We start from the raw sequence: 56,717 nt of genomic DNA on the forward strand, positions 1-56,717 counted from the left end.
TGGTGGTGTCGCTGCTCAATATCGCGGTCAACGCCTACATCTTCAAGATCGTCCCCGAGTTCAGCATGCGCTTCATGATCTGGCTGCTCAGCCATTCCATGTACCGCGTTGAGCACCGCAACCTGGAGCTGATTCCGGACGAAGGCGCGGCGTTGTTGGTGTGCAACCACGTGTCGTTCGTCGATGCGCTATTGATTGGTGGCGCAGTGCGTCGGCCGATTCGCTTTGTCATGTACTACAAGATCTACCGCTTGCCGGTGCTCAACTTCATCTTCCGCACGGCCGGGGCAATTCCGATTGCCGGGCGCCATGAAGATATTCAGATCTACGAGAAAGCGTTCCAGCGGATTGCGCAGTATCTGAAAGAAGGTGAGTTGGTGTGCATCTTTCCGGAAGGCAAATTGACGGCCGACGGTGAGATGAACGAGTTCAGGGGTGGGCTGACGCGCATCCTTGAAGAGACGCCGGTGCCGGTGATTCCGATGGCGTTGCAGGGATTGTGGGGGAGTTTCTTCAGTCGGGATCCGAACAAGGGGTTCTTGCACAGGATCTGGTCGCGGGTGACGTTGGTGGCGGGGCAGCCAGTGGCCGTTGAGACGGCGACACCGCAGGTGTTGCAGGGATTGGTCGGGGAGTTGCGGGGGAGTGTCAGGTAGTTATGGGTTGAGCTTTCGGGCCTCATCGCAGCGATGCGGCGACCCGACAAGCCAGCTCCTACATTTTGATCTGTGAACACGGTCAAAAGTGTGGGAGCGGGCTTGCTCGCGAAGAGGGAGGTGGCTTAAGCGCTAATCTTCAGCCCGATCAACCCACAAATAATCAACGCCACACTGGCCAGCCTGAACAACGCCATGGATTCCCCAAACAGGATAATCCCGGCGATCACCGTGCCCACTGCACCCACTCCGGTCCAGATGGCATAGGCGGTGCCCAGGGGCAGTTCTTTCATGGCCAGCCCCAGTAGGCCGAGGCTGATGGCCATAGCGGTAATCGTCAGGGCGGTGGGCAGCGGCTTGCTGAAACCGTCGGTGTATTTCAGCCCGACGGCCCAGCCGACTTCAAACAGACCCGCGAAAAACAGAATGATCCAGGACATGATGGTCTCCATCGATAGATGGGGTCGTCCCCGGATTGAACACTCGATTGAGCCGCGAGGTCGTCCCCACGAAGGTGCGTAGAGTGCCGAAAACTGACTGAGTGATCAACACTCAATCGGCTTGCTGCGCCAGCAACTCACGGTCTTCCTTCTCGCTCATCCGCCGGAAATACGTCGACAGCAACGCCCCGGAAATATTGTGCCAGACGCTGAACAGCGCACTCGGTACCGCCGCAAGGGGGGAGAAATGCGCGCTGGCCAGTGCGGCACCCAACCCGGAGTTCTGCATGCCCACTTCCAGTGCCAGCGACTTGCGTTGCGCCAGCGGCAGCTTGAACAGGCGCCCCGTGAAGTAGCCCAGCAGGTAACCAAAGCTGTTATGCAGCATCACCACGGCCATGATCAGCAGGCCCGACTCGGCGATCTTCGCCTGGCTCGCCGCAACCACGGCGGCGACGATGATCACGATGCTGACCACCGACACCAGTGGCAACACTTCCACGGCGTGGCGTACCCGATTCCCCAGCAACCGTTGCGCCACCACCCCAAGCACGATGGGCAGCAGTACCACTTGCAGGATCGACCAGAACAACTCCATGAACGACACCGGCAACCAGGCCGAGGCCAGCAGCCAGATCAGCGCTGGGGTCAGTAATGGGGCGAGGAGGGTGGTGACGGCGGCGATGGCCACCGACAGTGCCAGGTCGCCACGGGCCAGCCAGGTCATCACGTTGGACGAGGTGCCGCTCGGGCAGCAACCCACGAGAATCACGCCGACGGCGATTTCCGGTGGCAGTTGAAAGGCCTGGCACAGCAACCAGGCCACGCCGGGCATGATTACAAAGTGCGCAACCACACCCAAGGCTACGCGCCACGGATGGCGGGCTACCTCGGCGAAATCTTCAAGTTTGAGGGTCAGCCCCATGCCGAACATCACCAACCCCAGCAGCGGGACGATGGCGCTTTTCAGGCCGATGAACCAGCTGGGTTGCCAGAACGCAACCACGGCAAAAATCAGCACCCAGTAGGCGAAGGTATTGCCGACGAAGCGGCTCAAGGCGGCGAGTGCGCGCATGGGGGTGGTCCTTGTTATTAAGAGAATACGGTGTGCTGGACGACTGCAATCCTAATGTGCAAACCCAATCAAATGCGGGAGCTGGCTTGCCTGCGATAGCATCGGGTGTCACTGATAAACCGAGGTGATGCTATCGCAGGCAAGCCAGCTCCCACACTGACCGTGCCCACATCAGGCAGGAACTGGTTTTAGATCCCCTGCGGAGTCTCTTCACCGCCCAACGCTTCAACCAGCGCCGGAAGGAAGTCACCGAACGTCAGCATCATCAGGGTAAAGCTGGCGTCCTGCTGGCCCAAGGCCTCATCACCGCCGTCCTGTTCCGCTTGATCCTGCAGCAGGTCTTCAAACTTCAGGCGCTTGACCACCATCTTGTCATCCAGCACGAAGGACAGCTTGTCCTGCCACGCCAAAGACAGTTGGGTAACCACTTTGCCGGTGCTCAGGTGCAACTGGATTTCTTCGCCGGTCAGGTCCTGGCGCTTGCAGCGCACGATGCCGCCGTCTTCGTGGGTGTCACGCAGTTCGCATTCGTCGAGGACAAAGAAGTCATCGGCCGGTTTCTGCGTGGTGACCCAGTCGGTCATGGTGGCGGTCGGAGCCATTTTTACGGTCAGTGGACGCACCGGCAGGGTGCCGATCACTTCACGCAGGGTAGACAGCAGGTCTTCGGCACGCTTGGGGCTGGCCGAGTTGACCAGGATCAGGCCTTGTTTCGGCGCGATAGCGGCGAAGGTCGACGAACGACGAATAAAGGCGCGGGGCAGGAAGGCCTGGATGATTTCATCCTTGATCTGGTCGCGTTCCTTCTTATAGACCTTGCGCATTTGCTCGGCTTCGATCTCTTCGACCTTTTCCTTCACTGCGTCGCGTACAACGCTACCCGGCAGGATGCGTTCTTCCTTGCGGGCGGCGATCAGCAGGAAGTCGCCGCTGACGTGTACCAGTGGCGCGTCTTCGCCTTTACCGAACGGGGCAACGAAACCGTAAGTGGTCAACTCCTGGCTTGCACAAGGGCGCGCCAGTTTGGTGGCCAGTGCAGTTTCCAACGCCTCGGCATCAACAGGCAGATCTTGGGTCAGGCGATAGATAAGCAGGTTTTTGAACCACATGGGGTGAGTCTCTCCTCTATACAAAGGGGGGCATTATTCTCCTCGTAGCGTCATAGGCCAACCCCGCCTAAGCCATTGGAAGGCCTGAAAAAAATATTTAAGAAAGTGCTTGCCAGAGTCTAGGTCGCTCCGTAGAATGCGCGCCACACCGAACGTGAAGGGTGATTAGCTCAGCTGGGAGAGCATCTGCCTTACAAGCAGAGGGTCGGCGGTTCGATCCCGTCATCACCCACCATTCGCATTCAAGTGTTACGCGCAGCGGTAGTTCAGTCGGTTAGAATACCGGCCTGTCACGCCGGGGGTCGCGGGTTCGAGTCCCGTCCGCTGCGCCATATTCGGTAATCTGGAACACTGAACGCCAGGTCACCACGGAAAGCCCGCTTAATCGCGGGCTTTTTGCTGTCTGGGGATTGGCAAAAATCGCCTGATGAAGTTTTTTTGAATAAATTGCATTTAAATCAACACATTAGGATTTTTTGGTATAGAATGCGCCCCGCACCGAACGTAAAGGGTGATTAGCTCAGCTGGGAGAGCATCTGCCTTACAAGCAGAGGGTCGGCGGTTCGATCCCGTCATCACCCACCATTACGTCCAACGCTACGCGCAGCGGTAGTTCAGTCGGTTAGAATACCGGCCTGTCACGCCGGGGGTCGCGGGTTCGAGTCCCGTCCGCTGCGCCATATTCGGTAACCTGGAACGCTGAACGCCAGGTCACCACGCAAAGCCCGCTTAAATAGCGGGCTTTTTTGTGCCTGAAATTCAGGTCAAGGATTGAATGGCGGGTACAGGCATAACGCTACGCCGCCCCAGGAACAGAAAGACCACCGTCGCCGTGAGCAGGGTGAAACCGGCGAGCAGTTGCAGCAAGGTGTTGAACCCTGCGGTATAGGCCGTGCGCAATACCTCCACTGGGACTGCCGCGCTGGCGCGCTGGATATCGCCCATGACCAGGCCTTGTGCGATAGATGAGAGGTCGGCGGTGGGCACGCTGCCCCGCAGGTGGTGCGCAATCAATGTGCTCAACACCGCCGCCGTGATCGCCAACGCCACGCCTTCGCTGGCGACCCGAGTGGTGTTGAAAATCCCCGCCGCCATGCCTGCCCGTTCTTTTGGGATCACGCTGATCGCCAGGCCGTCCATCAAGCCCCACGGTAATCCCGTGCCGATCCCGGTCAGCAGCATGGCGCCGATGATCTGCGATTGATCGCTGACCGTACTCAGCCAGCAAAGGCCTGCTGCAGCGATCAATAAGCCGATAGCGCACAAGGTTCCCGCTGGTAACCAACGCGTCAGGGCTGCCGCGATCATCGGCACCACCAGCATCGGCGCCGACAGCGCCAGCATCATCAAGCCCGCATCGAGGGCGCTGGCGCCTTCGACCCCGATAAACCGCAACGGCAACAACACAATCAGCACGATGTAGCAGTAGCAGGTGCCGATTGGCAGGATCTGCACGCCCACGAAGCGCGGGAACAGAAACAGCTTCAGCTCCAGCATCGGTTGCTTCGAGCGGTTCTCGATGAGGATAAATACCAGTAAAAACGCCACAGCCGCTACCAGCAAAGAAACGATCAGTGGGGATGCCCACCCGTGTTCAGGCGCCAGGATGACCGCCGTGGTGAAGGTCACTAGCAACCCGGAAAACGTCAGCACTCCGCCAGTGTCCAGGCTCAGGGCTTGTGGGTCGCGGCTTTCGCGCATGGTCGGCGCGGCAAACAGCAGCGAAATACCCGCCAGCAGCGCGGTGCTGAGGAAAATCGCCCGCCAGCCCCAATGTTCGATCAGCAACCCCGACAGCAGCGGGCCGAAGGCCAGGCCTGCGCCGAAGGTGGTGCCCAGCAGGCTGAAGGCGCGCGTCCTGGCATGGCCTTCGAATTCTTGGGCCAACGCTGCGCAGCCACTGGAGAGTGCGGTGGCGGCGGCAACGCCCTGTAATGCGCGCAAGATATCCAGCCAGAAGATGCCGGGCGCCACCGCCAACAGTAAAGAAACCAACCCAAACAGGGCCATGCCCCAGAGGAACAGGCGCTTGCGCCCATAGAGGTCGGCGAGGGTCCCGGCCGCCATCAGCAGGCTGCCAAAACTGAGCATGAAGGCGTTGGTGATCCAGGCCAACTCCGTGGGGCGGGCATCGAATGCCTGGCCGATAAAAGGCGTGGCCACGGCGCCCCCGGTAAAACTCATGGGTAAGACCAGGGCCGCCAGGCAAATCGCGGCGAAAATGGAGTACCGGCCAGGGGTTGGCAGCGGTTCGGCGAGGGTGTTCATGGGGGGTATTTCCTGTCGGTGGATAAGGTCAGCGCGCTGTCCTTAAGACTCTAAACAGGATGCAGTCGTGGATAAACGGGCTTACATTCCGCTCATAGCGGAAAAAATGGATGCAATGAGATGCCGGACAATCTGGGTGGTGTGATCGCTTTCGTAAAAACCGCAGAGGCGCTGAGTTTTATCGGTGCTGCCCGGGCAATGGGGATTTCCGCGTCAGCGGTGGGCAAGAATGTCGCCAAACTTGAGGCCTCTCTGAATGTGCGGTTGTTGCACCGCAGTACCCGCAAAGTCAGCCTGACCGCCGAGGGACAATTGTTTTACGAACGTTGCAGGAAAATCCTCGACGATCTGCAAGACGCCCGGGCCATGCTTTCTCACGCTATGCAGGCGCCTCGTGGTCGGCTGCGGGTCAGCCTGCCGACCATCGGCTATCGTTTTCTCATGCCCCACATGACCGAGTTTCGCAAAACCTACCCGGAGATTGAGCTGGAGCTGGATTTCAATGACCTGTTGGTGGACGTGATCGAGGAGGGCTTTGACGTGGTTATTCGAAGTGGCGGGCTGGCCGACTCGACGCTGATGTCACGCAAGCTGGGGCCGTTCAGGTTTGTACTGTGCGCTTCACCGGGCTATCTCCAGGATCATGGAAAACCCGTGACCCTCAGCGACCTTGAGCGCCACCAATGCCTGCGTTACCGGTTCGCGACCACCGGTAAAATCATGGACTGGACCCTTTCCGCCAACCCGGCGATCACCCAATTACGGCTGCCAACCGCCATGACCTTGAACAATATGGAAGCGATGCTCAGGGCCGCCGTCGATGGTCATGGCATTGCCTATGTCCCGGACTTTCTGGCCAGGGAAGCGTTGGCCCTGGGGCAACTGGAAACGCTACTGGACGGGTACTCCGATGACCGAGGACAGTTCTGGGCGCTGTGGCCGTCGAGTCGCCATCTCTCACCAAAAATTCGCGTATTCGTCGACTTTGCCGCCGAGCGCCTGTTCAAGCACTCTGCCGCGAAGTAGTCGGGTCATTCGGCTTTTCTCTTTTTGGGTTGGCGTTTGCTCAAATACTCAAAGCAAAAAGAGGCGGCGCCAAACAACGCAATCATTGAAAGAACGAGCATGCCAAGGGTTGAGTTTTCCACGGTGCTTCCTACGGATTTGAAGGTAGGAAGTCACGGTAGTGGGGTGGCAATCCGGGCTCAACAGGCTCGACGCAATCCTTATGGCCGTCGTCGAATTCATACGGAACTTTTACAGGTTTCGGCTATGCCGATAGTCGCTGACTGCCTCATACACCGCCTTACGCAATCGATTAATCCCCCCAATCGGCCGATGCGCCTCCACCCCAAACCAAGGATTAAACGACTGGTTATCACACGCCAGATTCAACGCGGGCGTATCGAAATCCTGAGCGCCAACCCTGACATACGCCACCGACTCATAAGGCGCATCACTCTCCTTCCACTCGATGCTCGTGTCCTCAATCGGCATAAACTTGCGCGAATCCTGCCGCTGAACCTGCAGCACAAAACACGCCGGCACCCGATCCGTTGACAGCTGCTGACTCAACGCACTGCGCAAGAAGTTCGGCAAATCCTGATTCTGTTTGGGCAGGATATATTCAGGGCAATTCTCTGGATCCGGCGTCACCCGAAACTTGGCATTGGCCGCGCCAAACTTGTAAGGCGATACTGAAAAATACGTCGTCTGCGTCGGGCTTGCGGGTGCCGGCGCGAGGGTCGCCAGGGCGATAAACAGATGCCGCACCTGCCAGCTACGCGGATCAACACTGGGGAAGAACGCCATGACCTTCTTCCCATCGGCCTGCGCAGAAACGTTCTGCGCATATTCCGCTACATCACTGACAAAAAAGTTCGGGTGGCTGAACATCACAAAATCTTGCTCGGTGCGCGCCTGCTGATCCGCCAGCAGTTGCTTGCCCGGCACGTCCAGCAGTTTGATCGCCATGCCACGGGCATCACGGATGCTGTCGAACTGCGGATAAGCGTTGCCGTTGGACAGGCGAATCATTGCCTGCCAGGTTTTGCCGGGTTCGGCGAATACGCCTTGGCGCAGGGCCGGGTCGAGGTCATGCAGGACACTGACTTCGGCCTTCACACAACCGTGAGCCTTGGCGTGTGCATCCCGCAGGTAGCGGGTGCCTTCGCGGTGTTGGTCGACGATGCGCACTGCGGTTTGAATGATGCCTTGGGTCATGGCGGCTTCCCCGGGGGGGATTTGTTCATCTGCCGAGACGGGCCCGCTGTGTTGCCAGGCAAACCATACGGTGGACAGCAACCAGCCGAGTAACCCCAGGCCCACCAGCCATAGCAGGGTCTTGCCGAGAAATGCGCCGAGGCGCAGCCAAAGTCGAGCGAGCATCACACAATCCTTTTTTGCAAAGAGGGTGGGTCAAGGCAGTTGCTGTTCCAGCGGACCGCCCAGCACTTTCAAATATTCCAGCAAGGCCCAACGCTCCTGAGGCTGCAAGGCACGCCCGATGACGCCGTTGCCACGCTGGCCTGCACGGAATTCATGGCCGCTGTTGTGGTTGCCGGTGATGCGCGTGTCGAACAGGAAGGCGTTGGTGAATGCGCCGGTTTGATAACCCAGGTGACGGGTATCGTATTCAAACGTGCCTTTATAGAAGGTGGCGCTGCGTTCGTCCTGAGGCGAGAGCAACTGGTAAATCGTTGGCACCGAACCGTTATGCAAGAACGGCGGCGTGGCCCAGACGCTGGCCAGTGGCCGTGCCTTGTAGGCGCGTAACTCACGCACGCCGATAGGCAGGTCGTAGCCGTCCAGGCGCGGACGCTCGGTCGGAGTGACGCCGGCGGCGCGGTAGGCGTGGTCTTCGACGAAGGCAGTGACGTAGGCCAGGCCTTTGGCCACTGACATTTTGTGCAGGTCCAAGGGCTCGGTCGGTGTCGGGTGCAGTTCGACATTCAGTTGCGCCAACTCCGCTGGGTCCCATTGCAGGGCGCTGAGGTCGTAGCGCTGATCGGCAATGTTATTGGCGGCTCCGGGGTCGGTGCCGATGACTTCGACAGGCAGCATTTTCAGCTGTTTTACTGGGCGGTCATTGACCTGGGTAACGGCGGGCACGTGGCAGCCGGCGCAGTTTTCGGCGAACAGGGCACGGCCTTGGGTGGCCAGCGGTTTGTCGATGGCGCCGAACAGGTCTTCAGGCCAGGTCGGCGGCTTGAGCCGTTGCAGGGTTTCTTCGATCAGGTTCAGGTCACGCACGCGCACGCTGGACGGATAGCGGGCGTCGCCTTTGAGGGGCTGGCCGGCGCTGTCGAAGAAGTCCAGGGTTGCGCCCACGCCCAGGGCTTCGCCGATATTGCGTGCCATGGGCTGCTGGGCCGAGCCGTTCCATTGCACCCAGTCAAAGGTCCAGATATCCCACAGTTGCGGGTAGTCCACCGGGGCGTTGGCGACGCGGTAGTTGTCCGGGGAAATGGCGTCGCCAAAGCTGGCATTGGCGATACGGCCAAAGGCGTCGGTGCGACCCGGGCCTTCTTCGGTGGGGTAGAGGCCACGGTGGGTGTCGTTCCAGGCCACACGCAGGAAGTTGTTCAGGGATTGCTTGAAGTCCTGGCGCAGTAGTTGTTCGTTGTGGTCGTCGTATTCCTGGCCCAGGACTTTGCGCGCGAAGCGTTCGAATTTCCACGGGTTGTAGTAGGTGGAGGCGAGGCTGGCGACCAGGGCCTGGCCGAAGCTGCCACCGCGCAGGGTCGGCACGCTTGCGGGCAGCACATGCTGGGCCGGGCCGCCGTCGATACGCAGGGCCTGGCCTTTGAAGTGCAGTTCGCCGGTGTGGCAGGCAGCGCAGGTGATGTCGAGAAACTCGTCATTGCTGCTGGCGTTCTTGTGCCGGGCAAAACCGACCGGCAAGTTGCCAGGGTTTTGCGCGGTGGGTACCTGCTTGGGATCCACCAGAAAACCGAAGCGCGCCAGGTACTCGGGAGTGGCAAAGCGCTGCTCGGAGAACGGCAGTTCCAGCGCGGTGAACCAGTCATAGCGCAGGCCTTTTACCTGAGTGCCCTGGGGCGTGAAGTAATAGGTCTGCCGATCGGCTGCACTCCACTGGTCCTGGTAGTGCACTTGCTCTACCGGCACGTAGTTCGGCAGTTTCGGGTTGATGACGTAATAGATCACCACCGCCAGGATCAGGCCGAGCAATGCGAGGATCAGGAGTAAAACACGGGAAAAAATGCGCAAGATAACTATCCTTGTCGAGTTGTAGGGTTCTTATGCCATTACGCCACAGGTGCGGCAAGTGGCCATGAGCCCTGTTTTTAGTGGTTCTGCTGTCCGTAGCAGAGCCCTATAGTGAATGAAAATGCGTTTAAACACGTGAACTTATCAGAAATCTCCTGCTCTCATGCCGGTAGCCATTGGTCGTGGCCGCCTGATAAGCTCGCGACTTTACTCGATTGCCCTCTTGGCACACGAACAAGGAAATAGCATGAAACAGCATCGGTTGGCGGCGGCGGTGGCCCTGGTTAGCCTGGTACTTGCGGGTTGTGATTCGCAAACCAGCGTAGAGCTGAAAACCCCGGCGCAAAAAGCTTCCTATGGTATCGGCCTGAACATGGGCAAAAGTCTTGCCCAGGAAGGCATGGATGACCTGGACTCCAAAGCGGTAGCCCAAGGCATCGAAGATGCCGTCGGCAAGAAAGAACAGAAGCTGAAGGATGACGAACTGGTCGAGGCCTTCGCAGCACTGCAAAAGCGTGCTGAAGAGCGTATGGCCAAGATGAGTGAAGAGTCGGCAGCCGCCGGCAAGAAATTCCTCGAAGAAAACGCCAAGAAGGAAGGGGTGGTCACCACTGCTTCCGGCCTGCAATACAAGATCGTGAAAAAAGCTGACGGTCCTCAACCAAAGCCTACCGACGTGGTGACTGTTCACTACACTGGCAAGCTGACCAACGGCACTACCTTCGACAGCTCCGTGGATCGCGGTAGCCCGATTGACCTGCCGGTCAGCGGCGTGATTCCAGGTTGGGTCGAAGGCCTGCAACTGATGCATGTTGGCGAGAAGTACGAGCTGTACATCCCGTCCGACCTGGCCTACGGCGCCCAGAGCCCGAGCCCGGCGATTCCAGCCAACTCCGTGCTGGTATTCGACCTGGAACTGCTGGCGATCAAGGATCCGGCAAAAGAAGCAGCCGCTGCCAAGTAATCAGCGCCTGAACACACAACGCCCCGTTTCGACGGGGCGTTGTTGTTTCTGGGGTATGCCCTTCGAAATCCAACCGAACGGACGTGCCCCGGAGCAGTCTGATAAAAGACCTGAGTGTGGGTAGTCGCAGATGGCCTTCAAGTCAACGAATTATTGGGTTTTTTTTATGTGCGCAAAAAACGCCCGATCTGACTGCAAGCCTTGTAATACGCGGCTTTCAGCCTTGAAAATGTGCTCTGTTCACAAGGTTATCCACAATTTGTGTGGATAACCTTTTCTAATGCCTGGAACTGGAGTGATGATGAACGCACCCTGGAATTTCACCCGCTTCCTGCCAATGGCTGCACGCTTGATTGGTCGCGGTCGTTTGCCGACCCTGCTGTTTGCGGTTGCCGCCAAGGGCGCGAGCCAGGGCAATCGGTTGGGTAAGCTCAAGGATGATCTCAAGCTGCTCCAAGCTTTGTGCCTGGCCTACTGGCGTGGCGAGTACCGCGCCATCAGTCCCAAGGCGCTGATTTCAGTGGTGGCGGGGCTCATGTATTTCCTCAGCCCGATTGATGCGATCCCGGATTTTATCCCGGTGTTCGGCATGCTCGATGACATCGCCGTGCTGGCATGGGTCATGAAGACCCTGAACGGCGAACTGAGCGCTTTCCGTGCATGGCGTGACACACAGCGGCCCGAGAAGCTGGTCGTGGTTGAGCGGTTGCCAGCGACGCCGCAATTGCTTGAGCGGGAAAATCCGCAAAAAAACTGAGCCTCGCCAATATCCCCCTGCGCTCTTTGTGGCTGTTAGGATTACACTCCTAAGGAAAGTACTTACTCAGTAAGTGTTGTGATCCTACGGGGCAGTGATGGATATTCAAATAATTTCAAGGGATGGCGAACCCGAATACGCGGTTCTGCCATGGGCTCAGTATCAGGCGCTGTTAAAAGCTGCCGGTGTGCAGCCACCAACGACGCCTTCTTCGAACCCTGTCCTGGCCACAGTCGCCGAGGATCTGCGGCCCCTGGCGCAACTGCGCAGCCTGCGGGAAGCCAAGGGGTTGGCCATCGAGACGTTGGCCCGCACGGTAGGCATCAGCCCGTCGTACCTGGGGTTGATCGAAAGTGGTGAACGCCAGCCGGATGCCGCCATTCGCCGTAGCCTGGCCTGGGAACTGGGCGTGCCGGGCTGGAGGGAAGAACCGTGAGCGTACGCATCAGCCGTCAACATTGGGATGGGCTAATCAACGAACTTGATCAGGCCCGCCGTCAGCGACATCTCTTGACCTATCGCGCCTTGCTGGAGCGCCTGCAATTTCCTACCCCCGCCATGCAAACCTTGACGGCCGCCCTGGAGCATTTGGCGGCCCTCGACGCCAAGGCCGAACAACCCCTGCGCAGTTCACTGGTGATCAGCCAGGGTGCCAGCCGCTTGCCGCGTACCGGATTTTTTGAGTGTGTGGAACGCCTGGGGCGCTTTTGCGGACCTTCCGATGGTGTGGCGGCGGCCTCGTGGCACGCCTCCGAAGTGGTGCGGGTGTTTGAGTACGATTACCCCGAATCAGCGGAGGCTTAGTGTTCTGGAAGCTCAAGGCGTATGTCAGCTACTGGTTGGCGCGCAAATTGTTTCATTGGTCCTGGTTTATGCAGCAGCCCCGCGGCTGGCGTTGGCTGGAAGGTCAATTTGCACGCATGGCCAACCTCGGTAATGTCGGGGCGCAGAGCTTTTACGGGCATATCCTGACCTTTCGTGGTCGGGGCCTGGGCGCTCGTGAAGAAGGCGTGCGCTTGTTGCGTCTTGCGGCCCAAGGCGGGGACGGCAAGGCGGCTTACCAGATTGGGGTGTTGAGCCTGGCGGGCAGTCTTGGCAAGGCGCCTGACCCGATTGAAGCAGCCCGATGGTGGAAAATGGCTGCCAAGGCCGGGCATCCGCTGGCGCAGATTCGCCTGGAACAGCTTGGCTGAAGCGCGTCAGGCCACCGGCACTGCTTGCATATCGGTCTGCAAACTATCAATCACATGAATGCTATACCCCGCGATGTTCTTCGCGTGGTGTTTGGCTTGCGACGCCAGCTCTGCCAATTGGCTTGCATCGAGTTGTCCACAGGCCTGTGGATATAAATGCACCACGCCAATGGACAGTGACAGCAGGGCAAATTCCTGGCGTACACCTTGTCGATTCAACGCCACGAAGCAGCCGGCCTCCACGTGTTCGCTGCGGTAGAAGCGCCGGCACTGGGTATGGAAATCGTCCAGTAACTGATTGAGCCGCTTGCGCCAGTCCTGTGGTCCCAGCACCAGCAGAAAGTCATCGCCGCCGATGTGTCCGACAAAGTCACGGCTGGGATCGACCCGATCGTTCAGGCATTGCGCCAGACACAGCAGCACTTCATCCCCACGGCCGTAGCCATAGATATCGTTAAATGGCTTGAAGCTGTCGATATCCACGTAACAAATCACCGATTCCCTTTGCTGCTGCAGCAGCCGGGTGAGGCATTGCTGGATCGGTACGTTACCCGGTAGCAAGGTCAGTGGATTGGCGTAGCGCGCTTGCTGGATCTTCAACTCGGTGATCAGCTTGAGCACGTCAATCACGCGGCCCAGCCCCAGGTAGTCACCATTGAGGGTGATGATGAAATCTTCCTCAATACGCTGGCGTGCACGACTGGTGAGCAGGCGGCTGACCTGCTGCAAAGATTGGCTCCGTTCCACGGCGAGAAAGTCATCGCTCATCAAGCGGCTGATGGGCTTGCGGGCAAACAGGTCGGTGGCAAAGGGCTTGAGCAGGGCGTCAGACAACGAATGCCGATGCACGATGCCGATGGGATGGCCGCGCTCATCCAGCACCGCCAGGGAATTGAGGTTGGCTTGACGGCGAAATGCCTCCAGCACCTTTGCGGTGGCGGTGTTCTGGCCCACGGCTGGCTGTTCGTTGAGCAGGGCGCTGAGGTCGCTGCCTTCGTCATTCAGCGACACTGCGATGCTGTCGGGCTTGGGCAATATCAATCGCGCTTCTTGCGGTGGATGTTCCTGTGGGCGGCAGAGCAGGTAACCCTGGACCAGATCGACGCCCATCTCCGTCAGTACCGCCAACTCTTCCGGCAACTCGATACCTTCGGCGATCACCTGTGCCCGCGAAGCCCGGGCGATCTGTAGGATCGATCCGACAAACTCGCGTTTGAGCGCATCCTGGTGAATGCCGTCGATAAAATGCCGGTCGATTTTTACGTAGTCCGGGCGTAATTCCGACCACAGGCGCAGGCTTGAATAGCCGGCGCCCAAGTCATCCAAGGCAATCGAGAAGCCCATGGCGCGGTAGTGATGCAGAGCGGTTTGCAGCAATTGAAAGTCATCGGTGGGGGTTTGTTCGGTGAGCTCGATCACCACCTGATTGGGGGCGATACCGAAGTCATTCAGCAGTTGCAGGGTTCGTCCAGGCTGGTGGGCAGATTCCAGCAGGGACTCCGGTGAGACATTGAGGAACAGCTTGCCCGGTAGCTTCTGATCGCTGAAGCGCCGGCAGGCACTTTCCCGACAGGCCATTTCCAGTTCACTCAGGCGCCCGGCATGGCGCGCCACGGAAAACAGGGCGATGGGCGAATGCAGGGGGCTGTTGGACGGGCCTCGGCTGAGGGCCTCGTAACCGAGAATGCGGCGTTCGGACAGGGAAATGATCGGTTGGAACAGACTGTGCAAACTGCCTTGAGCAAGGATTGAGCCCAATGCATTCAGCTGTTCGGTCATGGTCATGGTTTTCTCGGTCGAAAAAAGGGCCCGATACTGAAAGTATCGGGCCCTTTATTTCACGACAGAATGATGTCTATTTGATGACGCTCCGGGGAGCGATCACATTAAATTGCCATCACTTACTGCTTGGCCACCGTCTTACTGATCTTCAGGTAGTCCAACAGAATCCGCCCGGTTTCGCTCAGGTAGGCATCATCTTCCGGCTTGGTCTTTTCAGGCTCGGCTGGCAGTGCGTCTTCGTCTTCTTTCTTCAGTTCCTTGAGTGGGTCTTCGCCTTTGGCCTTGCGGCGGGCGTTCTCCAGCACAAGCTGCTGATTCTCGATGTCGGCGTGCTGCGCGCGGCGATCCACTTCGTTGAGGCTGACGGTTTTTTCTTCCATCAGTTTCTTCGCCAGGGCCAGCTTGTCGCGAATGAACACGAACTCGGCATCCTTGGCGGAGCGAGCATCGTGATCGGTCTTCAACTGCGTCAGGTAGGGTTTGAACGGATCCACCGCAGGCTTGATCGCCGGACGGATGGTGTCCCACGGCATGGCCTCGGGCAGGGCGCTCTCGCCGATTTCCTTGGTGTCGATGATCGATGGGAAGTCGACATCTGGTAGTACGCCCTGATGCTGGGTGCTCTGCCCGGAAACCCGGTAGAACTTGGCCAACGTCAGCTTAAGCTCGCCATGGTTCAGCGGCTGAATGGTCTGCACTGTGCCTTTACCGAAGGTCTGGCCGCCGATGATCAATGCGCGGTGATAGTCCTGCATCGCACCGGCGAAAATCTCCGAGGCCGACGCTGAGAGACGGTTGACCAGCAACGCCATCGGCCCTTTGTAGAAGGCACCCGGGTTCTCGTCTTCCAGCACGTCGACACGGCCGTCAGCGTTGCGTACCAACACGGTTGGCCCCTTGTCGATAAACAGGCTGGTCAGCTCGGTGGCTTCCTGCAGGGAGCCGCCGCCGTTGTTACGCAGGTCGATGACCACACCGTCGACTTTTTCTTTCTGCAGCTCGGTCAGCAGTTTCTTGACGTCGCGCGTGGTGCTCTTGTAGTCCGGATCGCCAGCACGGAAGGCCTTGAAGTCCAGGTAGAAGGCCGGGATTTCAATGACGCCCAGCTTGTAGTCCTTGCCATCCTGCTTGAGGTTGAGCACGGACTTCTTCACTGCCTGGTCTTCTAGCTTCACCGCTTCACGGGTGATCGAAACGATCTTGCTGGTCTGGTCGTTCGGGGCGTTGGTGTGCGGAATCACCTCCAGGCGCACCACGCTGCCTTTCGGCCCACGGATCAGCTTGACTACTTCGTCCAGGCGCCAGCCGACCACGTCGACCATCTCTTTGTCGGCCTGGGCCACACCGATGATCTTGTCGGCCGGGGCGACCTGCTTGGTCTTGTCCGCCGGGCCTGCCGGCACCAGGCGCACGATCTTGACCTGGTCGTTATCGCTCTGCAGTACTGCGCCGATGCCTTCCAGCGACAGACTCATATTGATATCGAAATTTTCCGCGTTATCTGGCGACAGATAGTTGGTATGCGGGTCGTAGGACATCGCGAAGGTGTTGATGTAGGCCTGGAAGATATCTTCGGCACGGGTCTGATCCAGACGTGCCAGCTGATTCTTGTAGCGCTTGGTCAACAGCTCTTGAATGGCCTTGGGCTCTTTGCCGGCGATCTTCAAGCGCAGGACTTCATCCTTGACGCGCTTGCGCCACAGATCGTCCAGCTCGGCGGTGGTGGTCAGCCAAGGAGCGTCCTTGCGGTCTACCAGCAAGGTTTCCTTCTTGGTGAAGTCGAGCTTGTCGACGCCTTTGTTCAGCTCACCCAAGGCGAAGTCCAGACGCGCTTTGACGCGGTCCAGGTAACGCTTGTAGATGGTGAAGCCGGGCTGCAGGTCGCCGCTCTTGAGGAAGTCGTCGAACTGCGTCTTCCACTTGTCGAACTCGGCAATGTCGCTGGCCAGGAAATAGCTGCGCGAGGGATCCAACAGCTTGAGGTAGCTGTCATAGATGATCACCGAGCGAGCATCATCCAGCGGTGGCTTGCTGTAATGGTGGCGCTTGAGCAACTCGACAACGTTAAGGCTGGCAATCACCTCATCGCGATCAGGTTGAAGGTTGTCCCAGCTGTTGGCTGCGAACGTATTGCTCGATAGCGGCAAAAGGCCGATACCAATGAAAAGAGCGAGGGCGGTGCTGGGGAACAAATGCTTCATGCTGATTCGACGCGGGGGCAATTGATAACGCATATTAGGCCGTCTTTGAAGTCGCCGGTTCCATATGGGCCGGTCGCATAATGCAAAAAGCCCGGCGCTACAGCAACGGGCTCAGTCCAGACTCACTATGGAGGCACTGTGAAAGCATTGCAAGGCGTTGAAGGTCATGTGGAGTGGGTTGAAAGCCCGAGTCCTACTTGTGATGTAGGCCAAGTACGCATTCGAGTAGCGGCTGCGGGGTTGAATCGGGCCGATTTATTACAACGCGCGGGGCTCTATCCGCCACCGCCTGGCGCTAGCCAGGTTCTGGGCCTGGAGTGTTCCGGGATCATCAGCGAGATGGGCGCCGGCTCGTCCTGGCAGGTTGGTGATCGTGTCTGCGCACTGCTGGCCGGTGGCGGGATGGCCGAGGAAGTGGTGGTTGATGCCCGCCATGTGCTGCCGGTGCCAGAGGGTTTGTCTCTGACCGAAGCGGCGGCGTTGCCTGAGGTCTACAGCACGGCGTGGCTGAACCTGTTCCAGCTGGCGGCCCTCAAGCCCGGCGAGAAGGTGTTGCTGCACGCTGGCGCCAGTGGCGTGGGTTCGGCGGCGATCCAGCTGTGCAAGGCTTTTGGCAGCCCGTGCTGGGTCAGCGTCGGTTCAGCGGATCGCTTGGCGTACTGTGAAGCGCTGGGTGCCCAGGGCGGCGTGGTCCGTACTGACGGTATCGAGAGTCTGAGTGACTTCGGCCCGTTCGATGTGATCCTCGATCCGGTGGGCGGCAATTACGCGGCGCTGAACGTCAAGCTGTTGGCCCTTGATGGCCGTTGGGTGTTGATTGGTCTGATGGGCGGCCGTGAGGCGCAGTTGGACCTGGCGAAGGTGCTGGCCAAGCGTGTGCAGTTGCTGGGTTCGACCTTGCGCAGCCGGGATGAGCAGTTCAAGGCTGACCTGTTCAGTGATTTGAGCCAGCATGTGTGGCCGTTGTTTGCTGAGGGTCGCTTGAGCCCGCAGTTGGCCAAGACCTTCCCGATCGGGGATGCAGAAGCGGCATTTGCCGAGTTGGCGACCAACCAGATTTCCGGGAAATTGGTGTTGGTGATTGACGAAAGGTTGGTCTGACACTGACTCCGGATTGGAATCGGATAAAAATGTGGGAGCGGCGGTGCGACGATTCGACTTGCTCGCGAAAGCGGTGTGTCAGTCGATATCAATGTTGACTGTCACACCGCTTTCGCGAGCAAGCCAGCTCCCACATTTGATTGGGTTTGCACTTCAAGATTGGTTGAGTCAGACCCAGTGATAGATCGGCCAGTCGGCCTTTTCTGCATGCTCACGCAACACCGGATCCGGATTCACCACTTGCGGATTCTCCACCTTTAGCAACAGCGGCAAGTCATTACGCGAGTCGGAGTAGAAGTACGCCCCTTCCAGGCTTTCACCTTCCTGCTCCAGCCACTGCATCAGACGGGTGATCTTGCCTTCGCGGTAGGTCAGTACGCCGACGGTATGGCCGCTGTACACCCCGTGCTTGACCTCAAGCTCAATCCCCAGCACTTCATCGATGCCGATACGTGCCGCAATCGGCTTGACCAAGTGGGTGCCTGACGCGGAAATCACCAGGATCCGGTCGCCGTTCTGGCGATGCTTGGCGATGGTCTTGGTGGCGTCGCTGTAGATCAGCGGCTCGATAATGTCTTCCACCCACGGCTCCACCAGATGGTCGATTTCTTCCGGAGTACGGCCGATCATGGGCTCCAGGCTGAAGGTCATGAAGTCCTCCATGGCCAGCTTGCCCTTGCTGTAGGCATCCATCAATTCGTCGTTCTTGCGCATGAACGATTCGCGATCGACCCAACCCAGGCGGCCCATCTGCTCGCTCCACAGGGTGGCGCAGTCGCCGTGGATCAAGGTGTCGTCGAGATCAAAAATTACCAGAGCCATCAGTCATGCTTCCTCAATCAATCGTCTAAACCGTGAATCCCGTCAGGCTACCTCACACAGCGCACTGGGATCGATGGAAAGTGCCAGGCGCTGGCCGTCAGGGTGCAAATCGTCCGCTGAACGATTGAGCACGTCCACCACCAGCTCCACGCCTCGGGCCTCGATGCGGTAGCGAATCACGTTGCCCAACAGACTATGGCTGCGCACCAGGGCGTCCAGTTCGCCGCTGCGGCTCAGCTCGATGGCTTCGGGGCGAATGGCGATGCGCCCGGTGATCGGCCGTTGTAACAGCTTGCTGGCCTTGTCTGCGTCCAGCAGGTTGTAGTTGCCGATAAAACCGGCGGCAAATACGTCCACGGGTGCGGTGTAGAGGGTTTCGGCATCGCCGCTCTGGACGATCTTGCCCTGGTTCATCAGGAAGATGCGGTCGGACATGGTCAGGGCTTCTTCCTGATCATGGGTGACGAAAATTGTGGTCAAACCCAGCTCGCGCTGGATCTGGCGGATCTGTTCACGCAGGTGCTTGCGGATCCGCGCATCCAGGGCCGACAGCGGTTCATCGAGCAGCAGCAGGCGCGGGCGGGTGACGAGAGAACGGGCGAGGGCCACACGCTGGCACTGGCCACCGGACATCTGGTGCGGATAACGACCGGCGAGGTCTTTCAACTCCACCAGTTGCAACACTTCCTGGACCCGTTTATGGCTGTCGTCTGAATTAACCTTTTGCATGCGCAGGCCGAAGGCGACGTTCTGTTCCACGGTCATGTTGGGGAACAGCGCGTAGCTCTGGAACACCATGCCGATATGCCGTTTCTGCGGGCTCAGCGGGACGATGTCCTGGCCGTCGAGGAGAATTTTCCCACTGTCCACCGAGGTCAGGCCAGCGATGCAGCGCAGCAGCGTGGACTTGCCGCAACCGGACGGGCCGAGCAGGGTGACGAACTCGCCCTTGGCAATTTCGCAATTGATGTCGCTGAACACCGGGGTCCCGGCGTAGCCTTTTTGCAGGTGTTGGACGCTGACGAAGCTCATTGGCTTTTGTCCTTGTTCAAGATGTTGGCGGCCCAGGTCAGCACCAGCACAAAGAAGAAATAGGAGATGACCAGCGCACTGGTGAAGTGGCCGCTGCTGTTACGCATGTTGTTGAGGTACACCTGCAGGGTTTCGTAGCGGGTGCCCACCAGGATATTGGCAAACACGAACTCGCCGAACAGGAACGAGAACGACAGCAGCAACGCCACCATCAAGCCCTTGCGCAGGTTCGGCAGCACCACCAGGAACGCCGCCTGAAAGGTACTGGCACCGAGCAGTTGGGCGGAGTCCATCAGGTCTCGCAGGTTGATCGCTTGCAGGTTGTTGGTGATCGCCCGGTACATGAAGGGCAGCGCGATGGTGAAGTAACAGCCGATCAGGATCCACGGCGTACCGACCATGGCAAACGGCCCGGAACCATATAGCTGCAACAGGCCGACCGAGGACACCACTGGCGGCACCGCGAAGGGCAACAGGATCAGGATGTTCATCAGCGCGTCGAGCTTGGGGAAGTGGTAATGCACCACAAACAGCAGCGGCAGAATCAACACCACCGACAGGATCAACGCGCCCACGCATACCAGCAACGACTGGCCAAACGCATGCAGGAAGCGCGGGTCGCTCCACAGCTGCACATACCATTTGAAGGTAAAGCCTGAGGGCAGGATGGTCGCCGACCAACTGCTGGCGATGGAGTAGATCAGGGTGCCAATCAGCGGCAATACCAGGATCGCGAACAGCAGATACACCACGACCCGATGGTAGAGGGCGGCCGAGCCCGGTTCAGCGCGAGACATGGTAGCTCCTCTTGAGCAGCAGTTGATGGACCACGGTCACCACCGTCATCAGCGCCACCAGCACCACAGCCAAGGCGCTGGCCATGTTCGGGTCCAGGGAGATATCACCGGAAACCATCGCCGCGATACGGATTGGCAACACGTTGAAATTACCGGTGGTCAGCGCGTACACCGTGGCATAGGCGCCGAGGGCATTGGCCAGCAGGATTACGAAAGTGCCGAGCAAGGCAGGTGTCAGCACCGGCAAGCCGATATGCCGCCAGAACTGCCAGCCGTTGGCCCCGAGCAAGGCGGCGGACTCGCGCCAGTCTTCACGCAAGGCATCGAAGGCGGGATAGAGCAGCAGCACGCCGAGGGGAATCTGGAAGTAGGTGTAGAGGATGATCAGCCCGGTCTTGGAGTACAGGTTGAAGTCCTGAATGATCCCGGCCTGCTTGAGCATAATGGTGATGCTGCCGTTGAACCCCAGCAGGATGATGAAGGCAAAGGCCAGGGGCACGCCGGCGAAGTTGCTGGTCATGTTGGCGAAGGCGGTCACGAAGTTACGCAGCGGCCCATCCACCCGCCGCAGCGAGTAGCTGCCCAGCACCGCGATGATGATCCCGAAGATGCTGGAGTAGAAACTGATCTCCAGGCTGTACTGGATCGCCTGCAAGTAGAACTTCGAACTGAAGATTTTGGTGAAGTTGGCCAGGCCCCAGCCGAACTCTTCCGATTGCAGGCTGTTGATCATCACCCACAGCAGCGGGGCGATCTCGAAGACGATAAAGAACAGGGCGAAAGGCACCAGGCACAAGGCGGCCAGCCATTTGCCACGGGTCATGGAGTTCACTTCAACAGCTCCCGGCATACAGGTTTGTCGTGGAGTACACCGAGCAGCTCGCAAACAGTGCCGCACAGGTCGGTCTGCCTGGGTGTGGCGGAGGTCGTCAGGCTGAAGGCGTCACCCAGGACAAACAGTGGCACTTCCCGCTCTTCCGGCAATAGGCCGTTGTGGGAGCGGTCGTTGTTCATGCCGTGGTCGGCGGTCACCAGCACCTGGTAACCGGCGTTGAGCCAGCCTTGCAGGTAGTCGGCGAGGATGATGTCGGCCGAACGTGCGCTGTTGCGGTATTGCGGGGTATCGAGGCCGTGCTTGTGGCCGGCGTCATCGATGTTCATCGGGTGTACGACCAGGAAGTTCGGCGCGTGTTTGAGGCGCAGGCTTTCGGCGTCGGCAAACAGGTGCGAGTCCGGGTAATGGTCATTCCAGTAGAAATGTCCATGCTGGATCGCCAGGGCCTTGTCGTCGGTATGACGGTCACGGGCGGCGATGAAGGGGGAGCGGTTATACAACTCGCTGACCCAATGGTAAGCCGCCGCCGCTGTGGTCAAGCCGGCGTCGGTGGCGTAATGAAAAATGCTGCGCTGGTTGGACAGGCGCGAGACATGGTTGTGGACGATACCGCTTTCGATGGGTGGCACCCCGGTAAGGATGCATTCGTACAGTGGCCGGGACAGGGCCGGCAGTTCACATTCCAGTTTGTACAGTGCTGCGCGTCCTGCGCCGATGTAGGCCTGAAGATGCCCCATGGCGTGCCGGGCAACTTCGTAGTTCAGGCCGTCGAGCACGACAAGGATGACGTTGTGCTTCATAGGGGCTGGAACTCCGCAACTAATAGGCTTGATTCGGTTTTTCTGCTGGAACCGGATCAACTGTGGGAGCTGGCTTGCCTGCGATAACGGTGTATCAGTCGACACACGTATTGAATGTCAGACCGCTATCGCAGGCAAGCCAGCTCCCACACTGACCGTGTTCCAGGTTTTATTGCATATTGATAATGACTTCTTCCTGCCACTTCTGTGGCAGTGCCTTGGAGGTCTTCTCCCAAGCGTCAGCATCTTTGATCGGCGTCACTTTCTTGTACTGCTCATTCGGCAGCAGCTTGGCTTGTACGTCTGCCGGCAAGGTCAGGTGCTCGGCACGAATTGGCCGTGCATTGCCCTTAGCCAGGTTGATCTGGCCGGCATCACTGAAGATGTATTCACGGGTCAGCTTGGCCGCGTTAGGGTGTTTGGCGTATTTGTTGATGATGGTGGTGTAGCCGGAAATCACTGAGCCATCCGATGGGATCAGCACCACGTAGTCATCCGGGTTGGCCATCTTGGCTTTGTAGCTCAGGCCGTTGAAATCCCAGACCACGCCCACTTCCACTTCACCTTTTTCCATGGTGGCGATGGTCGGGTTGGCGAGGGACAGGCGACCTTGCTTGGCAATGTCGGCAAACATCAGTAGTGCAGGCTGGATGTTCTTCTCGTCGCCACCGTTGGCCAGGGCTGCCGCGAGTACGCCGTTGGCTGCTTGTGCAGCGGTGCTCACGTCACCGATGGAAACCTTGTATTTACCGGTCTTCAGGTCAGCCCAGCTTTTCGGTGCTTCGGAGCCGTGCAGCAGCTTTTTGTTGACGATGAACGCGATGGTGCCGGTGTAGGCCAGTGCCCAGTTGCCGTCTTTGTCTTTCGCCCAATCCGGGACCTGTGCCCAGGTGCTCGGCTTGTACGGCTGGACCACGCCCTGTTTCACCGCAATCGGACCGAAGGCCGCACCGACGTCGCCGATGTCAGCACTGGCGTTGTCTTTTTCTGCGGCGAACTTGGCGATTTCCTGAGCCGAGCTCATGTCGGTGTCGATGTGCTTGAGGCCGTAGGTCTTGGCCAGGTCTTCCCAGGTGCCTTTCCAGTTGGCCCAGTCATCGGGCATGCCGACGCTGTTCACAGCGCCTTCCGCCTTGGCGGCGGCTTCCAGGGTTTTTAGATCGGTATCAGCGGCCATGGCGGCGGTGCACATGGCAATGGTCGAGCCTAACAGTGATGCCAGGAAAAGCTGTTTCATCCGAAGCTCCTTTGGGCGTTTTCAACGCTGCGTTTTTATGAACGTTTGCGGTGGTGTTGGTCTAGGTCAGCAATACACGAGCCAATTTAGGCGTGGTGGATGACAGTTTCATGTCGATGTCGCTTTTTGCTCGTTTGAGTCGGTAGGTGAGGGGTAAGCGTAGACCAAGACCAAGTGCCCGGAAGCCCTGGACTTGGCCGGTGTCTTGCAAGTTGTGGGGTGGCGCATTGGGCGTCGCTGTCATCTGTCGGTCATGTGCAATGCCTAGGCTTGCACGCAGTAGCAGGAGCTCATTTGAGGGGCGTTTTGTGCACTCAAACAGTGCTGGTCTAGTCCAGATAGGTAACGTTGATGCGTGATGAGGCAACCAAAGCGGTGACAACCATTGGCCTGGCACTGCAAGAGCAGATCGACCACGGCTTGTTGCCGCCTGCCAGCAAACTGCCGGCCGAGCGCAAACTCAGCGAGTTGTTTGGTACCACCCGGATTACCGTGCGGGAAGCCTTGTTACAACTTGAGGCCCTGGGGCAGATTTATCGCGAAGAGCGGCGGGGGTGGTTTGTGTCGCCGCCCAGGCTGGCTTACAACCTGATGCAACGCAGTCACTTTCACGCGATGGTCAGTGCGCAGGGGCGGGTGCCTTCAACCGAAGTGATTTCGGCGCGGCTGCAGCCGGCTTCGGCGGCGGTGTGTGCGTGGTTGCAGTTGCCGGCGTTGTCCAGCGTGATCCAGATTTGCCGGGGGCGCAGGATTGATGGGCGGTTGGTGTTGTATGTGGAGCACTATCTGAATCCGCAGTATTTTCCGGGGATTCTGGAATGTGATTTGAATGAATCGATTACCGAGCTGTATGCGAGGTTGTATGACTTGCATTACGGGCGGGTGCGGTTTGAGATTGTGCCTACGTCGTTGCAGGTGGAGGCGGCTGCGGCGTTACGGGTGTCGGTGGGGAGCCCGGGGTTGCGGATTGCTCGGGTTAATTATGATCAGCATGAGCGGTTGATTGATTGTGATCTGGAGTTTTGGCGCCATGATGCGATTCATGTTGGGGTGGATGTGGTTTGATCGCTTGACCTGGTACATATCCGTTTCTGCGGTCACGGCCACTTAGGGTTCCGCCCTTACGGCGGGTCACTTTCGAAAAGCGCGAAAGTAACCAAAGCGCTCTTGCCCCACCACTCGGTGCCTCGCCTAGGCTCGGCATGCCCGCACGCAGGCATTGCTCCGTGGGCCGCCGCGATCGGCCATCCATGGCCGTGTCGCGGCTACCCCGGCATCCATGCCGGGGTACCCACTGCGCAATACCTGCGTGCGGCCATCGTGGTTTAACGGGGCGCCTAAGATCAAAATCAAAAGCACGGCGGCCTGAAAGCCGACCTGAGTGGTAGAAGCAAAGGCAAGGTCCAGCAAGGGCCAGAGCGAAAGCAGATCTGCTTTTCTGTGGGAGCTGGCTTGCCTGCGATGGCATCACCTCGGTGTTCCTGAAAGACCGAGTTGCCTGCATCGCAGGCAAGCCAGCTTCCACAGTAGACCGTGCCCGTTTTTGATTTTGCCTTCGCTTCACACCACTCAAGCCGGCCGGTAGGCCGCTGTGTTCTTGATCTGCTTTTGAATTTGATCTTAGGCGCCCCGTTAAACCACGCTGGCTGAACGCAGGCATTGGTCCGTGGGTAAACCGGCAGGACGCCGGTTTAGCCGCACTGGGCCATGGATGGCCCATTGCGGCGGCCCACGGAGCAATGCCGGAGAGAAGGCATGCCGAGCCACTGCGAGGCACCGAGTGGTGGGGTAAGAGCGTTTTGCTTACTTTTGCGCTGTTCAAAAGTGAGCCGCCGTAAGGGCGGAACCCTAAGTGGCCGTGACCGCAGAAACGGATATGTACTCAGTTAAAGCCCCCAGCCTCCAGCCTCAAGGCTTAACACCAGCATACAAATAATCCGTAGCCAACGAAGCCAACGTCCTCACCCCCACCACCAACGCCGACTCATCCACAAAGAACCCCGGATTATGATTCGGCGCCGCCTTGCTCATCTCCTGATCCCGCGGCGTCACCCCAAGAAACACAAAGAACCCCGGCGCCTCCTTGGCATAAAACGAAAAGTCCTCAGCCCCACCCACCAGCGGCCCCTGGATCACATCACCGTTGGCCGCCCACCGCAGGCTCGGCAGCATCTTCTCAGTCAGCGCAGGATTGTTGATGGTCGGATCGTACTTCTCAATGATCGTCACCTCAGCCTTCGCCCCACCACTTTCAGCGATCTTCTCCACGGTCTGGCGCACATCCGCGTGCAGTTTCTGGCGGATGCCATAGTCGTAGGAGCGAATGGTCCCACTCATGTCCACCGACTCGGGAATGATGTTGTAGCGAGTGCCGCCATTGATCGTGCCGATGCTCACCACCGACGGAAACGAAGAAATATCAGTGCGCCGACTGACCACGGTTTGCAGCCCGACGATGGCTTGCGCGCCCACGGTAATCGGGTCAATACCGTTCCATGGCTGGCCGGCGTGGGTCTGTTTACCGAGGATTTTGATGCGCAGGTCGTCGGAGCTGGCCAGGGTCGGCCCCGAGCGATAGGCGATCTGCCCAGCGGGTACGCCGGCCCAGACGTGCAGGCCGAAGACGGCATCCGGCTTGGGTGATTTCATCACGCCTTCCTGCACCATCATCTTCGCGCCCCAGGTATTTTTACCGTCGGGTATGAAGTCGCTAGGGCCTTCTTCGGCGGGCTGGAAGTAGAACACCACGGTGCCCGGCAGGCGGTCGCGCATACCGGTGAGAATTTTCGCCGTGCTCAGCAGGATAGCGGTGTGGGCGTCGTGGCCACAGGCGTGCATCACGTCGACTTCTTTGTCCAGGTACACGCCTTTGGCTTTGGAGGCAAAGGGCAGGCCGGAGGTTTCCTTGACCGGGAGTGCGTCCATGTCGGCACGCAAAGCGACGGTTGGGCCGGGCAGAGCGCCTTTGAGGATCGCGACCACGCCAGTGCGGGCGACGCCGGTTTTTACTTCCAGGCCCATCTCGCGCAGTTGTTTGGCTACAAGTTCGGCCGTGCGCTTTTCGGTGTTGCCCAGTTCGGGATGGGCGTGGATGTCGCGCCGGGTTTCCAGCAGGGCTGGCTCGAGAATTTTAGCCTGGGCGGCGATTTCTTCCCGGGCGCTATCCTGGCCGCTGCTGGCGGCGATGACCGCACTGCTGGCGACGCCGCACAGCAGGCCGAAAACCCATTGATGTGTAAGACCGGTTAACCGCATAAGGACTTCTCCATGATTATTGTTGTTGATCCTCGTGTCGTCCGGGCGGCGCCTATTCTTTCTCTTGCGTGCCTCCCGCCGCCGTCACCACCTGCACGCTCAAGCGTGGTGTTGCCAGGTCCAGTCCGGCTTCGTCCAGATGCCGCTTGAGCGACAGGTTGAACGCTCGCGAAACTTCCCACTGCTTGATCGGCGCAGTCTTGAAGCGTGCGCGAAGAATCGCACTGCCGGACTCGAAACTTTCCACCCCCTGGATCTCCAGTGGCGACCAGATATTGCGGCGCTGCAACGGGTCGTTGCGCATCTTCTGGCCGACATCGCGCATCAGCTTGATGGCGTCGTCGATCTCCATGTTGTAGGGGATCGCCACTCGGAAGATCGCATAGCCGAACTCTCGGGAGTAGTTCTTGATGCTTTTGATTTCGCTGAACGGAATAGTGTGGACGATGCCATCGATGTCCCGCAGGCGCACCGTACGAATGGTCAGCCCCTCGACCGTCCCCAGGTGACCGCCGACGTCGACATAGTCATCAATCGCCAGGGAGTCCTCGATGATGATGAACAGGCCGGTGATCAAATCCGCCACCAGTGATTGCGCACCAAAACCGATGGCCAGGCCGATCACACCGGCACCGGCCAGCAGTGGCGTGACGTTCATACCCATGTTCGCCAGGGCGACGATGGAAGCGATGATGAAGATCGTCACGAACAGCACGTTGCGGATCAACGGCATCATGGTCTGTGCGCGGGCGTTGGCCAGACCTTTGCGCGAGCGGGTGAGCGCGTGGTGAATGGCGGTGTCGGCGAGAATCCAGATCAACCAGGAAAACAGCAACGTGCCGCCGAGGCCGAACAGCTTGACGCTGATTTCATGGCCGTCGCCTTCGGTAAAGCGAATCAATGACAGGCCCCAGACCCGCAGGCCCAGTTCGATAAACGCTAGCCACACCACCAGATGGGCAAGGGTGTAGACGAAGCTTTTCAGGCGTTCGGAATACAGCGCGTGACGCTTGTGCCCACGCTGGGGTTTGAGTGAATGCCGACGCACCAGGCCATTGATCACCATGCACAGCACCAACAACACCGTGCACAGCAGGGATTGGCGCAAGGCGGTACTGGTATCACCGGCGGAGAGGAAGGTGGCGAACAGCGAGATACCCACCAGCAGCAGTGCCGGCAGGTACCAGAAGGTGCCGATGATTGAGAGCGTGTCGCTCAGGGCGCGGCGGGTCAGGCGGCGCGACAGTGGCTGGTTGCGGATCAGGTGCGCAATGGGCCGACGGAAGCGCAGGATGAACACCCCGGTGGACAGCGCGGCCATGACATTGGCGATGGTCGCTGTCGTGTGGGCCAGGTGGGCGCCCAGGCTTTCCGTCATGCGTGGGTCGCTCAAGGCCTCGCCGAACGCAGCGAAACTGCCGATCCACCACAGTGGGCGGAACGCCTGGTGACGCAGGATGTACAGTGCGCGGTGGCGGTGAGGACCGTCCAGTACCGAAAAGGCAATGACGCAGATCGCCGAGAAACAGGTGCCCACCACCAGTGCATAGGCCAGCATCATCGCCAGGGATTTGCCCAGGGATGAAGGCAGTGCGTAGCTCAGGTAGACAGTGATCACCAGAGCAATCAGCCAGGGGCCCAGTTTGCGCAGGGCAAAGCGCAGCATGTCCCAGGTCCTGGGGTGTTGCGGCAGTTCTTCACTGAGGCCGAAACGCTCGCGCACCCGATGGCTGATCCAGATCAGCGCGGCGGCCAGCAGGCTCCAGAGCGCCAGGATCACGGCAAAACCAAAGATGATCGGTAACCATTCACTGGCTGGGAGCATCAGTGCCGTCAGTTCGTCCTTGGCTTGGTCGACTTCGTTGGACCAGCGGCTCACTGGGCTGTCGGCCCCGGAAAACTGCTGCTCAAGACTGCTCAGGGTGCCACCGATCAAACCGAGTACACCTTGTTCGGCTACGGGTTGGGCTTTTTGCGTGGTCTCGCGCAACTTCTTCAAGTCGCTCAGCAGCTTGGTGCGCTGCTGGTCGTTTTCCAGGGTCTTGATCACCTCGTCGAGGGATTGCCCCAGAGGCACGTCGGCCTGCGGCTGGGTTTTGTTGGTGTTGCCCAACAACCCTGGCAGGCCGATGGCCTGGGCAGGGGCCATGGGCAGCAGGGTCAGCAGGCAAACTAGTAAGCAATAGGGCAGGGCAAACAGACGGGCAAGCACGAGGCGGTCAACCTTAACAACGACGAATTGACCGAGTGTACGAGGCCGCTATGCCCAATGCGAGTGCATTTGTTACTCGGCGAGCTTGGCGAGGATCTTGTAAACCACAGTGCCGAGGATCAGCAGCATGCCGATCCACATGCTGAACACGCCAAGGTTCTTGTCGCGGAAATTGAAGCCGACGGCCAGCAGGATCATGCCCGTGAGGATGGGAATGAGCATGGAGTGGAAGGCGGACATGGTGATCATGGGCGACGGCCTTGTCGTTGGGGGATGAGTATAAGTCTAGGCCGGTTTGCGGGAAGTGGGGTTGATGTGTGTCAGAAATAACACCTGTGGCAAGCCCCCTCGCCACAGGATGTGAGAGTCAAGGCAAATCGCGACTCGCGTAGAACGCGCCCAGCACCTTTACCAGGTGCGCCAGGTCATGGCTGCCGCACAATTCACGGATCGAATGCATGGCAAACGTCGGCAGGCCGATGTCCACAGTACGCACACCCAAGTGGCTGGCGGTGATTGGGCCGATGGTCGAGCCACAACCCATGTCGCTGCGCACCACGAAGCTTTGCACCGGCACTTCTTCGGCCATGCACAGGTGACGGAAGAACCCGGCGGTTTCGCTGTTGGTGGCGTAGCGCTGGTTGCTGTTGACCTTGATCACCGGGCCGGCGTTGAGCTTCGGGCCGTGGTTGGCGTCGTGCTTTTCGGCGTAGTTGGGATGTACGCCGTGAGCGTTATCGGCGGACACCAGCAGCGATTTCTGGATGGTGCGTACGAACTCGTCACCGTCGGGCAGCAGGCGGCGCAAGGTCTGTTCCAGCATCGGGCCATCGGCACCGCAGGCGGAGCAAGAGCCCACTTCTTCGTGGTCGTTGCACACCAGTACACAGGTTTCTTCGGTGTTGCTGGTGAGCAAGGCCTGAAGACCGGCGTAGCACGACAGCAGGTTGTCCAGGCGGGCGCCGGCGATAAAGTCGCCATTAAGGCCAATCACTGCGGCGCTCTGGGTGTCGTAGAAGCTCAGTTCATAGTCGAGCACCACGTCGGCATTCAGGCCGTGCTCGCGGGCTAACTGCTCGGTGAGCACGGCGCGGAAGTCCACGCGCTCGTCACCGGCAAATTGCGCGAGGATCGGTGGCAGTTCGGTCTGGGCATTGATCGCCCAGCCCTGGTTGGCTTCACGGTTCAGGTGAATGGCCAGGTTGGGGATGATGGCGATGGGCAGCTTGAAGTCGATCAACTGGCTTTCGACCTTGCCGTCGCGACGGAAGGTGACACGGCCGGCCAGTGACAGGTCGCGGTCGAACCACGGTGCCAGCAGCGCGCCGCCGTACACTTCAACCCCCAGTTGCCAGAAGCCTTGGCGTTGCAATTCGGGTTGTGGCTTGACTCGCAGGCATGGGCTGTCGGTATGGGCGCCAACCAGGCGAATCCCGCTTTGCAGCGGCGAGTGGCGGCCGAGCTTGAAGGCAATGATCGAGGAGTCGTTGCGGGTCACGTAATAGCGACCGTTGGCCTCGGTAGTCCAGGTCTCACGCTCGTCCAGACGCTGGAAACCCGCAGCTTCCAGGCGCTGAGCAAGGGCCGCAGTGGCGTGAAATGGGGTAGGGGAGGCCTTGAGGAAGTCGATCAGGCCTTGGTTCAACTCTTCGCGCATAAGTAGCTCCAGACAGCAATGCGCGGAGTTTACCGTATTGGCTTGTTTTGTGTGGGAGCTGTCGAGCCCCAGCGAGGCGGCGATGGTGTCGCCTCGGTGTGCCTGAGAAGCCGCAGCGCCTGCATCGCAGCCTCGCTGGGGCTCGACAGCTGCCACATTTTGACCGTGTGCAACCTTTAGAACGGAGCGGGGCACTCGAAGCGCAAGCGCTCACCGCTTTGCGGATGAGTGAAGCTCAGCATGCTGGCATGCAGGCACAACCGCGGCCATGCGGCCAACGCCTGTTCATGGGCATACAAACCATCACCCAGCAACGGATGACCAATGGACAACATATGCACCCGCAGTTGGTGCGAGCGCCCGGTAATCGGCGTCAGCTCCACCCGGCACCACTCGCCGCAACGTTCCAATACCTTCCAGAAGGTCAGGGCGTTCTTGCCGAACTCATGATCCACCACATGCCGGGGCTTGGTGGGCGGGTCGTAGCGCAATGGCAGGTCGATGCTGCCGCTGTCCAGTTCCGGTTGGCCCCAACACAGGGCGGTGTAGGCCTTTTCGGTTTCCCGGTCGTGGAACTGACGAGACAATTCACGGTGGGTATCGGCGTCCCGGGCCAGCAGGATGATGCCCGAGGTTTCCCAGTCCAGGCGATGGACGATACGGGCTTCGGGGTAGCCGTTTTCCTGCAGGCGGGTGATCAGACAGTCCTTGTTGTCGTCGGCGCGACCGGGCACAGACAGCAGCAGGGTAGGCTTGTTCACCACCAGGACAGCGGCGTCCTGATGAAGGATATGAACATTGGACAGCGGCATTAAACAGCCTCGTAACAAACGCCAACGGCGGCTCGCTCACCCCGTTCCCATAAAGAGATCAAGGTAACCGAGCCGCCGTGGCGACCGCCTTTTCGATCAACGATCAGGCAGGGTGATATTGAGTTCCAGAATCGAGCAACTGCCGTCATTTTCCAGGGCGACATGTACGTCATCGTTACCGATATTGACGTACTTGCGAATCACCTCAACCAGTTCCTTTTGCAAGGCAGGCAGGTAATCCGGCGTGCTGCGTTGGCCGCGTTCGTGCGCCACGATGATCTGTAGACGCTCTTTCGCTACCGACGCGGTGCTTGGCTTTTTGTTGGCACGAAAGAAGTCAAGAAATTTCATTGTTTAGTTGCCTCCAAAGATACGCTCGAAGAATCCCTTCTTCGCTACATCGAGGAAGCGATGTTCCACGGTTTTGCCCAGCAAGCGATCAACAGCATCGCTGTACGCCTGGCCGGCGTCGCTCTGGTCGTCAAGAATCACCGGGACGCCCTGGTTGGAAGCCTTGAGCACTGCCAGGGATTCTGGAATCACACCCAGCAGGGTCACGGCCAGGATGTCCTTGACGTCTTCAACACCAAGCATTTCGCCCTTGCTGACGCGCTCAGGGTTGTACCGGGTCAGCAGCAGGTGCTCCTTGATCGGGTCTTCACCTTTCTCGGCGCGCTGGGATTTGCTGGCCAGCAGGCCCAGCATGCGGTCCGAGTCACGTACCGAAGACACTTCCGGGTTGGTCACGACGATGGCTTCATCGGCGAAGTACATCGCCAGGTGAGCACCAGTCTCGATACCCGCCGGAGAGTCGCAGACCACGTATTCGAAGGTTTCCTTCAGTTCGGCGAGGACTTTGCCCACGCCTTCTTTGGTCAGCGCTTCTTTATCACGGGTCTGGCTGGCGGCCAGTACATACAGGTTCTCAAGGCGCTTGTCCTTGATCAGGGCCTGTTGCAGGTTGGCTTCGCCGTTGACCACGTTAACGAAGTCGTAAACCACACGGCGTTCGCAGCCCATGATCAGGTCGAGGTTACGCAAACCGACGTCGAAGTCGACGATGACTGTCTTGTGGCCGCGCAGAGCGAGGCCGGTACCGATAGCGGCGCTGGTGGTGGTCTTACCCACACCACCCTTGCCGGATGTAACCACGAGAATCTTGGCCAAGGTGTTTCACCCCTAAGGAAAAAGGACTTTTAGCCCCTGAAAAACATCTCTTGAAACTCGCTGCAGGCGGACAGCCAGTGTAGGAATGGGATGAAAAAAGTGTGGTTTATTCAAAATAAACAGCACTTTCCAATTATTCCTACGCAAGTTTTGCCGTTTTCGCTGTGCTATCAGAGTCTAGAGATGCTTGGAAAATGCGGCAGTATCCGTTAAAGACGGACGATGTTCAACACATCGCCCGACAGGCTGACTTGTACCCCGGCCCCCCACAGCGGATCGCGGCGCAAATCTTCTGAAACCTTGTACTGGCCTGCGATCGACACTAGCTCGGCGGTCAACTGCTGGCAAAAAATCCGGGCCTTGGTGTCACCCTTGATGCCGGCCAGTGCACGACCCCGCATGGGACCGTATACATGGATATTGCCATCGGCGAGAAGTTCCGCTCCAGGGCTGACGGGGGCGATGACTACCAAATCGCCACCCTGGGCATAAATCTGCTGCCCGCCGCGAACGGGCGAGGTAATGATCTTGGTTGGCTTGATCGTGGGCTCCGGCGGTTTCTCCGGTTTTTTCTTCACCTCGCCTTCCAGCGGGTCCAGCGCACGCTCGCGAGCGCCGGACGGTGGCAATACAGGCAATTCAATGGCAATGGCGGCGGCGATGTCTTCGATGCGGTTGGCACGAATCGCCAGGGTGCGCAGGCCATGGGAACGGCACACACGCATCAATCCCGGCAGATCGACCGCGCCTTGACCAGCGGGCAGTTTGTCCAGGGCCAGTACCAGCGGGGCGTTATTGAAGAAATTCGGCGCCAGGGCGACCTTGGCGGCGAGCTGGCGATCCAGGGCGTCGAGGTCGTTGCGGGCCAGTTCCAGCACGGTAATGGCGAGCATGCTGCCTTTCAGCTGGAACACGGGATCTTGGTCTAGCGGTTCGGTTTGGCTCATGGTCGGCATAAAGCGGCTTGTCACGAAAAGTGTCGAGACTTATAACGAGAACATCCGCTAGCCGCAAGCCGAGTCGAACCGTTGTAGAATGCGCGGCCCTTGTCTTTACCGGAATCTGTAATGGATCGCCCGCGTTTTCGAGCTGTATTTTTTCACCCGCGTTTTTGGCTGTTATGGCTGGGACTCGGCTTGCTGTGGCTGATCACACAGCTGCCGTATCGGGCTTTACTGGGGATTGGCCGCTTGCTCGGTGCGGGAATGTACCGGGTGGCGGGTGAACGTCGCCGCATCGCCGCGCGAAACCTGGAGCTGTGTTTTCCGGAAAAATCCGCCAAAGAGCGTAAACGTCTGCTCAAGGAAAATTTTGCCTCCACCGGTATCGCCTTCTTCGAGATGGCCATGAGCTGGTGGTGGTCCAAGCCACGCCTGGCACGCCTGGCCCATGTCGAAGGGCTTGAGCACCTCAAGCAGGCCCAGTTGGAAGGCAAGGGCGTGATCTTGATGGCCCTGCATTTCACCACCCTGGAAATTGGCGCCGCCTTGCTGGGGCAAAAGCACACCATCGATGGCATGTACCGCGAACACGGCAACCCGTTGTTCGATTTCGTCCAGCGCCGTGGCCGCGAGCGGCACAACCTTGATTCCTTGGCGGTAGAGCGCGAAGACGTGCGCGGGATGCTCAAGCTGCTGCGGTCCGGCCGCGCCATCTGGTACGCACCTGACCAGGACTACGGCGCCAAGCAAAGCGTGTTTGTGCCGTTGTTCGGCATTCAGGCGGCGACCGTCACGGCCACCAGTAAATTTGCCCGCCTGGGCAAGGCGTTGGTCGTGCCCTTTACTCAGGAGCGCTTGGCGGATGGCAGCGGTTATCGCTTGGTGATCCACCCGCCACTCACCGATTTCCCGGGTGAAAGCGACGAAGTCGACTGCCTGCGTATCAATCAGTGGGTGGAGGCGTCCGTTCGCGAATGCCCAGAGCAATACCTGTGGACCCATCGCCGCTTCAAGAGCCGGCCGCCGGGTGAGCCTAAACTGTATGAAAAGCGCCGTCGTTGATGTGATGTCCCTACGCACCATGGAGTGATGCAATGCGCCCAGCTGAACCGGTCACAGGCTTGATTCTTTCCGGCGGCGGGGCGCGAGCCGCCTATCAGGTGGGGGTATTGGCGGCGATTGCCGAGTTGTTACCGCCGGGGGCAGCCAATCCGTTTCCGGTGATCGTTGGTACATCGGCGGGGGCGATCAATGCGGTTAGTCTGGCCAGCGGTGCGATGGACTTCAAGGCCGCGATCCTGCGGCTGACCGCCTTCTGGCAGGGCTTTCGCAGCCATCTGGTGTTACGCAGTGACTGGCCCGGGGTGATCCGTCAGGCCAGTCGATTTTTTGGTCACAGCCTGTTGGGTTTCGGGGCACAGCTGCCGGTGGCGCTGCTCGACAGCTCGCCGCTGCGGGATCTGCTTCAAGACAAGCTGCAACTGGAAGGTATCGACGAAGCGATCCGGCACAAACACCTGCATGCGGTGGCTGTCACGGCCTTCGGTTACGAGTCGGGGCAGGCGGTGACGTTCTACCAGGGCGGCGGCACCATCGATGCCTGGCTGCGTCATCGGCGTATCGGTGTGCCCACTCAGTTGACGGTTGAACATCTGCTGGCCAGCTCGGCCATCCCGTTGTTGTTTGCACCGGTCAAGCTCGATCAAGAATATTTCGGCGATGGTGCGGTGCGCCAGTCGGCACCGATCAGTCCGGCGTTGCACCTGGGGGCCAGCCGTGTGCTGGTGGTCGGCGTCAGTGGCAACCCGCGAGGGCTCGACCCTTCAAATCCCCTACAGCGCACCTACAGCGGCCTGGAGCCCACCCTGGCGCAGATTGGTGGGCACATGCTCAACAGCACGTTCATCGACAGTCTGGAAAGTGACATCGAATTGTTGGAACGCCTGAACCAGTTCAGTCGTTTGTTGCCGGTCAACAGTGCTGCACAAGGTCTGGCGCCGGTGGACGTGCTGGTGATTGCGCCGAGCCAGCCTATTGACGAGATTGCTGCCCGTCATCGCCAGGAATTGCCAGCGGCGTTGCGTCTGTTCCTGCGCGGCCCGGGGGCCACCAAGACCAGTGGTGCGGGGGTGCTCAGTTACTTGTTGTTCGAGGCGGGGTATTGCAGCGAGTTGATTGAACTGGGACGGCGGGATGCGTTGGCCAAGCGCGAGGAGTTGAAGCAGTTTCTTGGCCTGGAGAGTACGTTGTAGCCGCTGCCGAGGCAGGATGCTGCGATGGGCTGCGTAGCGGCCCTTGGGGCGGTCCTGCGGACCGCATCGCAGCCTCGTACCTCGGCAGCGGCTACAAAATATGACAGGCGGTCAGAAGTGATACTTGACCAGCAAGCTCGCCGTATCCTGATTGGTCTCGAATGCGCCCGAATCCTGGATGCCGTACTTGTTCTTCCAGTAGTCGTATTCGATACCGACATACAACTGCTTCTCGCCCCAATGCAGCGCCTTGCCCAGGTCATACTTGATCTGCGGGTTGAAGTGCAGGTTGGCGTGGTAAGTGCCACGAGCGTTTTTGTCGTTGTCCACCACCCAATCCATAAAGCCGTCGATCAACACATTGGAGTTGCCCACAGGGATGGTGTACGACCACACCGGCGTGATCTGCCACACGCCGTCTCCCGGGCGATTGCCTTCGGTCTGGCGCTGGTAGAAGTTCAACTGGAAGTAGTCGAAGCCGGGGATGTTCAGGTCAAAGCCTGGGCCCAGCAAGTAGGACTCATTGTCGCCTTCGCCGAACTCGTACGTGAACGCCAGCAACACGTCCTTGATCGGTCCGAAGGACAGGTCCGTATCAAAGATCTTGCCGAAAGACAGGCGCGGGCTGAACTCGCCGTAGTAAGTATTCGGTCCGACGTTGCCGTCTTCCTTGCCGTTGTAAAAGATGCGGTCGAGGAAGAAGAAGTTGTCGCCATACTTCCAGGCATCGGCATGCTCAAAGGTGACCGTTTGCTGGATTTGCGGGTTGACGGTGAAGTTCTTGCCCCACAGATACGTCAGGCTGTTGTTCTGCCACTGCAGCAGATCGCCGGCCATGGCCTGGCCTCCGGCCAGCAGGGATCCCGCCAGCATCAGGCTGTTCACAGTACGTTTCATTCGGTTGCTCCCGAGTTATAGGTTTCTGGTTTTTTTTCTAAGCAAACGCTCTGGTGTGGCGTCTTTTGGCTTGCCGCAAAAATCGTCTGTCCGGTCAGCTTTAATGCTTTTAGCAAGAGCTGCGCCAAAGTGTTCAAAAAGCCAATAAAACACCGTCGGCTGCGGTCAACGCAGTCGGGTCCAGGGGTTTTTCGTGCACGTTGGCCGCTGACATCGGGCCGGGATAAGTTGGCCTGGCAGTCAGCTTTTACATTTGCTGTTTTTTTTTGAGTCGACATGAGCGGGCGCGGAGAATACTGACTCCCGTGCCTGTGCTCAAGTGCGCCGTTACAGAGCGCGTGGGGCGAGAATGGGGCGCGGCGTGTGGCCGGCCCCGGGTGAATGGCGTGCATGGTGTTGCTCCCTGATCGTTCTTATTGTTGTAGTGACGCCGGGTGAGCTGTTTTCTGAATCAGTGTTGGTGAGCGTGTTCGTTGGCCGCAGCCCGTTCGGCTCCGCCCAGGATGTTGAACAACAGGTTCAGCGACAACGCGCTGAGGGTCGCCATGGCGATGCCACTGTGGGTGATCGGGCTCATCCACAACGGCAACTGCGCGAAGAACTCCGGTCGCACCACTGGAATCAAGCCCATGCCGATGCTCACCGCCACCAGCAACTGGTTGCGACGGTCGGCGATGTCGGCTTCCTGGAGGATCTTGATCCCGGTGGCCGCCACCATTCCGAACATGGCGATGGCTGCGCCGCCGAGTACCGCTGGCGGAATCGAGGCCACCAGGAACGCCGCCTTGGGCAGCAGGCTGAGAATGATCAAAAAGCCCCCAGCAACGATGGTCACCGAGCGGCAGCGCACACCGGTCATTTGCACCAGGCCGATGTTTTGCGCGAAAGAGGAATGGGTGAAGGTGTTGAAGAACCCAGCGAAGAACGATGCCCCGGCGTCACACAGAAGGCCACGACGCAGCATTTTGGGCGTGACTTCCTGACCGGTGATCTTGCCCAGGGCCAGGAACATCCCGGTGGACTCGACAAAGATAATCACCACCACCAGGCACATCGACAGAATCGGCGCCAACTCGAACTTGGGCATACCGAAATGCAACGGTGTCACTACTTGAACCCAGGGCGCCTGGGCCAGGCCGCTGAGGTCGACCATGCCGATTATCCCGCACAACCCATAACCCAGGGCCATGCCGATCAGTACTGAAATATTGACCCAGAAGCCACGCATGAAGCGATTGATCAGCAGAATGGTCGCCAGCACCAGGGCGGCAATGGCCAGGTAAATCGGTGAGCCGAACTGCACGGCAGCGGCGCCACCGCCTGCCCAGTTCACGGCAACGGGAAATAACGAAAGACCGATGGCGGTGATGACCGTGCCAGTCACCAGTGGTGGGAAAAAACGCACGACCTTGGACATGAAGGGCGCGATGACGATGCCGAAGAAACCGGCCGCGATGGTCGCGCCGAAGATCCCTTGCAGGCCGATGCCAGGCATGCCCGCCATGGCAACCATGCTGCCAACCGCAGCGAAACTGGCGCCCATCATCACCGGCATGCGAATGCCCACCGGGCCGATGCCGAAGGACTGCACCATGGTGGCGATGCCCGCTACCAACAGGTCGGCGTTGATCAGGAAAGCGATCTCTTCACGACTCAAACCCGCGGCTTGTCCGATGATCAGGGGGACTGCAACCGCACCGCCGTACATCAGCAATACGTGTTGCAGGCCTACCAGAATCAGTTGCAACAGGGGTAGCCGCACCATAGCGGGTGCGGCAGGAATCTGCGGTTCGGCTAACTCGGACATGCAACACCTCGGATCTTTTTTATTTTTGTGTTGTTTGGCATTCAATTGCGGGTGGAACTCGATCTTCAAAACACCCCGCGGCCCCTGTGGGAGCGGCGGTGCGACTTGCTCGCGAATGCGGTGTGTCATTCAATGCTTCAGGTGACTGAACCACCGCCTTCGCGAGCAAGCCCGCTCCCACATTTGGTCTGCGTTAATCAGTCAGTTGGTACGTGCCCCCTGATTGATCCAGGTGCCAATCAAATCCCGTTCTTGCTGGGTCATCTGGGTGATGTTGCCCAACGGCATGATCTGGCTCGCCACCGCTTGTGCCTGAATCCGCGGTGCCATTTGCTGGATCTGCTGCGGCGTATCAAACATCACCCCTGCAGGGGCTGCGCTGAACAACGGGCTGGTGGGCTTGGCCGAATGGCACACGGCGCAGCGTTCCTGAATCACGCTATGTACCTTGCCGAAATCCGTCGAAGCCTGTGCCGGTGCTGCTTCGGCAGCAGCCGGTGCAGGTGTGGCCGGTGCAGCCGGCTTGAGCCCACCACCCAGCGCCGTTTCCGGCAAAGGCTGGTACTCGATAGCAGCCGGAGCCTTGGCGACGTCCGGTGCGGTGGCCACAGGTTTCGGACCGGTGACGTACGCCAGGCAAATCATCGCCAGGGCGCCGACCGGTAAGGTCCAGGCATATTTCTGGCTGTTATGACGGGTGTTGAAGTAGTGACGTACCAACACCGCGGCTACCGCGATCCCGGCCAGGATCAACCAGTTGTACTGGCTGCCGTAGGTGCTCGGGAAGTGGTTGCTGATCATGATGAACAGCACGGGCAGGGTGAAGTAGTTGTTGTGGCGCGAACGCAGCAAGCCCTTGGCCGGCAATGCCGGATCCGGGGTGCGGTTTTCCGCGATGGCCGCCACCAGCGCACGCTGGGCCGGCATGATGATGCGGAACACGTTACCGACCATGATGGTGCCGATCACGGCGCCCACATGCAGGTAAGCACCACGACCGCTGAACACCTTGCTGAAGCCATAGGCGGCCGCAATCAACAGCACGAACAGAATCAAACCGAGCAGGGCAGGGCGCTTGCCCAGGGCCGAGTCGCAGAGAAAGGAGTAGACGAACCAGCCGACGAACAGTGAGCCAATGCCCAGCAGCACACCTTCCGGACCACTGAGGCTGCTGCCCGGGGCCAACAGGTACAAGGTCGGGTTGGCGTAGAACACCACGCACAGCAGCGCGACGCCCGACATCCAGGTGAAATAGGCTTCCCATTTGAACCAGTGCAGGTTGTCCGGCATGGTCGGCGGAGCCAGTTTGTATTTTTCCAGGTGGTAGATACCGCCACCGTGGATAGCCCACAAGTCACCGGCCAGGCCGTCCTTGGGGTTGACGCGATTCAGGTTGTTTTCCAGCCAGACAAAGTAGAAGGAAGCGCCGATCCAGGCGACGCCAGTAATCATATGAACCCAGCGCACGCTCAGGTTCAGCCATTCCATCAAATGTGCTTCCACAGTCTTTACCTCTCGCCTGTCACTCTGTCGTCGAGTGATCAGACCTTCTCTTATTGGTGGGGGGCAAGGATCAACCGCTCATCCTCTTTGAAAAAATGCTCATCGCAGTTATTGCCTGTGCCACTGCGATCAACCACCAGGAAGTCATCCCGCTTTTCGATCGTCAGCACCGGGTGGTGCCAGACGCCGCGATGGTAATTAATGCCCTGCCTGCCGTTGGTGACGAAGGCGCGGACCAAGCCCGATACAGGTTCATCGCCAAGTGGCGCGACCACGATCAGAAAGGGGTTGCCGAGCAGCGGAATGAAAGCCTGGCTGCCCAGCGGGTGTCGCTCCAGCATGCACACAGTCAGCGGCATGTCCTGCGCATCGGCGCGGAAGATGCTGATGATTGCGTTGTCTTCTGGCGTGGCGGTTTGCACCGTCGCCAGTTTATGAAAGCGCATGGTCGACCCGTTGTTGATCATGAAGTGATCGCTGCCATCGGTTTCGATAACGTCTCCGAAAGGGGCGAAGGCTTCTTTGGTCAGGGGCTCGATCATCAGTGTGCGCATGGCTGTCTTCTTATCCGAATGCTGTGTTGTTAGTTGTGGCGAGCGGGCTTGCCCGCGTTGGACTGCGTAGCAGTCCCAATCTTTTTAAACAAAGAGCGGGGCCGCTTCGCAGCCCAGCGCGGGCAAGCCCGCTCGCCACAGGGTTCATCGCTTACTTCGCGACCTTGCCCAGTACCCGCAGGCGGCTCACACCGCCATCCGGGAACACGTTCAGGCGGATGTGAGTGATCGGGCCCAGTGCCTTGATCTGCTCGGCGAAGGTGTGTTCGGCGTGCATTTCCAGCTTCTGTGCCGGCAGCAGTTCACGCCAGAACAGCGATTGGGTTTCGATCTGGCTGTCGGTGCCGCCCTTGACGAAAGCACCCTGGATCGAGCAGGTGTCCGGGTAGTTGCCCTTGAAGTGCAGGGTGTCGACAACGATTTTCTCGATTTCACCCGGATGACCCAGGGCGACGATCACCCAGTCATTGCCTGGCGTACGACGACGTGCAGTTTCCCAGCCGTCGCCCATGTTGATGCCACGGCCCGGGTTTAGGATGTTGCTCATGCGGCCGAAGTGTTCATCGGAGCAGGCCAGCGCGCGACCACCGTTGAGGGCGGCTGCCAGGTCGACCTGTTCGTTGTCGCCTACAGCGGACCAGTCGCGGAACGGAATACCGTACACACGCAGACGGGCCACGCCACCATCCGGGTAGATGTTGAAGCGCAGGTGGCTGAACGCCTGGTCGTTGTTGATCTCATGGAAGTGATGGCTGTTGCCTTGCAACTCTACAGCCGACAGCACTTCAACCCATTGAGTGTTGTCATCCGGCTCGCCGGACGCCAGGAAGCACGCTTCCAGGGACGCTGATGGCGGGAAGTTGCCGGTGAAGAATGAAGTGTCGATGTCCACGCCCTTAATCGAGCCCGGTACGCCCAGGCGAATCACCGCGCTGTCGTAGCCTTCGAAGCGCTTGCGGCGCGACTCCCAGCCGTCCATCCACTTGCCGTTGTCATCGAACACGCCCTCCTTCCATACGGCCGGGGTTGGCTGGAACAGTCGGTTGGCGTCAGCGAACCAGTCATCGGTCACCGAGATGATCTTGGTGCCCAGGCGGGCGTCGGCCAGGTTGACGAACTTCTCGAACGGTACGGCGTAAGCTTTCATTCTTCTTGTCTGCCTTAAATAGAGTGGCTTGGGATGCTTGCCAGGCCCTGGGCGCTAATCGATTCGCTCGGGCCAGGTTTGCTAAAGGGTCAGTAATCGGAACAACGCGATTTTATTAATCTCCGCCAGCGCGCACTTGAACTCGGTATCGATTGAGTTGTGGATGCGCGTTTCGAATGCCGCGAGGATCTGGTGCCGGTCGCTGCCTTTTACCGCCATGATGAAGGGAAACTTGAACTTGGCCTTGTAGGCGTCGTTCAGCTCGGTGAAGCGCGAAAACTCGTCGCTCGAGCATTGGTGAATACCGGCGCCAGCCTGTTCATTAGTGCTGGCTTCGGTCAACTGGCCCTGGACGGCCGCACGGCCTGCCAGGTCCGGGTGAGCGTTGATCAGGGCCAGCTGACTGGCATGATCGGCGCTCAACAGGATGTCGCTCATGCGCTGGTGCACGGTTTCGATCTCGTCGATCGAGCTGTCCTGGCCCAGGTCGAAGGCCTTTTCGGCCACCCATGGCGAATGTTCGTAGATATCGGCGAAGGCGTTGATGAAGGCATCGCGGCTCAAGGTCGAAGGTTTCAAGGTCTGGAAGGTGCTCATTTGGCCGCTCCCTGATACGGGTGGGTTTCGTGCCAATGCCGGGCAATGTCCACGCGGCGGGTGAACCACACCTGCTCATGGCCCTTGGCGTATTCGATAAAACGCTTGAGGGCAGCCATGCGCGCGGGGCGACCGATCAGGCGGCAATGCAAACCGATGGAGAGCATTTTCGGTGCCTCTGCGCCTTCGGCGTACAGCACATCGAACGCGTCTTTGAGGTATTCGAAAAAGTCGTCGCCCTTGTTGAAACCCTGGACCTGGGTAAAGCGCATGTCGTTGGTGTCCAGGGTGTACGGGATCACCAGGTGCGGCTTGCCGGTCGGGTTGTTGGGTTCCCAGTAGGGCAGGTCGTCGTCGTAGGTGTCGCAGTCGTAGAGGAAGCCACCTTCTTCCATCACCAGCCGGCGGGTGTTGGGGCCGGTGCGTCCGGTGTACCAGCCCAATGGGCGTTCGCCGGTCAGTTCGGTGAGGATGCGGATCGCTTCGAGCATGTGCTCGCGCTCTTGGGCTTCATCCATGTATTGGTAGTCGATCCAGCGGTAGCCGTGGCTGCAAATCTCATGGCCGGCGTCGACCATGACGCGGATCACGTCCGGATGGCGCTGGGCGGCCATGGCCACGGCGAAGATAGTCAGCGGGATATCGAATGCTTTGAACAGTTTGAGGATGCGCCACACGCCGGCACGGCTGCCATATTCGTACAGCGACTCCATGCTCATGTTGCGCTCGCCTTGCAGGGGCTGCGCCGAGACCATTTCCGAGAGGAAGGCTTCTGACTCTTTGTCGCCGTGCAAGATATTGCGCTCACCGCCTTCTTCGTAGTTGAGTACGAACGACAAAGCGATGCGCGCCTTGCCCGGCCAATGTGGGTGAGGAGGGTTACTGCCGTAACCGATCAGGTCGCGTGGGTAGTCAGCGCTCACTGCAGTCTTCCTTCTTGTTCGTGGTAGCTAGTGTGTGGCGGCCAGCGAAAAGACTGGGTGGCGTCACAGCGATGGACTGATTGTATACAACTTGATGGTCACTTTGTAAGCCTGTATTTCCGCATTTTTTCAGTGGCTTCCTAACAGGGTAGTACTGCAAGAAACCTGCCTGACTGGTCAGCTAATGGACGAAAGGTCGTTTAAAAGCAAGGACGGATAAGGAATTTCCCGTAGGACCAGGGGCAATCGGGCAGTGCAGAAGTTTGTGATTTTTATTGTGTACAATTTTTTTAAAAAGTGTCTTAATCAGCCATCACCAGATTTTTTAATGCCCTAATAAGGGGCCGCTTTTTTCTAATCGGATTTCGGAGGCTCACGCCCCATGGGACGACTGACCACACACGTACTGGACGCCGCTCACGGCTGCCCGGGTAGCGCCATCAAGGTTGAATTGTATCGCGTTGAAGGCGCACAGCTTGAGCTGGTCGCCAGCACCATGACCAACAGCGACGGTCGTTGCGACGCGCCATTGCTGCAAGGCGATGATTATCGTAGCGGTGTCTATCAGTTGCAGTTCAGCGCCGGTGATTACTACCGAGCCCGTGGCGTGTTATTGCCTGAGCCAGCTTTTCTTGACGTAGTGGTGCTGCGTTTCGGTATCAGTGCCGAACAAGACCATTACCATGTGCCCTTGCTGATTTCGCCTTACAGCTACTCGACCTATCGCGGCAGCTGAGTCGTCACCTCGCTTCACACCCCCAAAGCTCTTCGTTGGTTTCGCCCGCTCACACTGCGGGCTTTTTTTTGCCGGTTGGCCGTTCAATTATCTAACGCCTTTTGAATATTTACGGTGCTTAGGCTGGGTGTTTTCCTCGACGAAGAAATCACCGTGACCTCACCCGCCGACAACTTAATCATTGCCTCCCCTCGCATCTCCTCGAGCGACGCCGCCGACTCTGAAGACCCGTACAGGTCTGTCGAAGACGTATCGCAGGCGATACGCGACCAGCTGACACTGCGCATCAATACCCATACCCATCCCAGCCGCCTGATCAATCAGATCGGCCTTGCTGACCTGCGGTGTGCCAACTCTGCACAGGTGCTTGCACGCTTGGTATCGCGTGCGCCCAAAGTCTTGAAGGTGATCCGCGCCGAGCTGCGTAAAACGTTTGGGATTGACCCCGACAGTCTGCTGTTTACCGAGCCCAAGCCGCCCCAGGTCCCTCTGAAAGTCGATAGTTTGACCGATCGGGCACTGCTGTTGCTGGTCCTGCCCACGGTGCCGGTCAACATCAATCAGTTCACCGCCCTGAGCGTCAAGGGGGCCTCGGCCCACCCGTTGTCCTATACGCCATTGGAAGCCATGCAGCGCGTGATCGCGATGAAGCTCTTTGACCGGCTCGCCCATGCAGCAACGGAATATTGGGGCACCCTGGTGCAGGGTTCCTGGCTGACACGCAGGGAGCGTTGGGTGGAGCTGTACAAGGAACTCCTCGCTGACCGGGCTTTTATGGCGCGGCAACTGGACGAGGTATCAAGTACAGGAATGGCCATGGTTCAGGCCCTGATCGATGCCCCAACCGCTGAGGCACGTGAGCGCTCAGGGGGGGATTGGGCCAGTGTGCGAGCGTGCCCGTTGATGTGGCCGGGTGCAGTTTCGGTACCGATTCCCGGGGCATTGCATATTTATCGTGAGGGCGACCCCAGCGATGCGCCCCATGTCATTTATATACCGGGCCTGGTCCGCAGTTTCTACGAGTATTCCTCCTTCATGCTCCTTCAGTGCGGTCTGTTGAAGCTGGCCAGTGAGTCGCTGTTCGATGACCTCTGGCAGTGCATGCCGTTAAAACGGCGCCATGAATTATGCCGCCCCACCAACATGACCTCCGCTTCCAGCGTTCTTCGCGGCTCGATGGTAACGGACGATGCGCTGGCGTTTAGTGCGCAGGCGTTGCTGGACGGGCAATGGGAAAACGAACTGGCCTGCGCCATTGCGATCAATCACGCGCACGTTTTTTCCAGTGAGCGGCCGCGACCTCCGGCATTAGCTGCCGTGCCTTTTCTCGCGTATATCGAGCGTGCGAGGAAACAATTGGTCGGCGGCGCCCGGCTTGGCGTCATTCGCGATGAATTGCTCCAATGGGACCAGCAAAGACGGCGCGCAGAAATTATCTTTGCCAGCACGGCGCCCGGCCTGGCCCTGCTCACCGTAGAGCACCAGGTCAAACGCTATGAAAAAGCGCTGGTGGCGCTGCTGAACCCGCTTGATCCAGGCGAAGATACTCAAGGGTATCGGGATCTCGTGGTGCTGGTGAACCAACTCAAGGTCCATGCGCAGGCGTTGAATACGCTGACCCAGGGCGCGCAGCAACGGCTGTTCGAACTGGCATTTTGGATTGAGCGCCCCACCGGCACGCGTAGACGTGGCTTCCTGGTCGTACACGCCCAAACAGAGGCCCTGCGTTGCGAGGTTCAGTTGCTACACCGGCTCAAGCTGATACGCACTGCTCATCGAGACCTGATAATCGAAGTATTGGACCAGCCTTTGGCCGCTAAGCGTTCGGACAGTACTACCCAAGTACTGTCGATCTCGGTGGGCAGTGAACCTGACGCCTTCTACCCACTCCATAATGTGTGGGTGGTGACCAGGGCTGAGGCGGTGAAGTCTGCGGCGCGCCAGGTTCCGGTCGTACTGTGCGCTTTCGGGCAAAAGGGCGGGGTGACGACGTTCTCCGGTCTGGACGCATTAACCCGTAGCCTGAAGGTTAGCCTGAACAGCCGTGACGATTCTGTGCTGTGGGGCTGTGTTGAACGCGACAAACGTCACGACTTACGCGCACACGCAGCGCGTGAAACGCTGGCGGTGCGTTACGAGCTCGTCGAGGGTAATCCTGCGCTGCTCTCTCTCAAGCAGCTGCTTAAGTGCTACGTTCGCTTGAAAAAAAGCATCGATGGCAATGATGCTCGTCTTTTCAGTGAGGTGACGGATGTTGAGTTGAGCCGCTTGCTGCTGGTGGGCGAGTTGGATGAGCATCTGAAAGTGCCGGCCAGTGATGCGCTTAAGCAGGCGCTTGCCAATATTGACCTGCTGCGTAGCGCCGCGTCTGAAGCGAAAAAGCTTCCGGCGTGGTTGCCACGCGCAACGGTTGTCCAGCGTAAACACTTCATGCAGTTGCAGCGCCACTACGTGAGCAGCGCCGTCGTATTTGAAAGCAGGCTTAAACAACGTCTGCCTGAGCTGGACACATTCGCCCGCCGCATTTTGATCGCCCGCTTGAGTCAGGATGGTTTCTACCCGCAACTGGATATCGACAAGCCCTTGATCGAAATGCCCGATGCTGTAGCCAGCCATCAGAGCGGGTGGGACAGCACCAGTTCTATTGGCGATCGCCAAGTCATCCACACGCCAACCCTTGAACGTACAACCTTCAGCATGCTGCATCTGGCGTTGCATAACCTTGATCCGAAAGACGCCTCGACGAAGCGCCGATTTAATTACGCCCGCTATCTGCAACCCGATTGGAAAAAGCGGCTGAACTCCAGTTACCTGATCAATATGGTGTCCTCGCTGGATATCGGCGGCCAGTACGAGGCATTGATCAACAAGGTTTTTTATCCGCACGTTGCCACCGCCCACACGCTCAGTGAAGGACGTATTCCCGCGTTATTGAATCGCACGTTACAGGCGGGTGTGAGTGGTCATCTTTTTTCGGCTGTTCAACAAGGGTTGACGGCGAATGCACAGAGCGTATTCACGACCGCAATGACGGCACGAACCCCAGAGGACCTGTTGAGAAACGGGCATCAGCTGCAACTGTGCGTGGTTCATCTGGTGGGCCACACGATGCGCAATGATCGTTATATTGCAGGGATAGTGGTCATTCATGACAAGCACTCCGAACGCTGCGTGGTTTATTGGCCCAGTGCCCCCGGTACCTTTGTGCTCTGCGAGTACAGCAGCTTGCAACAGGCCCATGCTGAGCTGAATCGCATCGGTGCATTGCCCGACAACTTCAAGGCATTGGTGCAGCAGATAGCACCTGGTTGGGCATTTGAGGCAATCACCCACCATCCCGATAAAGTCGACGCACCCATCTGGCCAATCAAAATTCTCGATACGCGTTCTGTCAGTTTCATGCTTAAGGGGATCTGGAAGGGGGCTGAGTTTGTACGCTCATTCAGCATCAAGCATCTGGAGCCGACGGCGTTGCCCGATGAGATTGAAAAGCAGACCCGCGAGCAGATGGCCAGTGATCCGCTGAGTTGGTTGGCTGTTGTACCGACCTCTCACAGCAACGCCAAAGCATTGTTATACCGTGCCTACGTTCTCGACGTGCAACGCCGGACTCAAGCGGCCTGTAACTCCGGCAAGGCGCTGGAGAAATATCGACTCCGTCGCGAGGAGGAGCAGAGCGATACCCGCATACGAGCGCTGGTGTCTTTTTTCGTGCCACCCATCGGGATGGCTAACGCCTTCTATGAGTTGCTACTCGCAGCGCGACGTTATCACCGCTTTGGCAGTCCCCACGATGCAGTAGATGTGGGCTTTATGACTGTATTTTTGGTTATCGATCTGTTGACGAGCTTTATACCCGGCTCAAAGGGAAAGGGTGTCGCCGGAGTTGGTATCGTGCGGCGCCCGCTGGGAACTGCCCTGAATCGGATCCGTCGCTTGAGTATGAAAACTCACGGAGGATTTTCCCGCCAGACACCGTCACCTGTCACTCAGTTAAAACCCTTGCAGCCTTTCAAAATCAAGGGCGTGCCTGAGGGGGCTGTGGCGCTGAAAGGGCCGGGTGAGAGAGGCATCCATGTGAAAAGCGGCGAACACTTTGTGGTGGATGACGCGCACTATTACCCGGTTTACCGGCGCAGTAAGGAACAGCCGTTTCGCCTGAAAAACAAGCAGGTGCCGGGGCAAGACGAACTGATTCTGGACATCCATCAGGGCAAGGAGTGGCTGTTGGGTGCGGATGCGCCTCAACCGATACCAGGGCCGAGTTCGGGCGTGCTCAGCCCGTGGCGAACGCCTGCCCTGTCGTCGGACTGGCGGCCACCTACTGTGCGTATGGGTACGGAAAGCAGAATTTTTCAGTCATCCGTGTCGGGCACCGATTGGTTCAGTTGGCGTTCTCAAACTCCCGGGAATCAGATCTCGGGCCCCTCGGTGCTCGGGGTGTCTCGTGTTCATTTGGAGTCCCCAGGATTTCCCTACGATGCCATCTATGTGGGCTCATGGTATGACACGGCGACGGAGTCCGGGGCCGGGCATTACCGGTTGCTCTACCAGGGTGATCAGGCTCCGTTGAACAAGATTGCGTTTATCTACAGGGATGAGCCGCTGGTTTCATTGGCCAGCGTTGATATTGAACGTTGGACAAACACCGCTACCGGTCGTCGCGATCAGCCCATTCCGGTGTCGCGCGGCCCCACCGGCGACTGGCAGCTCCATGCGCCGCTGTTCGGCAGGCCGTTGGAGCAATCTGTGGGTATGGCTTTCCCCAGCATGACGACCCACAGCCGGCGATTTTTGGTCCTGAGGTTGATTGAACTATCAGATTCTTCCCGCCCGGTAACGGCCAGTCATCTGCTCAATGTCCGTGCGACGCTGGACAATTGGTTGCCCCCTGTTCCCAGCAGGCTTGGCCAGACGGACGATGTGCTGCAAATGTTGCGGCCCGCCAAAATGAAGCAAAACGTTTTCGTTGGCTACGAAGGCAAAGCCCCCGGCTTCACTCGCGTCGACTTCACGCCGTCTGTAGCGTTAGACCCGGTGCTCAAGTCCGGTGGCACGCGAGTCAAGGCCGCTAGAAATATTGCACAGCGTGCGCAAGTCAGGACGGTGCTGGAGCAGCAAGGCTTTAACTGCCAGGAACTGCAAGTAAAGCGTGGTCGTGTACTTGCTCATGAACTGATTGCTACGCATCCCAACTCAAACAAACTGTACTACGTGTCTTATCATTGGATTGAGTACGGGAGCATCATGTTGGGGAGGAGGTTTACGGATCATTGGCTTAACAGCAGCATCAACAAATACCCCCTTTCACTTCCTTTGGCGGGCGTCAGAAGTGCGATGCAAGAACAGCGCTTGACTCGGATCGTGGCAGGTATTCACTGGCCAAAAAGGGGGACACTCCCTGCCACCGTTTATTTCGTCAAAGTGAGCCCACTCGAGCCTTGATCAGCGATAGAACCCCAGCACCCCCGAATAACCCGGCACTGATGCGGTTGAACCAGCTTTGGCCGCTACCGCTGCGTAGATACCGCGCTGCGCCATGCGCGCCCAGGCCGTAGGCCAGCTTGCATAGCAGGTCGAGGACGGTCCAGGTGGCAATCATGATCAGCAACTGAGGCAGAAAAGGCTGCTGACTGCTGAGGAACTGCGGCAGGAACGCGGCGAAAAACAGAATGTCCTTGGGATTGCTCGCGCCCAGTACAAAAGCCTGACCGAACAGGGCGCGAAAGCGTGGTGTCGGTGCTGTCTCCGGCACTTCGGCGCCCTGGGTTGGCTGGCGAGATTGCTGCCAGCTCTGCCAGGCGAGGTAAAACAGATACAGCGCGCCGACTATCTTCAAGGCGCTGAACAGCTGCTCTGAGGCCAACAACAGGGCGCCGAGCCCCAGGGCCGAGGCACTCAACAGGCAGATCGAAGCAAAAACGCCACCGAGAAACGCCGGGTACGAACGGCGCAGGCCGTAGTTCAAACTGTTGCTGATCATCAGCAACGACAGTGGCCCCGGAATCAGGATCACCACCAGCGCAGCGCCGCTGAACAGCAGCCAGGTTTCCAGACTCATTCCATTCCTCCATTCATGCAAAAGCCTCACCCGAGGGTGAGGCGGTTTTCAACGATTCCCAGACTACAGGAAGATAAACTTGGCGATGAAGATCGCGCACAGCACCCACAGGCTGATGGAGATTTCCTTGAACTTGCCGGTGCCGGCCTTGAGCACCACGTAGCTGATAAAGCCCAGGGCAATACCGTCGGCGACCGAGAAGGTCAGGGGCATCATGATCATGGTGACAATCGCCGGGATGCTGTCGGTGGCTTCATCCCAGTCGATGTGGGCCATGCCGCCCATCATCAGCATCGCCACATAAATCAGCGCGCCGGCGGTGGCGTAGGCGGGAATCATGCCAGCCAGCGGGGCGAAAAACATCGCCGCGATAAACAGCACGCCGACGGTGACCGCCGTCAACCCGGTGCGACCACCAGCGGCGACACCGGCAGCACTTTCCACGTAGCTGGTCACGGGCGGCACGCCGACCATGGCGCCGAACACGCTGGAGGCGCTGTCGGCCTTCAAGGCGCGGGACAGGTTTTCAATGCGGCCGTCAGCGTTGACCAGTCCGGCACGTTGCGCCACGCCCATCAGCGTGCCGGCGGTGTCGAACATGTGCACAAACAGAAACGCCAGTACCACGCTGATCATACTGATGTTGAATACGCCGGCGACGTCCATGGCCATCCACGTCGGTGCCAGGCTCGGCGGTGACGACAGGATGCCGTGATACTGCACCAGGCCTAGACCCCAGCCCGCCAGGGTCACAGTGATGATGCTGATCAGGATCGCACCAAACACTCGGTGGTAGCTCAGCACCGCGATCATCAGGAAACACACAGCAGCCAGCAATGGTGCAGGGTCGCGCAGGTTGCCCAGCTTGATCAGCGTGGCCGGGCTGGCAACGATGATCCCGGAGGTTTTCAGGCCGATGATCCCTAGAAACAGCCCCACACCTGCGCCCATGGCGTAGCGCAGGCTGACCGGGATGCTGTTGAGCAGCCATTCACGGATGCGCGACAACGTCAGGATCATGAACAACACCCCGGAGATAAACACCGCACCCAGCGCGGTCTCCCAGGTGTAACCCATGGTGCCGACCACTGTGTAGGTAAAAAACGCGTTCAGCCCCATGCCTGGCGCCAGGCCTACCGGCCAGTTGGCGTACAGGCCCATCAACAGGCAGCCCAGGGCGGCGGCGATGCAGGTGGCGACAAACGCCGCGCCGTGATCGATGCCGGCGTCGGCCATGATGTTGGGGTTGACGAAAATGATGTAGGCCATAGTGATGAAGGTCGTAAGACCGGCGATCAGCTCGGTCCTCACAGTGGTGCCATGCAAACGCAATTTGAACAGGCGTTCCAGCCAGCCGTTGTGTGGTGGCGAAAGGTCCAGCGTAGGGGCTTCGGATTTGCGGCTTTCCACAGCGAGTACTCCTCAAGAGTTTTATTGTTATTTCCAGCACCGGACACATGAGTGGGCAGCGGCGCTTTGAGGTACCAGCGGGTTTTGTTGACCAATAGGTCAGGAACTCGCACGAAACGAATTATGCTTTTGTATACAAATAAAGCAAATAATGTTTTCGGATTTGCGTGCGAAAGGGATGGAAGGCCAATCAGGATTGGCCGCAAAGTGCCTTGTTTACCGCCAGCCAGCCCTCTACTGCGGTCTCTCCAGCCTCAGCGAACGCCCGTTGCAGCAATTTCACTTGTTCGCGGCGTAGTGACTGCTCGAAACGCAGTCCTTCTTCGGTCAGTTCCAGCAGGCGTTTACGCTTGTCCGTCGCTGACGCGACGCTGTTCACCAAGTGCATCTCCTGCAACTGGCGTAGCGGCATGTTCAGCGCCTGCTTGCTGACACCGAGCAGTTCCAGCAGCTCCTTGACGCTCAAGGCCGGATAGCGGGCGATAAAAAACACAATGCGCTGATGCACCCGGCTCAGGCCGCGACGCTCAAGCATTTCATCAGCCTTGGCGGTGAAGGCCTGGTAGCCAAAGAAGAACGCTTCCATGGCCGCTTGCTGAGAGGTCTGGTTTTTAAGGTCAAGCATATTGACGTATCTACTTAAGCCGTCGTAATTTCGGTCAACCAGTTTGACGTATTTCCCACAGGCTTTGCTACCGGTGACCTTATGGCTTTCTCTGAACGTGTTTCGCGCCTTAAAAGCTCCCTGATCCGTGAAATCCTCGCGGCGGCCCAGCGTCCAGAGGTGATGTCTTTTGCCGGTGGCTTGCCTGCCGAAGCCATGTTGCCCCCGCTTGATTGGGACGATATGCCGCTGAACATTGGCCAGTACGGCATGAGCGAAGGTGAGCCGCAGTTGCGTGAGTTGCTGGCGGCCGAGGCGCGGGCCCTTGGTATTCCATGCGAAGCCAGTCAGGTGCTGGTGGTCAGCGGTTCCCAGCAAACCCTGGACCTGGCGGCCAAGTTGTATATCGATAAAGGTACGAAAGTCCTCTTGGAGGGCCCGACTTACCTGGCCGCGTTGCAGATTTTCCAACTGTTCGGTGCCGATTGCCTGACAGTGCCGCTTGAGGCCGACGGCCCGAATCTGGCGGCCTTGCGCAAAAGCCTCGAGCAGCATCGGCCGTCCTTCATCTACCTGATCCCGACGTTCCAGAACCCGTCGGCGGTGCGCTACAGCGAAGCCAAGCGCGACGCGGTTGCCGCTTTGCTGGATGAGTTCGAGGTGACCCTGATCGAAGACGAACCCTACCGTGAGCTGACTTTCGACGGTGGCAGCGCCCAGCCGATCGTCAGTCGCTTGAAGAGGGCGAGTTGGATCTACACCGGCACCGTGTCCAAGACCTTATTGCCGGGCCTTCGCGTCGGTTACCTGATCGCCAGCCCGGACCTGTTTCGCCCTCTGCTCAAACTCAAGCAGTCGGCCGACTTGCACACCAACCGTGTCGGCCAGTGGCAGGCAATGCAGTGGATAGGCACCGAAAAATACCAGCAGCACCTGGTGGAACTGCGCCGTTTTTACCGGGTTCGCCGCGATGCTTTCCAGGCAGCCTTGGAACGGCATTTCAGTGACTTGGCCGACTGGCAGGAGCCCCAGGGTGGATTATTCTTCTGGTTGACCTTGAAACAGCCGCTCGACACCCGCACTTTGTTGGCACCAGCGCTCGACCAGAACATCGCGTTCATGCCCGGTGAACCGTTCTTTTCCGAGCCGGACAACCATCACGGTCACTTGCGGCTCAATTTCAGCCATATCGACCCGGCGCGTTTGGACGAAGGTCTCAAGCGTCTCGCTGCGGTGGTCCGTCAAGCACAGCACGCGCAAGCGGCATAAGGGGAGCCTCATGTACAAGGTTTATGGCGATTACCGTTCGGGCAACTGCTACAAGGTCAAGTTGATGCTTAGCCTGTTGGGCACCCCGTATGAGTGGGTGGATGTCGACATCTTGAAGGGCGACACCCAGACCGCCGAGTTCCTGGCGAAGAACCCCAACGGCAAGATCCCGGTGCTGGAGCTCGAAGACGGCACCTGCCTGTGGGAGTCCAACGCGATCCTGAACTTCCTGGCCGACGGCAGCGAGTTCCTGCCCAGCGAACCGCGCCTGCGCACGCAAGTGTTGCAGTGGCAGTTTTTCGAGCAGTACAGCCATGAGCCGTACATTGCGGTGGCCCGGTTTATCCAGTTGTACCTGGGGCTGCCGGAAGATCGGCAGGAGGAATACAAGAAGCTGCACAAAGGCGGGTACAAAGCCCTGAAGGTGATGGAGCGCCAGTTGCAACTGACGCCTTATCTGGTGGGGGATCAGTTCTCGATTGCCGACGTGGCGTTGTATGCCTACACCCATGTGGCGGATGAAGGTGGCTTTGATTTGAGCGCCTATCCCGGCGTGCAGGCGTGGTTGACGCGCGTGGCCGGTCATCCAGGGCACGTGACGATGCTGGGCTGAAATACGCTCAAAATGTGGGAGCCGGCTTGTGTGGGAGCCGGGCTTGCCCGCGATGCAGGCGACTCGGTCTGTCAGTGCTACCGAGTTGATGCAATCGCAGGCAAGCCTGCTCCCACACAAGCCCAGCTTCCATATTTATGGGTGTTGTGTGCCTGGCAGCTCTGCATTCAGCAACTCAAAACACCGCTGCGCCGCCGGGCTTAAACCCATTCCACTACGACTGATCAACCCAATCTCCCGATTGACCCCCGGATGGTCGATCGGGATACGCTTCAACCCCTCCAGGCTGTCTGCTGCCGACTCCGGCAAAATACTGATCCCCAACCCCTGGCGCACCAGCGCGAGTACCGTCGACATGTAGTTGGCCTCCATACCGGCCAGCATCGTCATGCGTGTTTCATCGAACAATGCATCCACCTGTTCGCGCACGCTGCTGTCGCGGCCGGTGAGGATGATCGGTTGGTCCGCCAGTTGCTCCAGGGTCAGCGTGGTGTGCCGGGTCAGAGGATGATCCAGCGGTACGAAGGCACACAAACGATCATTAAGCACCGGCACAAACGCCAAGCCATGGCTCAGGCGTGCGCGAACGCCAATGCCGAAATCCACCTCCCCCGAACGCACCTGGGCATGAATGCGATGGGCCACCAGGTCATGCAGGCGCACTTCGATGCCGGCAAAGCGTTCGCGAAACAAACGCAGCACCGGCGGCAGGCTGCCGGCGCACACGGAGGGCAGGGCGGCGATGGTCACCACGCCCCGGCGTAGCGCCGCCAAGTCCCGGGAGCCGGTGACGATGTTGTCCAGGTCCAGCAGCAGTTTCTCCATCGGCCCCCGGGCATCCAACCCGGCCGTGGTGATGCTGACATGCCGTGGACTGCGGTCGAGCAGGGCAACGCCCAGCCAATCTTCCAGTTGTTGCACCTGTACCGTCAGGGCCGAGGGCGACAGGTGCAATTCGTTGGCGGCCTTGGTAAAGCTGCCGGTGCGGGCGACGGCCAAAAAGGCCTGGATGTGCTGGATCGAATTTTTCATGTTGTTGTTCCGATCATTTTGTTTTTACGAATATGGATGGCTGAATATTCTAATTTACAAAGCCTAACCCGCTTCCAATACTCCAGGGAAAACAATAACCGGCCGAAAACGCCGTTCTGGAGCTGCCCCATGCTCGCTACCCTGGGTGTTATTACCATCCTGAGTTTGCTCGCTGCCGTCATGAGCAAACGCCTCTCGCCACTGGTGGCCCTGATTGCCTTGCCGATCATCGCCGCGCTGCTGGGTGGCTTCGGCCTGCAAACCAGCGCCTTCATCATCACCGGTATCAAGAACGTCGCTCCGGTGGTGGGCATGTTTGTGTTCGCGATCCTGTTCTTCGGGATCATGACCGACGCCGGCATGCTCGACCCCATCATCGACCGAATCCTGCGCACGGTAGGGACGCGTCCTACACGCATTGTCGTCGGTACCGCGACCCTGGCGCTGTTGGTGCACCTGGACGGCTCGGGTGCGGTGACGTTCCTCGTGACGGTGCCGGCGATGCTGCCGCTGTATACCCGGTTGGGCATTGATAAACGCATCCTGGCCTGTGTTGCCGCGATGGCCGCCGGGGTCAACTTCCTGCCATGGACCGGCCCGGTGTTGCGTTCCTCAGCGGCGTTGCATGTGCCGGTGGCAGACCTGTTCCAGCCCCTGATACCGGTGCAGATCGTCGGCCTGATCTTTGTCTTCGCCTGCGCCTGGTGGCTGGGCCATCGTGAAGAAAAACGCCTGGGCCTGGGCGCCGGTTCCAGTGTCGACGCCGTGCCGCAACGGGTGTTGAACGAACAGGACGAAGCCCTGCGCCGCCCACGGTTGTTCTGGGTCAACCTGGTGCTGACGGTGTTGGTGATGGTGGTGATGATTGCCGGCTGGGTCGACCCGGTGGTGATGTTCATGCTGGGTACCGTGCTGGCACTGTGCATCAACTACCCGAACGTCGACGCCCAGCGCGCGCGAATCGACGCCCATGCAAAAACCGCCCTGACCATGGCCAGCATCCTGCTCGCCGCCGGCGTGTTCACCGGCATCATGCAGGGCACCGGGATGCTCAAGGCCATCGCCGAAGTCGCGGTGGCACAGATTCCCTCCGGCCACGGCAAGTTGATCCCGGCCGTGGTGGGTTTCCTGTCGATGCCCTTGAGCATGTTGTTTGATCCCGATTCCTACTATTTCGGCGTGATGCCGGTGATCGCTGAAGTGGGCAAGGCCCTGGGTGTCGATCCGTTGCAGGTGGCTCAAGCCTCATTGCTTGGCGTGCACACCACCGGCTTCCCGGTCAGTCCGTTGACCCCAGCCACATTCCTGCTGGTGGGCCTGTGCAAAATCGAACTGGCCGATCATCAGCGCTTCACTATTCCTTTTCTGTTTGCCGCGTCGGTGTTGATGACCCTGACCGCGTTGCTCCTGGGAGTGTTTTGAGATGAAAACCTTGCGCATCGGTTCCGGCGCCGGCTATTCCGGCGACCGTATCGAACCTGCGGTCGAGTTGGCCGAACACGGCGACTTGGATTATCTGGTCTTTGAATGCCTGGCTGAGCGCACCATCGCTTTGGCCCAGCAAGTGCGGATCAGTGATCCTCAAGGTGGTTATGACCCGTTGCTCAGCGAGCGCATGCGTTGCGTGCTGCCTTTTGTCGGGCAACTCGTCGGGCGTCGGCGTCTGCGGGTAATCACCAATATGGGCGCAGCCAATCCGATAGCGGCAGCCGCTGAGGTACGGCGTATTGCCAGCGAGTTGGGCTTGAACCTCAAGGTGTTGGCCGTCGTGGGTGATGACGTGCTGGAGACCTTGCGCCAGCAACCTGAGCAGTTGCTGGATAACGGTCAGACGCTTGGATCATTGGGCGAGCGGTTGATTTCTGCCAATGCCTACCTCGGTGCGCAGGGCATTATCGACGCCTTGCGCGCCGATGCAGATGTGGTGATCACCGGCCGGGTGGCCGACCCATCGTTGTTCCTCGCGCCG

51 protein-coding genes and 4 tRNA genes (2 of these 55 only partly in view) are annotated in these 56,717 nt (G+C 58.9%); 21 read left to right on the forward strand and 34 right to left on the reverse strand.

Annotated elements, in window-relative coordinates; all coding sequences use genetic code 11:
* Positions 1 to 656 carry the 3' portion of an MFS transporter gene (locus tag HKK55_RS04970; protein WP_169353618.1) on the forward strand. The gene continues 1,219 nt to the left of window position 1, outside the view, so only the last 656 of its 1,875 coding nucleotides appear in the window; its start codon lies off the left edge, out of view; the stop codon is at positions 654 to 656.
* Between the two features lie 125 nt (positions 657 to 781).
* On the opposite strand, the gene sugE is transcribed toward HKK55_RS04970, so the two are convergent.
* The 3 genes from sugE to rdgC all read right to left on the reverse strand — a co-directional run bounded on the left by sugE (position 782) and on the right by rdgC (position 3,280).
* Positions 782 to 1,096, reverse strand: a complete 315-nt coding sequence (gene sugE / locus HKK55_RS04975; RefSeq protein ID WP_169353619.1) for a quaternary ammonium compound efflux SMR transporter SugE — start codon at positions 1,094 to 1,096, stop codon at positions 782 to 784.
* A 112-nt stretch (positions 1,097 to 1,208) separates the two neighbouring features.
* The gene (locus HKK55_RS04980; RefSeq protein WP_169353620.1) at positions 1,209 to 2,171 is read right to left on the reverse strand and encodes a bile acid:sodium symporter family protein; all 963 of its coding nucleotides are present in this window, start codon (positions 2,169 to 2,171) and stop codon (positions 1,209 to 1,211) included.
* A 188-nt stretch (positions 2,172 to 2,359) separates the two neighbouring features.
* The gene (gene rdgC / locus HKK55_RS04985) at positions 2,360 to 3,280 is read right to left on the reverse strand and encodes a recombination-associated protein RdgC (protein ID WP_169353621.1); all 921 of its coding nucleotides are present in this window, start codon (positions 3,278 to 3,280) and stop codon (positions 2,360 to 2,362) included.
* Positions 3,281 to 3,439: 159 nt separating this feature from the next.
* On the opposite strand from rdgC, the gene HKK55_RS04990 reads away from it, so the two are divergent.
* From HKK55_RS04990 to HKK55_RS05005, 4 genes are all read left to right on the forward strand, one after another.
* Positions 3,440 to 3,515: transfer RNA gene (locus HKK55_RS04990), tRNA-Val, on the forward strand.
* 20 nt (positions 3,516 to 3,535) lie between these two features.
* Positions 3,536 to 3,612 (forward strand) — tRNA-Asp (locus HKK55_RS04995).
* A gap of 177 nt (positions 3,613 to 3,789) precedes the next feature.
* Positions 3,790 to 3,865: transfer RNA gene (locus HKK55_RS05000), tRNA-Val, on the forward strand.
* Positions 3,866 to 3,883: 18 nt separating this feature from the next.
* Positions 3,884 to 3,960, forward strand: a tRNA-Asp gene (locus HKK55_RS05005).
* Positions 3,961 to 4,039: 79 nt separating this feature from the next.
* Here HKK55_RS05005 and HKK55_RS05010 read toward each other — a convergent pair.
* Entirely contained in the window at positions 4,040 to 5,548 is a 1,509-nt protein-coding gene (locus tag HKK55_RS05010) for an MFS transporter (RefSeq protein WP_169353622.1), read from the reverse strand.
* Between the two features lie 120 nt (positions 5,549 to 5,668).
* Here HKK55_RS05010 and HKK55_RS05015 point away from each other — a divergent pair, with 120 nt between their 5' ends.
* Positions 5,669 to 6,574, forward strand: a complete 906-nt coding sequence (locus tag HKK55_RS05015; protein WP_169353623.1) for a LysR family transcriptional regulator — start codon at positions 5,669 to 5,671, stop codon at positions 6,572 to 6,574.
* Positions 6,575 to 6,805: 231 nt separating this feature from the next.
* Here the strand turns inward: HKK55_RS05015 and HKK55_RS05020 are convergent, their stop codons facing one another.
* Positions 6,806 to 7,936, reverse strand: coding sequence for a catalase family protein (locus HKK55_RS05020; protein WP_169353624.1), 1,131 nt, complete (start codon positions 7,934 to 7,936; stop codon positions 6,806 to 6,808).
* 30 nt (positions 7,937 to 7,966) lie between these two features.
* A complete protein-coding gene (locus HKK55_RS05025; RefSeq protein ID WP_169353625.1) occupies positions 7,967 to 9,778 on the reverse strand; it encodes a di-heme-cytochrome C peroxidase in 1,812 nt (603 codons plus the stop codon).
* A 247-nt stretch (positions 9,779 to 10,025) separates the two neighbouring features.
* Between HKK55_RS05025 and HKK55_RS05030 the strand changes: the two genes are divergently transcribed.
* From HKK55_RS05030 to HKK55_RS05050, 5 genes are all read left to right on the forward strand, one after another.
* The gene (locus HKK55_RS05030) at positions 10,026 to 10,742 is read left to right on the forward strand and encodes an FKBP-type peptidyl-prolyl cis-trans isomerase (protein WP_155585694.1); all 717 of its coding nucleotides are present in this window, start codon (positions 10,026 to 10,028) and stop codon (positions 10,740 to 10,742) included.
* Positions 10,743 to 11,043: 301 nt separating this feature from the next.
* Entirely contained in the window at positions 11,044 to 11,499 is a 456-nt protein-coding gene (locus HKK55_RS05035) for a YkvA family protein (RefSeq protein WP_169357785.1), read from the forward strand.
* 97 nt (positions 11,500 to 11,596) lie between these two features.
* A complete protein-coding gene (locus HKK55_RS05040; protein ID WP_169353626.1) occupies positions 11,597 to 11,935 on the forward strand; it encodes a helix-turn-helix domain-containing protein in 339 nt (112 codons plus the stop codon).
* On the forward strand, positions 11,932 to 12,303 hold the full coding sequence (locus HKK55_RS05045; protein WP_169353627.1) for a hypothetical protein: 372 nt from the start codon (positions 11,932 to 11,934) through the stop codon (positions 12,301 to 12,303). Before HKK55_RS05040 ends, HKK55_RS05045 begins: the two co-directional genes overlap by 4 nt.
* Complete coding sequence (locus tag HKK55_RS05050; protein WP_169353628.1) at positions 12,303 to 12,692, forward strand: tetratricopeptide repeat protein; 390 nt, start codon at positions 12,303 to 12,305, stop codon at positions 12,690 to 12,692. Before HKK55_RS05045 ends, HKK55_RS05050 begins: the two co-directional genes overlap by 1 nt.
* Positions 12,693 to 12,698: 6 nt before the next feature.
* On the opposite strand, the gene HKK55_RS05055 is transcribed toward HKK55_RS05050, so the two are convergent.
* Both HKK55_RS05055 and HKK55_RS05060 read right to left on the reverse strand, forming a co-directional pair.
* Positions 12,699 to 14,477, reverse strand: a complete 1,779-nt coding sequence (locus HKK55_RS05055; RefSeq protein ID WP_169353629.1) for a bifunctional diguanylate cyclase/phosphodiesterase — start codon at positions 14,475 to 14,477, stop codon at positions 12,699 to 12,701.
* Positions 14,478 to 14,593: 116 nt separating this feature from the next.
* Positions 14,594 to 16,675 (reverse strand): carboxy terminal-processing peptidase, encoded by a 2,082-nt coding sequence (locus HKK55_RS05060; RefSeq protein WP_178128828.1) that lies wholly within the window; start codon positions 16,673 to 16,675, stop codon positions 14,594 to 14,596.
* A 138-nt stretch (positions 16,676 to 16,813) separates the two neighbouring features.
* Between HKK55_RS05060 and HKK55_RS05065 the strand changes: the two genes are divergently transcribed.
* Positions 16,814 to 17,776: a zinc-binding dehydrogenase gene (locus tag HKK55_RS05065; protein WP_169353631.1), complete on the forward strand. Its 963-nt coding sequence runs from the start codon at positions 16,814 to 16,816 to the stop codon at positions 17,774 to 17,776.
* A 168-nt stretch (positions 17,777 to 17,944) separates the two neighbouring features.
* Here HKK55_RS05065 and HKK55_RS05070 read toward each other — a convergent pair whose 3' ends face one another.
* From HKK55_RS05070 to HKK55_RS05095, 6 genes are all read right to left on the reverse strand, one after another.
* Positions 17,945 to 18,598 (reverse strand): HAD family phosphatase, encoded by a 654-nt coding sequence (locus tag HKK55_RS05070; protein WP_169353632.1) that lies wholly within the window; start codon positions 18,596 to 18,598, stop codon positions 17,945 to 17,947.
* A 42-nt stretch (positions 18,599 to 18,640) separates the two neighbouring features.
* Entirely contained in the window at positions 18,641 to 19,630 is a 990-nt protein-coding gene (locus HKK55_RS05075) for an ABC transporter ATP-binding protein (protein ID WP_169353633.1), read from the reverse strand.
* A complete protein-coding gene (locus HKK55_RS05080) occupies positions 19,627 to 20,427 on the reverse strand; it encodes an ABC transporter permease (protein ID WP_169353634.1) in 801 nt (266 codons plus the stop codon). The genes HKK55_RS05075 and HKK55_RS05080 overlap by 4 nt, the downstream gene beginning before the upstream one ends.
* Positions 20,414 to 21,250 (reverse strand): ABC transporter permease subunit, encoded by an 837-nt coding sequence (locus HKK55_RS05085; RefSeq protein ID WP_169357786.1) that lies wholly within the window; start codon positions 21,248 to 21,250, stop codon positions 20,414 to 20,416. Before HKK55_RS05085 ends, HKK55_RS05080 begins: the two co-directional genes overlap by 14 nt.
* A 5-nt stretch (positions 21,251 to 21,255) precedes the next feature.
* On the reverse strand, positions 21,256 to 22,062 hold the full coding sequence (locus tag HKK55_RS05090; protein WP_169353635.1) for an alkaline phosphatase family protein: 807 nt from the start codon (positions 22,060 to 22,062) through the stop codon (positions 21,256 to 21,258).
* 169 nt (positions 22,063 to 22,231) lie between these two features.
* Positions 22,232 to 23,299, reverse strand: coding sequence for an ABC transporter substrate-binding protein (locus HKK55_RS05095; RefSeq protein ID WP_155585704.1), 1,068 nt, complete (start codon positions 23,297 to 23,299; stop codon positions 22,232 to 22,234).
* A 351-nt stretch (positions 23,300 to 23,650) separates the two neighbouring features.
* Between HKK55_RS05095 and HKK55_RS05100 the strand changes: the two genes are divergently transcribed.
* Positions 23,651 to 24,364: a UTRA domain-containing protein gene (locus HKK55_RS05100; RefSeq protein ID WP_169353636.1), complete on the forward strand. Its 714-nt coding sequence runs from the start codon at positions 23,651 to 23,653 to the stop codon at positions 24,362 to 24,364.
* A gap of 843 nt (positions 24,365 to 25,207) precedes the next feature.
* Here HKK55_RS05100 and HKK55_RS05105 read toward each other — a convergent pair.
* The 8 genes from HKK55_RS05105 to minC all read right to left on the reverse strand — a co-directional run bounded on the left by HKK55_RS05105 (position 25,208) and on the right by minC (position 33,349).
* Complete coding sequence (locus HKK55_RS05105; RefSeq protein ID WP_169353637.1) at positions 25,208 to 26,554, reverse strand: amidohydrolase; 1,347 nt, start codon at positions 26,552 to 26,554, stop codon at positions 25,208 to 25,210.
* A 52-nt stretch (positions 26,555 to 26,606) separates the two neighbouring features.
* The gene (locus tag HKK55_RS05110) at positions 26,607 to 28,766 is read right to left on the reverse strand and encodes a mechanosensitive ion channel family protein (RefSeq protein ID WP_169353638.1); all 2,160 of its coding nucleotides are present in this window, start codon (positions 28,764 to 28,766) and stop codon (positions 26,607 to 26,609) included.
* 72 nt (positions 28,767 to 28,838) lie between these two features.
* The gene (locus tag HKK55_RS05115) at positions 28,839 to 29,015 is read right to left on the reverse strand and encodes a hypothetical protein (protein ID WP_169353639.1); all 177 of its coding nucleotides are present in this window, start codon (positions 29,013 to 29,015) and stop codon (positions 28,839 to 28,841) included.
* Between the two features lie 118 nt (positions 29,016 to 29,133).
* Positions 29,134 to 30,423, reverse strand: a complete 1,290-nt coding sequence (locus HKK55_RS05120; RefSeq protein WP_169353640.1) for a M18 family aminopeptidase — start codon at positions 30,421 to 30,423, stop codon at positions 29,134 to 29,136.
* A 176-nt stretch (positions 30,424 to 30,599) separates the two neighbouring features.
* Positions 30,600 to 31,235: an RluA family pseudouridine synthase gene (locus HKK55_RS05125; protein WP_169353641.1), complete on the reverse strand. Its 636-nt coding sequence runs from the start codon at positions 31,233 to 31,235 to the stop codon at positions 30,600 to 30,602.
* A 96-nt stretch (positions 31,236 to 31,331) separates the two neighbouring features.
* A complete protein-coding gene (gene minE / locus HKK55_RS05130; RefSeq protein WP_003175252.1) occupies positions 31,332 to 31,586 on the reverse strand; it encodes a cell division topological specificity factor MinE in 255 nt (84 codons plus the stop codon).
* Positions 31,587 to 31,589: 3 nt separating this feature from the next.
* Positions 31,590 to 32,402, reverse strand: coding sequence for a septum site-determining protein MinD (minD, locus tag HKK55_RS05135; protein WP_169353642.1), 813 nt, complete (start codon positions 32,400 to 32,402; stop codon positions 31,590 to 31,592).
* Positions 32,403 to 32,611: 209 nt separating this feature from the next.
* Positions 32,612 to 33,349: a septum site-determining protein MinC gene (gene minC / locus HKK55_RS05140; protein WP_169353643.1), complete on the reverse strand. Its 738-nt coding sequence runs from the start codon at positions 33,347 to 33,349 to the stop codon at positions 32,612 to 32,614.
* Positions 33,350 to 33,469: 120 nt separating this feature from the next.
* Between minC and HKK55_RS05145 the strand changes: the two genes are divergently transcribed.
* The gene (locus tag HKK55_RS05145; RefSeq protein WP_169353644.1) at positions 33,470 to 34,405 is read left to right on the forward strand and encodes a lipid A biosynthesis lauroyl acyltransferase; all 936 of its coding nucleotides are present in this window, start codon (positions 33,470 to 33,472) and stop codon (positions 34,403 to 34,405) included.
* Positions 34,406 to 34,437: 32 nt separating this feature from the next.
* The gene (locus HKK55_RS05150) at positions 34,438 to 35,595 is read left to right on the forward strand and encodes a patatin-like phospholipase family protein (protein WP_169353645.1); all 1,158 of its coding nucleotides are present in this window, start codon (positions 34,438 to 34,440) and stop codon (positions 35,593 to 35,595) included.
* Positions 35,596 to 35,706: 111 nt separating this feature from the next.
* Here the strand turns inward: HKK55_RS05150 and HKK55_RS05155 are convergent, their stop codons facing one another.
* From HKK55_RS05155 to puuE, 8 genes are all read right to left on the reverse strand, one after another.
* Positions 35,707 to 36,492: an outer membrane protein OmpK gene (locus HKK55_RS05155; protein WP_169353646.1), complete on the reverse strand. Its 786-nt coding sequence runs from the start codon at positions 36,490 to 36,492 to the stop codon at positions 35,707 to 35,709.
* Positions 36,489 to 36,770, reverse strand: coding sequence for a hypothetical protein (locus tag HKK55_RS05160; RefSeq protein ID WP_169353647.1), 282 nt, complete (start codon positions 36,768 to 36,770; stop codon positions 36,489 to 36,491). The genes HKK55_RS05155 and HKK55_RS05160 overlap by 4 nt, the downstream gene beginning before the upstream one ends.
* Positions 36,771 to 36,943: 173 nt before the next feature.
* Positions 36,944 to 38,299: a nucleobase:cation symporter-2 family protein gene (locus HKK55_RS05165; protein ID WP_169353648.1), complete on the reverse strand. Its 1,356-nt coding sequence runs from the start codon at positions 38,297 to 38,299 to the stop codon at positions 36,944 to 36,946.
* A 201-nt stretch (positions 38,300 to 38,500) separates the two neighbouring features.
* Positions 38,501 to 39,802: a urate hydroxylase PuuD gene (locus HKK55_RS05170; protein WP_169353649.1), complete on the reverse strand. Its 1,302-nt coding sequence runs from the start codon at positions 39,800 to 39,802 to the stop codon at positions 38,501 to 38,503.
* A gap of 50 nt (positions 39,803 to 39,852) precedes the next feature.
* The gene (locus HKK55_RS05175; RefSeq protein WP_017479983.1) at positions 39,853 to 40,356 is read right to left on the reverse strand and encodes an ureidoglycolate lyase; all 504 of its coding nucleotides are present in this window, start codon (positions 40,354 to 40,356) and stop codon (positions 39,853 to 39,855) included.
* A 151-nt stretch (positions 40,357 to 40,507) separates the two neighbouring features.
* Positions 40,508 to 41,503 (reverse strand): allantoicase, encoded by a 996-nt coding sequence (alc, locus tag HKK55_RS05180; protein WP_010176096.1) that lies wholly within the window; start codon positions 41,501 to 41,503, stop codon positions 40,508 to 40,510.
* 81 nt (positions 41,504 to 41,584) lie between these two features.
* Entirely contained in the window at positions 41,585 to 42,100 is a 516-nt protein-coding gene (gene uraD / locus HKK55_RS05185) for a 2-oxo-4-hydroxy-4-carboxy-5-ureidoimidazoline decarboxylase (protein ID WP_169353650.1), read from the reverse strand.
* Positions 42,097 to 43,023, reverse strand: coding sequence for an allantoinase PuuE (gene puuE / locus HKK55_RS05190; RefSeq protein ID WP_169353651.1), 927 nt, complete (start codon positions 43,021 to 43,023; stop codon positions 42,097 to 42,099). The genes uraD and puuE overlap by 4 nt, the downstream gene beginning before the upstream one ends.
* A gap of 382 nt (positions 43,024 to 43,405) precedes the next feature.
* Between puuE and uraH the strand changes: the two genes are divergently transcribed.
* Both uraH and HKK55_RS05200 read left to right on the forward strand, forming a co-directional pair.
* Entirely contained in the window at positions 43,406 to 43,759 is a 354-nt protein-coding gene (uraH, locus tag HKK55_RS05195) for a hydroxyisourate hydrolase (RefSeq protein WP_169353652.1), read from the forward strand.
* 153 nt (positions 43,760 to 43,912) lie between these two features.
* A complete protein-coding gene (locus HKK55_RS05200) occupies positions 43,913 to 49,204 on the forward strand; it encodes a DUF6543 domain-containing protein (protein ID WP_237151316.1) in 5,292 nt (1,763 codons plus the stop codon).
* Here the strand turns inward: HKK55_RS05200 and HKK55_RS05205 are convergent.
* The 3 genes from HKK55_RS05205 to HKK55_RS05215 form a co-directional block, all read right to left on the reverse strand.
* Positions 49,179 to 49,820 (reverse strand): LysE family translocator, encoded by a 642-nt coding sequence (locus HKK55_RS05205; protein ID WP_169353653.1) that lies wholly within the window; start codon positions 49,818 to 49,820, stop codon positions 49,179 to 49,181. The two genes, HKK55_RS05200 and HKK55_RS05205, sit on opposite strands and share 26 nt — an antisense overlap.
* Before the next feature lie 63 nt (positions 49,821 to 49,883).
* A complete protein-coding gene (locus tag HKK55_RS05210; RefSeq protein ID WP_169353654.1) occupies positions 49,884 to 51,230 on the reverse strand; it encodes an NCS2 family permease in 1,347 nt (448 codons plus the stop codon).
* 190 nt (positions 51,231 to 51,420) lie between these two features.
* On the reverse strand, positions 51,421 to 51,855 hold the full coding sequence (locus tag HKK55_RS05215) for a MarR family winged helix-turn-helix transcriptional regulator (RefSeq protein WP_169353655.1): 435 nt from the start codon (positions 51,853 to 51,855) through the stop codon (positions 51,421 to 51,423).
* An 81-nt stretch (positions 51,856 to 51,936) separates the two neighbouring features.
* Between HKK55_RS05215 and HKK55_RS05220 the strand changes: the two genes are divergently transcribed.
* Positions 51,937 to 53,103: a PLP-dependent aminotransferase family protein gene (locus tag HKK55_RS05220; RefSeq protein WP_169353656.1), complete on the forward strand. Its 1,167-nt coding sequence runs from the start codon at positions 51,937 to 51,939 to the stop codon at positions 53,101 to 53,103.
* 10 nt (positions 53,104 to 53,113) lie between these two features.
* Positions 53,114 to 53,716 carry a glutathione S-transferase family protein gene (locus HKK55_RS05225; RefSeq protein WP_169353657.1) on the forward strand — a complete coding sequence of 201 codons (603 nt, stop codon included), beginning with the start codon at positions 53,114 to 53,116 and terminating at the stop codon, positions 53,714 to 53,716.
* A 135-nt stretch (positions 53,717 to 53,851) separates the two neighbouring features.
* On the opposite strand, the gene HKK55_RS05230 is transcribed toward HKK55_RS05225, so the two are convergent.
* Entirely contained in the window at positions 53,852 to 54,748 is an 897-nt protein-coding gene (locus HKK55_RS05230) for a LysR family transcriptional regulator (protein WP_169353658.1), read from the reverse strand.
* A 129-nt stretch (positions 54,749 to 54,877) separates the two neighbouring features.
* Between HKK55_RS05230 and HKK55_RS05235 the strand changes: the two genes are divergently transcribed.
* A complete protein-coding gene (locus tag HKK55_RS05235) occupies positions 54,878 to 56,170 on the forward strand; it encodes a CitMHS family transporter (RefSeq protein ID WP_169353659.1) in 1,293 nt (430 codons plus the stop codon).
* Between the two features lies 1 nt (position 56,171).
* Positions 56,172 to 56,717 carry the start of an acyclic terpene utilization AtuA family protein gene (locus HKK55_RS05240; protein WP_169353660.1) on the forward strand. The gene runs 786 nt beyond the window's last position, so only the first 546 of its 1,332 coding nucleotides appear in the window; the start codon lies at positions 56,172 to 56,174; the stop codon falls past the right edge of the window.

Origin of the sequence: Pseudomonas sp. ADAK18, from assembly GCF_012935695.1 — a bacterium.
In the GTDB taxonomy this organism is placed as follows: Bacteria; Pseudomonadota; Gammaproteobacteria; order Pseudomonadales; family Pseudomonadaceae; genus Aquipseudomonas.

What these genes read in the sequence shown, in the direction of transcription:
- HKK55_RS05155 (WP_169353646.1), bottom strand. Translation starts at nt 36,492, where the DNA reads ATGAAACGTACTGTGAACAGCCTGATGCTGGCGGGATCCCTGCTGGCC.
- HKK55_RS05220 (WP_169353656.1), top strand. Translation starts at nt 51,937, where the DNA reads ATGGCTTTCTCTGAACGTGTTTCGCGCCTTAAAAGCTCCCTGATCCGT.
- uraH (WP_169353652.1), top strand. Translation starts at nt 43,406, where the DNA reads ATGGGACGACTGACCACACACGTACTGGACGCCGCTCACGGCTGCCCG.
- HKK55_RS05055 (WP_169353629.1), bottom strand. Translation starts at nt 14,477, where the DNA reads ATGACCATGACCGAACAGCTGAATGCATTGGGCTCAATCCTTGCTCAA.
- HKK55_RS05165 (WP_169353648.1), bottom strand. Translation starts at nt 38,299, where the DNA reads ATGTCCGAGTTAGCCGAACCGCAGATTCCTGCCGCACCCGCTATGGTG.
- HKK55_RS05105 (WP_169353637.1), bottom strand. Translation starts at nt 26,554, where the DNA reads ATGCGGTTAACCGGTCTTACACATCAATGGGTTTTCGGCCTGCTGTGC.
- HKK55_RS05020 (WP_169353624.1), bottom strand. Translation starts at nt 7,936, where the DNA reads ATGCTCGCTCGACTTTGGCTGCGCCTCGGCGCATTTCTCGGCAAGACC.
- HKK55_RS05235 (WP_169353659.1), top strand. Translation starts at nt 54,878, where the DNA reads ATGCTCGCTACCCTGGGTGTTATTACCATCCTGAGTTTGCTCGCTGCC.
- minE (WP_003175252.1), bottom strand. Translation starts at nt 31,586, where the DNA reads ATGAAATTTCTTGACTTCTTTCGTGCCAACAAAAAGCCAAGCACCGCG.
- HKK55_RS05010 (WP_169353622.1), bottom strand. Translation starts at nt 5,548, where the DNA reads ATGAACACCCTCGCCGAACCGCTGCCAACCCCTGGCCGGTACTCCATT.
- HKK55_RS05150 (WP_169353645.1), top strand. Translation starts at nt 34,438, where the DNA reads ATGCGCCCAGCTGAACCGGTCACAGGCTTGATTCTTTCCGGCGGCGGG.
- HKK55_RS05120 (WP_169353640.1), bottom strand. Translation starts at nt 30,423, where the DNA reads ATGCGCGAAGAGTTGAACCAAGGCCTGATCGACTTCCTCAAGGCCTCC.
- rdgC (WP_169353621.1), bottom strand. Translation starts at nt 3,280, where the DNA reads ATGTGGTTCAAAAACCTGCTTATCTATCGCCTGACCCAAGATCTGCCT.
- HKK55_RS05080 (WP_169353634.1), bottom strand. Translation starts at nt 20,427, where the DNA reads ATGTCTCGCGCTGAACCGGGCTCGGCCGCCCTCTACCATCGGGTCGTG.
- HKK55_RS05160 (WP_169353647.1), bottom strand. Translation starts at nt 36,770, where the DNA reads ATGTCGACTCAAAAAAAAACAGCAAATGTAAAAGCTGACTGCCAGGCC.
- HKK55_RS05230 (WP_169353658.1), bottom strand. Translation starts at nt 54,748, where the DNA reads ATGAAAAATTCGATCCAGCACATCCAGGCCTTTTTGGCCGTCGCCCGC.
- minC (WP_169353643.1), bottom strand. Translation starts at nt 33,349, where the DNA reads ATGAGCCAAACCGAACCGCTAGACCAAGATCCCGTGTTCCAGCTGAAA.
- alc (WP_010176096.1), bottom strand. Translation starts at nt 41,503, where the DNA reads ATGAAAGCTTACGCCGTACCGTTCGAGAAGTTCGTCAACCTGGCCGAC.
- HKK55_RS05070 (WP_169353632.1), bottom strand. Translation starts at nt 18,598, where the DNA reads ATGGCTCTGGTAATTTTTGATCTCGACGACACCTTGATCCACGGCGAC.
- HKK55_RS05015 (WP_169353623.1), top strand. Translation starts at nt 5,669, where the DNA reads ATGCCGGACAATCTGGGTGGTGTGATCGCTTTCGTAAAAACCGCAGAG.
- HKK55_RS05035 (WP_169357785.1), top strand. Translation starts at nt 11,044, where the DNA reads ATGAACGCACCCTGGAATTTCACCCGCTTCCTGCCAATGGCTGCACGC.
- HKK55_RS05095 (WP_155585704.1), bottom strand. Translation starts at nt 23,299, where the DNA reads ATGAAACAGCTTTTCCTGGCATCACTGTTAGGCTCGACCATTGCCATG.
- HKK55_RS05145 (WP_169353644.1), top strand. Translation starts at nt 33,470, where the DNA reads ATGGATCGCCCGCGTTTTCGAGCTGTATTTTTTCACCCGCGTTTTTGG.
- HKK55_RS05225 (WP_169353657.1), top strand. Translation starts at nt 53,114, where the DNA reads ATGTACAAGGTTTATGGCGATTACCGTTCGGGCAACTGCTACAAGGTC.
- HKK55_RS05030 (WP_155585694.1), top strand. Translation starts at nt 10,026, where the DNA reads ATGAAACAGCATCGGTTGGCGGCGGCGGTGGCCCTGGTTAGCCTGGTA.
- HKK55_RS05125 (WP_169353641.1), bottom strand. Translation starts at nt 31,235, where the DNA reads ATGCCGCTGTCCAATGTTCATATCCTTCATCAGGACGCCGCTGTCCTG.
- HKK55_RS05040 (WP_169353626.1), top strand. Translation starts at nt 11,597, where the DNA reads ATGGATATTCAAATAATTTCAAGGGATGGCGAACCCGAATACGCGGTT.
- HKK55_RS05075 (WP_169353633.1), bottom strand. Translation starts at nt 19,630, where the DNA reads ATGAGCTTCGTCAGCGTCCAACACCTGCAAAAAGGCTACGCCGGGACC.
- HKK55_RS05085 (WP_169357786.1), bottom strand. Translation starts at nt 21,250, where the DNA reads ATGACCCGTGGCAAATGGCTGGCCGCCTTGTGCCTGGTGCCTTTCGCC.
- HKK55_RS05100 (WP_169353636.1), top strand. Translation starts at nt 23,651, where the DNA reads ATGCGTGATGAGGCAACCAAAGCGGTGACAACCATTGGCCTGGCACTG.
- HKK55_RS05060 (WP_178128828.1), bottom strand. Translation starts at nt 16,675, where the DNA reads ATGAAGCATTTGTTCCCCAGCACCGCCCTCGCTCTTTTCATTGGTATC.
- HKK55_RS05115 (WP_169353639.1), bottom strand. Translation starts at nt 29,015, where the DNA reads ATGATCACCATGTCCGCCTTCCACTCCATGCTCATTCCCATCCTCACG.
- sugE (WP_169353619.1), bottom strand. Translation starts at nt 1,096, where the DNA reads ATGTCCTGGATCATTCTGTTTTTCGCGGGTCTGTTTGAAGTCGGCTGG.
- HKK55_RS05205 (WP_169353653.1), bottom strand. Translation starts at nt 49,820, where the DNA reads ATGAGTCTGGAAACCTGGCTGCTGTTCAGCGGCGCTGCGCTGGTGGTG.
- HKK55_RS05090 (WP_169353635.1), bottom strand. Translation starts at nt 22,062, where the DNA reads ATGAAGCACAACGTCATCCTTGTCGTGCTCGACGGCCTGAACTACGAA.
- uraD (WP_169353650.1), bottom strand. Translation starts at nt 42,100, where the DNA reads ATGAGCACCTTCCAGACCTTGAAACCTTCGACCTTGAGCCGCGATGCC.
- HKK55_RS05215 (WP_169353655.1), bottom strand. Translation starts at nt 51,855, where the DNA reads ATGCTTGACCTTAAAAACCAGACCTCTCAGCAAGCGGCCATGGAAGCG.
- HKK55_RS05175 (WP_017479983.1), bottom strand. Translation starts at nt 40,356, where the DNA reads ATGCGCACACTGATGATCGAGCCCCTGACCAAAGAAGCCTTCGCCCCT.
- HKK55_RS04980 (WP_169353620.1), bottom strand. Translation starts at nt 2,171, where the DNA reads ATGCGCGCACTCGCCGCCTTGAGCCGCTTCGTCGGCAATACCTTCGCC.